This is a genomic window from Halomonas stenophila, from assembly GCF_014192275.1.
Taxonomy (GTDB): domain Bacteria; phylum Pseudomonadota; class Gammaproteobacteria; order Pseudomonadales; family Halomonadaceae; genus Halomonas; species Halomonas stenophila.
On the sequence record NZ_JACHXR010000014.1, the window covers coordinates 1 to 56075 of the forward strand.

47 protein-coding genes, 4 tRNA genes, 2 pseudogenes and 2 riboswitches (1 of these 55 running past the window's edge) are annotated in these 56075 nt (G+C 70.3%); of the genes and pseudogenes, 14 read left to right on the top strand and 39 right to left on the bottom strand.

Features of this window, described 5'->3' with window-relative positions; all coding sequences use genetic code 11:
- Positions 1 to 125: 125 nt before the first annotated feature.
- The 6 genes and pseudogenes from FHR97_RS17260 to FHR97_RS20410 all read right to left on the bottom strand — a co-directional run.
- A protein-coding gene (locus tag FHR97_RS17260; protein ID WP_246404116.1) for an IS3 family transposase occupies positions 126 to 1267 on the bottom strand; the annotation gives its coding sequence in 2 pieces (ribosomal slippage) (positions 126 to 1006 and positions 1006 to 1267; 1143 coding nt in all).
- Positions 1268 to 1421: 154 nt separating this feature from the next.
- Positions 1422 to 1497 (bottom strand) — tRNA-Asn (locus FHR97_RS17265).
- A 46-nt stretch (positions 1498 to 1543) separates the two neighbouring features.
- Positions 1544 to 1619 (bottom strand) — tRNA-Asn (locus FHR97_RS17270).
- 41 nt (positions 1620 to 1660) lie between these two features.
- Positions 1661 to 1736 (bottom strand) — tRNA-Asn (locus FHR97_RS17275).
- Between the two features lie 132 nt (positions 1737 to 1868).
- Positions 1869 to 1945: transfer RNA gene (locus FHR97_RS17280), tRNA-Met, on the bottom strand.
- Positions 1946 to 2030: 85 nt separating this feature from the next.
- Positions 2031 to 2150: pseudogene (locus FHR97_RS20410) on the bottom strand (glycine/betaine ABC transporter substrate-binding protein); the annotation flags it as partial.
- Between the two features lie 215 nt (positions 2151 to 2365).
- Between FHR97_RS20410 and betI the strand changes: the two are divergent.
- The 4 genes from betI (at position 2366) to FHR97_RS17300 (ending at position 8888) form a co-directional block, all read left to right on the top strand.
- A complete protein-coding gene (gene betI / locus FHR97_RS17285; RefSeq protein WP_183385043.1) occupies positions 2366 to 3001 on the top strand; it encodes a transcriptional regulator BetI in 636 nt (211 codons plus the stop codon).
- A gap of 11 nt (positions 3002 to 3012) precedes the next feature.
- A complete protein-coding gene (gene betB / locus FHR97_RS17290) occupies positions 3013 to 4497 on the top strand; it encodes a betaine-aldehyde dehydrogenase (protein WP_183385044.1) in 1485 nt (494 codons plus the stop codon).
- A 110-nt stretch (positions 4498 to 4607) separates the two neighbouring features.
- The gene (gene betA / locus FHR97_RS17295; RefSeq protein WP_183385045.1) at positions 4608 to 6299 is read left to right on the top strand and encodes a choline dehydrogenase; all 1692 of its coding nucleotides are present in this window, start codon (positions 4608 to 4610) and stop codon (positions 6297 to 6299) included.
- Positions 6300 to 6440: 141 nt separating this feature from the next.
- Positions 6441 to 8888: an acyl-CoA dehydrogenase gene (locus tag FHR97_RS17300; protein WP_183385046.1), complete on the top strand. Its 2448-nt coding sequence runs from the start codon at positions 6441 to 6443 to the stop codon at positions 8886 to 8888.
- 117 nt (positions 8889 to 9005) lie between these two features.
- On the opposite strand, the gene FHR97_RS17305 is transcribed toward FHR97_RS17300, so the two are convergent.
- The 4 genes from FHR97_RS17305 to FHR97_RS17320 form a co-directional block, all read right to left on the bottom strand.
- Positions 9006 to 10859: an SLC13 family permease gene (locus tag FHR97_RS17305; protein WP_183385047.1), complete on the bottom strand. Its 1854-nt coding sequence runs from the start codon at positions 10857 to 10859 to the stop codon at positions 9006 to 9008.
- Between the two features lie 131 nt (positions 10860 to 10990).
- On the bottom strand, positions 10991 to 11797 hold the full coding sequence (locus FHR97_RS17310; RefSeq protein ID WP_183385048.1) for an enoyl-CoA hydratase-related protein: 807 nt from the start codon (positions 11795 to 11797) through the stop codon (positions 10991 to 10993).
- Positions 11794 to 13986 (bottom strand): acetate--CoA ligase family protein, encoded by a 2193-nt coding sequence (locus FHR97_RS17315; RefSeq protein WP_183385049.1) that lies wholly within the window; start codon positions 13984 to 13986, stop codon positions 11794 to 11796. The genes FHR97_RS17310 and FHR97_RS17315 overlap by 4 nt, the downstream gene beginning before the upstream one ends.
- Before the next feature lie 58 nt (positions 13987 to 14044).
- Positions 14045 to 14851: an enoyl-CoA hydratase/isomerase family protein gene (locus FHR97_RS17320; RefSeq protein ID WP_183385050.1), complete on the bottom strand. Its 807-nt coding sequence runs from the start codon at positions 14849 to 14851 to the stop codon at positions 14045 to 14047.
- Positions 14852 to 15079: 228 nt separating this feature from the next.
- On the opposite strand from FHR97_RS17320, the gene FHR97_RS17325 reads away from it, so the two are divergent.
- Positions 15080 to 15997 (top strand): MurR/RpiR family transcriptional regulator, encoded by a 918-nt coding sequence (locus FHR97_RS17325; protein WP_343065621.1) that lies wholly within the window; start codon positions 15080 to 15082, stop codon positions 15995 to 15997.
- A gap of 22 nt (positions 15998 to 16019) precedes the next feature.
- Here FHR97_RS17325 and FHR97_RS17330 read toward each other — a convergent pair whose 3' ends face one another.
- Positions 16020 to 16997, bottom strand: a complete 978-nt coding sequence (locus FHR97_RS17330; protein ID WP_183385052.1) for an NADPH:quinone reductase — start codon at positions 16995 to 16997, stop codon at positions 16020 to 16022.
- 180 nt (positions 16998 to 17177) lie between these two features.
- On the opposite strand from FHR97_RS17330, the gene azu reads away from it, so the two are divergent.
- A complete protein-coding gene (gene azu, locus FHR97_RS17335; protein WP_183385053.1) occupies positions 17178 to 17642 on the top strand; it encodes an azurin in 465 nt (154 codons plus the stop codon).
- Positions 17643 to 17652: 10 nt separating this feature from the next.
- On the opposite strand, the gene FHR97_RS17340 is transcribed toward azu, so the two are convergent.
- Positions 17653 to 18225, bottom strand: a complete 573-nt coding sequence (locus tag FHR97_RS17340) for a hypothetical protein (protein WP_183385054.1) — start codon at positions 18223 to 18225, stop codon at positions 17653 to 17655.
- Positions 18226 to 18389: 164 nt separating this feature from the next.
- Here FHR97_RS17340 and FHR97_RS17345 point away from each other — a divergent pair, with 164 nt between their 5' ends.
- Complete coding sequence (locus tag FHR97_RS17345; protein WP_183385055.1) at positions 18390 to 19145, top strand: glycerophosphoryl diester phosphodiesterase; 756 nt, start codon at positions 18390 to 18392, stop codon at positions 19143 to 19145.
- A gap of 161 nt (positions 19146 to 19306) precedes the next feature.
- On the opposite strand, the gene panP is transcribed toward FHR97_RS17345, so the two are convergent.
- Together panP and FHR97_RS17355 are read right to left on the bottom strand one after the other, a co-directional pair.
- Entirely contained in the window at positions 19307 to 21004 is a 1698-nt protein-coding gene (gene panP, locus FHR97_RS17350; RefSeq protein WP_183385056.1) for a pyridoxal-dependent aspartate 1-decarboxylase PanP, read from the bottom strand.
- Positions 21005 to 21302: 298 nt separating this feature from the next.
- Positions 21303 to 22754, bottom strand: a complete 1452-nt coding sequence (locus FHR97_RS17355) for a cobyric acid synthase (protein ID WP_183385057.1) — start codon at positions 22752 to 22754, stop codon at positions 21303 to 21305.
- Positions 22755 to 22906: 152 nt separating this feature from the next.
- On the opposite strand from FHR97_RS17355, the gene FHR97_RS17360 reads away from it, so the two are divergent.
- From FHR97_RS17360 to FHR97_RS17370, 3 genes are all read left to right on the top strand, one after another.
- Complete coding sequence (locus FHR97_RS17360) at positions 22907 to 23317, top strand: hypothetical protein (protein ID WP_183385058.1); 411 nt, start codon at positions 22907 to 22909, stop codon at positions 23315 to 23317.
- Entirely contained in the window at positions 23310 to 23675 is a 366-nt protein-coding gene (locus FHR97_RS17365; RefSeq protein ID WP_183385059.1) for a VOC family protein, read from the top strand. The genes FHR97_RS17360 and FHR97_RS17365 overlap by 8 nt, the downstream gene beginning before the upstream one ends.
- 81 nt (positions 23676 to 23756) lie before the next feature.
- On the top strand, positions 23757 to 24155 hold the full coding sequence (locus FHR97_RS17370; protein WP_183385060.1) for a GFA family protein: 399 nt from the start codon (positions 23757 to 23759) through the stop codon (positions 24153 to 24155).
- A gap of 130 nt (positions 24156 to 24285) precedes the next feature.
- On the opposite strand, the gene bluB is transcribed toward FHR97_RS17370, so the two are convergent.
- From bluB to cbiE, 6 genes are all read right to left on the bottom strand, one after another.
- The gene (gene bluB, locus FHR97_RS17375; protein ID WP_183385061.1) at positions 24286 to 25011 is read right to left on the bottom strand and encodes a 5,6-dimethylbenzimidazole synthase; all 726 of its coding nucleotides are present in this window, start codon (positions 25009 to 25011) and stop codon (positions 24286 to 24288) included.
- A gap of 284 nt (positions 25012 to 25295) precedes the next feature.
- Positions 25296 to 25901: a cob(I)yrinic acid a,c-diamide adenosyltransferase gene (cobO, locus tag FHR97_RS17380; protein ID WP_183385062.1), complete on the bottom strand. Its 606-nt coding sequence runs from the start codon at positions 25899 to 25901 to the stop codon at positions 25296 to 25298.
- Positions 25902 to 25952: 51 nt separating this feature from the next.
- Complete coding sequence (gene cobF / locus FHR97_RS17385; protein WP_183385063.1) at positions 25953 to 26750, bottom strand: precorrin-6A synthase (deacetylating); 798 nt, start codon at positions 26748 to 26750, stop codon at positions 25953 to 25955.
- Positions 26747 to 27583 carry a precorrin-4 C(11)-methyltransferase gene (cobM, locus tag FHR97_RS17390; RefSeq protein ID WP_183385064.1) on the bottom strand — a complete coding sequence of 279 codons (837 nt, stop codon included), beginning with the start codon at positions 27581 to 27583 and terminating at the stop codon, positions 26747 to 26749. The genes cobF and cobM overlap by 4 nt, the downstream gene beginning before the upstream one ends.
- Positions 27580 to 27957 (bottom strand): cobalamin biosynthesis protein, encoded by a 378-nt coding sequence (locus FHR97_RS17395; protein WP_183385065.1) that lies wholly within the window; start codon positions 27955 to 27957, stop codon positions 27580 to 27582. Before FHR97_RS17395 ends, cobM begins: the two co-directional genes overlap by 4 nt.
- Before the next feature lie 23 nt (positions 27958 to 27980).
- Positions 27981 to 29234: a precorrin-6y C5,15-methyltransferase (decarboxylating) subunit CbiE gene (gene cbiE, locus FHR97_RS17400; RefSeq protein WP_183385066.1), complete on the bottom strand. Its 1254-nt coding sequence runs from the start codon at positions 29232 to 29234 to the stop codon at positions 27981 to 27983.
- On the opposite strand from cbiE, the gene FHR97_RS17405 reads away from it, so the two are divergent.
- Complete coding sequence (locus FHR97_RS17405) at positions 29233 to 29958, top strand: cobalt-precorrin-6A reductase (protein WP_183385067.1); 726 nt, start codon at positions 29233 to 29235, stop codon at positions 29956 to 29958. The genes cbiE and FHR97_RS17405 overlap by 2 nt on opposite strands.
- A 194-nt stretch (positions 29959 to 30152) precedes the next feature.
- On the opposite strand, the gene cobJ is transcribed toward FHR97_RS17405, so the two are convergent.
- The 8 genes and pseudogenes from cobJ to FHR97_RS17445 all read right to left on the bottom strand — a co-directional run bounded on the left by cobJ (position 30153) and on the right by FHR97_RS17445 (position 41795).
- Positions 30153 to 30926, bottom strand: coding sequence for a precorrin-3B C(17)-methyltransferase (gene cobJ / locus FHR97_RS17410; RefSeq protein ID WP_183385068.1), 774 nt, complete (start codon positions 30924 to 30926; stop codon positions 30153 to 30155).
- Positions 30923 to 31663, bottom strand: coding sequence for a precorrin-2 C(20)-methyltransferase (locus tag FHR97_RS17415; protein WP_183385069.1), 741 nt, complete (start codon positions 31661 to 31663; stop codon positions 30923 to 30925). The genes cobJ and FHR97_RS17415 overlap by 4 nt, the downstream gene beginning before the upstream one ends.
- On the bottom strand, positions 31660 to 32289 hold the full coding sequence (locus FHR97_RS17420; RefSeq protein ID WP_183385134.1) for a precorrin-8X methylmutase: 630 nt from the start codon (positions 32287 to 32289) through the stop codon (positions 31660 to 31662). The genes FHR97_RS17415 and FHR97_RS17420 overlap by 4 nt, the downstream gene beginning before the upstream one ends.
- 1149 nt (positions 32290 to 33438) lie before the next feature.
- Positions 33439 to 33666: pseudogene (locus tag FHR97_RS20640) on the bottom strand (cobalamin biosynthesis protein CobG); the annotation flags it as partial.
- Positions 33663 to 37523 carry a cobaltochelatase subunit CobN gene (gene cobN, locus FHR97_RS17430; protein ID WP_183385070.1) on the bottom strand — a complete coding sequence of 1287 codons (3861 nt, stop codon included), beginning with the start codon at positions 37521 to 37523 and terminating at the stop codon, positions 33663 to 33665. The gene cobN and the pseudogene FHR97_RS20640, both read right to left, overlap by 4 nt.
- The gene (gene cobW, locus FHR97_RS17435; protein ID WP_183385071.1) at positions 37523 to 38644 is read right to left on the bottom strand and encodes a cobalamin biosynthesis protein CobW; all 1122 of its coding nucleotides are present in this window, start codon (positions 38642 to 38644) and stop codon (positions 37523 to 37525) included. The genes cobN and cobW overlap by 1 nt, the downstream gene beginning before the upstream one ends.
- Entirely contained in the window at positions 38635 to 40035 is a 1401-nt protein-coding gene (locus FHR97_RS17440) for a cobyrinic acid a,c-diamide synthase CobB (protein WP_183385072.1), read from the bottom strand. Before FHR97_RS17440 ends, cobW begins: the two co-directional genes overlap by 10 nt.
- Positions 40032 to 41795, bottom strand: a complete 1764-nt coding sequence (locus FHR97_RS17445; protein ID WP_183385073.1) for an AAA family ATPase — start codon at positions 41793 to 41795, stop codon at positions 40032 to 40034. The genes FHR97_RS17440 and FHR97_RS17445 overlap by 4 nt, the downstream gene beginning before the upstream one ends.
- Positions 41796 to 41918: 123 nt before the next feature.
- Positions 41919 to 42132, bottom strand: a riboswitch (cobalamin riboswitch).
- A gap of 220 nt (positions 42133 to 42352) precedes the next feature.
- On the opposite strand from FHR97_RS17445, the gene FHR97_RS17450 reads away from it, so the two are divergent.
- From FHR97_RS17450 to FHR97_RS17460, 3 genes are read left to right on the top strand one after another with little or no spacing between them, the layout of a single operon-like run.
- Positions 42353 to 43369: an ABC transporter substrate-binding protein gene (locus FHR97_RS17450; protein WP_183385074.1), complete on the top strand. Its 1017-nt coding sequence runs from the start codon at positions 42353 to 42355 to the stop codon at positions 43367 to 43369.
- Between the two features lie 17 nt (positions 43370 to 43386).
- The gene (locus tag FHR97_RS17455; RefSeq protein ID WP_221187850.1) at positions 43387 to 44472 is read left to right on the top strand and encodes a FecCD family ABC transporter permease; all 1086 of its coding nucleotides are present in this window, start codon (positions 43387 to 43389) and stop codon (positions 44470 to 44472) included.
- On the top strand, positions 44469 to 45233 hold the full coding sequence (locus FHR97_RS17460) for an ABC transporter ATP-binding protein (protein ID WP_183385075.1): 765 nt from the start codon (positions 44469 to 44471) through the stop codon (positions 45231 to 45233). Before FHR97_RS17455 ends, FHR97_RS17460 begins: the two co-directional genes overlap by 4 nt.
- 27 nt (positions 45234 to 45260) lie before the next feature.
- Here the strand turns inward: FHR97_RS17460 and FHR97_RS17465 are convergent, their stop codons facing one another.
- From FHR97_RS17465 to cbiB, 11 genes are all read right to left on the bottom strand, one after another.
- Positions 45261 to 47165: a PTS fructose transporter subunit IIABC gene (locus tag FHR97_RS17465; protein WP_183385076.1), complete on the bottom strand. Its 1905-nt coding sequence runs from the start codon at positions 47163 to 47165 to the stop codon at positions 45261 to 45263.
- A gap of 165 nt (positions 47166 to 47330) precedes the next feature.
- Positions 47331 to 48113, bottom strand: coding sequence for an ABC transporter ATP-binding protein (locus FHR97_RS17470; protein WP_183385077.1), 783 nt, complete (start codon positions 48111 to 48113; stop codon positions 47331 to 47333).
- Entirely contained in the window at positions 48110 to 49111 is a 1002-nt protein-coding gene (locus FHR97_RS17475) for an iron chelate uptake ABC transporter family permease subunit (protein ID WP_183385078.1), read from the bottom strand. Before FHR97_RS17475 ends, FHR97_RS17470 begins: the two co-directional genes overlap by 4 nt.
- Positions 49098 to 49970, bottom strand: a complete 873-nt coding sequence (locus FHR97_RS17480) for a cobalamin-binding protein (protein ID WP_246404117.1) — start codon at positions 49968 to 49970, stop codon at positions 49098 to 49100. Before FHR97_RS17480 ends, FHR97_RS17475 begins: the two co-directional genes overlap by 14 nt.
- A 26-nt stretch (positions 49971 to 49996) precedes the next feature.
- Positions 49997 to 51817 carry a TonB-dependent receptor domain-containing protein gene (locus FHR97_RS17485; protein WP_183385080.1) on the bottom strand — a complete coding sequence of 607 codons (1821 nt, stop codon included), beginning with the start codon at positions 51815 to 51817 and terminating at the stop codon, positions 49997 to 49999.
- A gap of 128 nt (positions 51818 to 51945) precedes the next feature.
- Positions 51946 to 52165: riboswitch (cobalamin riboswitch) on the bottom strand.
- A 20-nt stretch (positions 52166 to 52185) separates the two neighbouring features.
- Entirely contained in the window at positions 52186 to 52641 is a 456-nt protein-coding gene (locus tag FHR97_RS17490) for a bifunctional adenosylcobinamide kinase/adenosylcobinamide-phosphate guanylyltransferase (protein ID WP_183385081.1), read from the bottom strand.
- Positions 52593 to 53243, bottom strand: a complete 651-nt coding sequence (locus FHR97_RS17495) for a histidine phosphatase family protein (protein ID WP_183385082.1) — start codon at positions 53241 to 53243, stop codon at positions 52593 to 52595. The genes FHR97_RS17490 and FHR97_RS17495 overlap by 49 nt, the downstream gene beginning before the upstream one ends.
- A gap of 31 nt (positions 53244 to 53274) precedes the next feature.
- Positions 53275 to 54027, bottom strand: coding sequence for an adenosylcobinamide-GDP ribazoletransferase (gene cobS / locus FHR97_RS17500; RefSeq protein WP_183385083.1), 753 nt, complete (start codon positions 54025 to 54027; stop codon positions 53275 to 53277).
- On the bottom strand, positions 54024 to 54560 hold the full coding sequence (locus tag FHR97_RS17505; protein WP_183385084.1) for a bifunctional adenosylcobinamide kinase/adenosylcobinamide-phosphate guanylyltransferase: 537 nt from the start codon (positions 54558 to 54560) through the stop codon (positions 54024 to 54026). The genes cobS and FHR97_RS17505 overlap by 4 nt, the downstream gene beginning before the upstream one ends.
- The gene (gene cobD, locus FHR97_RS17510) at positions 54557 to 55651 is read right to left on the bottom strand and encodes a threonine-phosphate decarboxylase CobD (RefSeq protein ID WP_183385085.1); all 1095 of its coding nucleotides are present in this window, start codon (positions 55649 to 55651) and stop codon (positions 54557 to 54559) included. The genes FHR97_RS17505 and cobD overlap by 4 nt, the downstream gene beginning before the upstream one ends.
- Positions 55648 to 56075, bottom strand: partial view of an adenosylcobinamide-phosphate synthase CbiB gene (gene cbiB, locus FHR97_RS17515; protein WP_183385086.1) — the 3' end only. The gene runs 550 nt beyond the window's last position; the window shows 428 of its 978 coding nt (coding positions 551-978); its start codon lies off the right edge, out of view — the gene reads right to left on this strand; its stop codon occupies positions 55648 to 55650. The genes cobD and cbiB overlap by 4 nt, the downstream gene beginning before the upstream one ends.

The window sequence follows — 56075 nt, forward strand, 5'->3', positions numbered from 1 at the left end:
GAAGATGCCGTTCAAGACCTGGCGATCATCCCGCCTTGGCCGACCCATCGTCTGGGGCGGCGAGACGATGTCCTTGATCAGCGACCAGCTGTGCTTGTTCTGGTCAAGTGAGAGCGGACACATTTTCAAGCCGCAGCGGCCAGTTCGATCTCCCTCGGCGTCTGGTAGCCCAGGGTCGAGTGGAGTCGGCAGCTGTTGTACTCCATCTCGATGTATTCGACGACGTCACGCCGTGCTGCCTGGCGGCTCCAGTATCGCTGACCCGCCAGCCACTCGCTTTTCAGTGAGCCGAAGAAGCGCTCCATGACGGCATTGTCCCAGCAGTTTCCCTTGCGGCTCATCGAGGCCTGGAACGCGTGCCGATCCAGCGTGGATCGGTAGTCATGCGACGCATACTGGCTGCCGCGGTCGCTGTGATGTATCAGTCCTTTCTCGGGCTGCCGGCGGCCCACGGCCACTTCCAGGGCGTCCAGTACCAACTGCGTGCGCATGTGGTCCGCCATTGCCCAGCCCACCAACTGCCGGTCGTGGAGGTCGAGCACCGCCGCCAGATAGAGCCATCCTTCCAGCGTCCAGATCGCCGTGATATCGGCCACCCAGACCCGGTTCGGCTCCGCCACCGTGAACTGGCGGTTCAGCAGGTTGGGCGCCACCGGCAGGGTGTGTTGACTGTCGGTCGTATGGCGCCAGCGTCGCCGCTGCCGTGCCGCTACGCCGGCTTCCCGCATCAGGCTGCGGACCTGGTAACGGCCGACCTCGTAGCCGCGACGTCGCAGCTCTTTGGCCATGCGGCGGCTGCCGTAGCTACCGCGCTTCCGGCGATGGAGCTCTCTGACCTCGCGGAGCAGGGCCTGACGGTGGTCATCAGGGCCACGCCGTCGCCAGGCATAGAAACCACTCCGGCTGACCTGCATGACCCGACATAGCAAGGCCACGGGATAGGTGGCCTTCTCCGACTCGATGAACTGGTATCTCAGCTCGACTCTTTGGCGAAGAAGGCCGCCGCCTTTTTTAGAATATCCTTTTCAAGCTGAAGCTTACGAACTTCTTCGCGGAGCTTCTTGATCTCGGCGTCGCGATCATCCGCTAGCTGGCTCGAGGCGTCTGAAGTCTGTTGACGGTGCTTGCGGCACCAACGGTCCAACAGGCTACGGTCAACCCCCAGGCGCCGGGCGGCCTCGGATACGGAATACCCCTGCTCGGTCACCAGGCTCACCGCATCCGCCTTGAATTCATCGGAATACCGACGTCGAGTCTTCTTGGTCATGAACACCTCCATTGCCTCTATTATGAGGCTTATCGGGGTGTCCGCTCCAATTGGACCACTTCAGTTTTGCGCAGGCTGAACGTGTCCTGACCTCACGCAAGGAAATCCGGGAAGGCAAGAAGGCAAGAAGGCAATGGTAAGTGCCTGAAATCGATGGCTCCCCGAGCAGGACTCGAACCTGCGACCCAATGATTAACAGTCATTTGCTCTACCAACTGAGCTATCGGGGAATGGTGTGCTGGCCCGGAACGGGCGAGAAACATCTGGCAGGAAAGGTGGCTCCCCGAGCAGGACTCGAACCTGCGACCCAATGATTAACAGTCATTTGCTCTACCAACTGAGCTATCGGGGAATGACCTGGTTACCTCTGTGCTCGATGCTCTGGGACGAAGCTGGCTCCCCGAGCAGGACTCGAACCTGCGACCCAATGATTAACAGTCATTTGCTCTACCAACTGAGCTATCGGGGAATGGCCTCGAGCACGGGGCGTAGTATACGGATCGGCTTGTAAACGTCAAGTGTCTCCGCCTTCCGCCCTGAGCCGACACACAACGCAAGACGCCCGCTCGACCAAGGGCCAAGCGGGCGTCTCGTGCTGTCCTGGTGGCTACGCCCTGATTCGAACAGGGGACCCCATCATTATGAGTGATGTGCTCTAACCAGCTGAGCTACGTAGCCATTTTCGTCTCACGGGCGTGGCCCGAGCGACGGGTGGGGATTATGCACGGCGGCTCGCCCCATGGCAAGCCCGCCGTGCCCGACCTCACTCCTCGATGGACAGCGCCTCCTTCACCGCCGGCAGGCCCGGCTCGCCGTCGCGGGTGGTGACGCCCTCGAGCACCGGCGGATGGGACTGGAGGTAGTCCCGGGCGGCGTCGCGGGGAGCGAAAGCGCGGCGGTTGCCAGGCCCACGGTCATCTCGTTCATCGACATGCCTCCCCTGGGTTGGACGTTGAGTATAGGCAGGGTTTGGGCCCCTGCCGGCTGCCGATCACTTTTATTGATTGAACGTTCAATAAAAAAATGGCAGGCTATGATCATAGTAACCATGCTCCCGGGCATGGAAGCAAGACGAACGCCGAGAGAGGAGTCAGCGAGGTGCCCAAGGTCGGAATGGAGCCCATCCGTCGCCAGCAGCTGATCAAGGCTACCATGGCGGCCATCGACGAGGTCGGCCTGGCCGATGCCACCGTGATGCGCATCGCCCGTCATGCCGGTGTCTCCGCCGGGATCATCAGTCATTACTTCGGCGGCAAGGATGGCTTGCTGGAGGCCACGATGCGCCAGATCCTCAGCGACCTGGGCGAGGCCGTCACCGCCCGCCGCCGGGCCCTGGCGACGAACGCCCCCGAGGCGCACCTGGCGGCGATCATCGATGGCAACTTCGATCGCTCCCAGGTCACCGGCCCGGTGGCCAAGACCTGGCTGGCCTTCTGGGCCAGCAGCATGCACCAGCCGCAGCTGCAGCGCCTGCAGCAGGTCAACGACCGCCGCCTCTACGCCAATCTCTGCCACCTGCTGCGTCGCCTGCTGCCCCGCGAGGAAGCCCGGGATGCGGCCCGGGCGCTGGCCGCGATGATCGACGGCCTGTGGCTGCGCGGCGCCCTCACCCCCGAGGGGCTGGACACCGACCGTGCCCGGCGCCTGGCCCGGGAATACCTCGACCAGCTGCTCCACGCCCACGGCGTGGCCACGGCACCGACGACACCCCACCCCGTCTCAACCGAGTCCTGACTGGAGGTCCCATGACCCACCACGCTACCGAAACCCTCTACATCGACGGCCGCCGGGTGGATGCCACCTCCGGCGAGACCTTCCCGGTCGTCAATCCCTTCGACGGCAGCACCCTGGCCGAGGTCCAGCAGGCCAGCGAGGCGGACGTGGACGCCGCCGTCGCCGCGGCACGCCGTGGCCAGCAGGCCTGGGCGGCCATGACCGGCATGGAGCGCGGGCGCATCCTGCAGCGCGCCGTGGCGCTGCTCCGGGAGCGCAACGACGCGATCGCCGAGCTGGAGAGCCGCAACACCGGCAAGCCGATCAGCGAGACCGCCGCGGTGGACATCGTCACCGGCGCCGACGTGCTCGAGTACTACGCCGGCCTGGCCGCGGCCATCGAGGGCAGCCAGATCCCGCTGCGCGAGTCCTCCTTCGTCTATACCCGCCGCGAGCCGCTGGGCGTGATCGGCGCCATCGGCGCCTGGAACTACCCGCTCCAGATCGCCTGCTGGAAGTCGGCCCCGGCGCTGGCCGCCGGCAACGCCGTGGTCTTCAAGCCCAGCGAGGTCACCCCGCTGACCGTGATGGCGCTGGCCGAGATCTTCACCGAGGCCGGCCTGCCCGACGGCGTCTTCAACGTGGTGCACGGCGACGGCCGTGTCGGCCAGCTGCTCACCGGCCACGCCGGCATCGACAAGGTGTCCTTCACCGGCGAGGTGGGCACCGGCAAGAAGGTGATGTCCGCCTCCGCGGCGTCCAGCCTCAAGGACGTGACCATGGAACTCGGCGGCAAGTCGCCGCTGATCGTCTTCGACGACGCCGACCTGGACCGCGCCGCGGACGCCGCCATGATGGCCAACTTCTACTCCAGCGGGCAGATCTGCACCAACGGCACCCGGGTGTTCGTGGCCCGCGGCGTCAAGGAAGCCTTCGAGGAAAAGATCGCCGAGCGCGTGGCCCGCATCAAGGCCGGCGACCCGCTGGATCCGGCGGTCAACTTCGGCCCCCTGGTCAGCTTCGAGCACCAGGAGAAGGTGCTCTCCTACATCGCCGTGGGCAAGCAGGAAGGCGCCCGGGTGCTGGCCGGTGGCGAGGCCTGGGACCAGGGCGATGACTCCGGTATCGACTGGGCCGCCGGGGCCTGGGCCGCGCCCACGGTGTTCACCGACTGCCGCGACGAGATGCGCATCGTGTGCGAGGAGATCTTCGGTCCGGTGATGTCGATCCTCGCCTTCGACGACGAGGAGGAGGTCATCCGCCGCGCCAACGACACCGTCTACGGCCTGGCCGCCGGCGTCTTCACCGAGGGCCTGAACCGCGCCCACCGGGTCATCCAGCGCCTGGAGGCCGGCATCTGCTGGGTCAACACCTGGGGCGAGTCCCCGGCCGAGATGCCGGTGGGCGGCTACAAGCAGTCCGGGGTGGGCCGCGAGAACGGCGTCGAGACCCTGGCCCACTACACCCAGACCAAGTCGGTGCAGGTCGAGATGGGGCCCTTCGAGTCGGTGTTCTAAGCCCCCTGCCACGACCGTTACCCGGGCGCGGGTCTCGCACCCGCGCCCCGATCGACGAGCGCCCCGGCGCCTCGTCGGCGAGATCCTTTTGCTTTTTTCAGGGAGGCTCCATGTCGCAGTCCCGTGAATTCGATTACGTCATCATCGGCGCCGGTTCCGCCGGCAACGTCCTGGCCACCCGCCTCACCGAGGACCCGGACGTCAGCGTGCTGCTGCTCGAGGCCGGCGGCCCAGACCATCGCTTCGACTTCCGCACCCAGATGCCGGCGGCCCTGGCCTATCCGCTGCAGGGCAAGCGCTACAACTGGGCCTTCGAGACCGACCCGGAGCCGCACATGGACGGCCGTCGCATGGAATGCGGTCGCGGCAAGGGCCTGGGCGGCTCCTCGCTGATCAACGGCATGTGCTACATCCGCGGCAACGCCCTGGACTACGACGGCTGGGCCAGGCGGGCCGGCCTCGAGGACTGGACCTACGCCGACTGCCTGCCCTACTTCCGCAAGGCCGAGACCCGCGACATCGGCCCCAACGCCTACCACGGCGGCGACGGCCCGGTCAGCGTGACCACGCCGAAGGAGGGCAACAATCCGCTGTACCATGCCTTCATTGAGGCAGGGCAGCAGGCCGGCTACCCGGCCACCGAGGACGTCAACGGCTACCAGCAGGAAGGCTTCGGTCCCATGGACCGCTTCGTCACCCCGAACGGTCGGCGCGCCTCCACGGCCCGCGGCTACCTCGACCAGGCCAAGCCGCGCCCCAACCTGACCATCGAGACCCGCGCCACCACCGATGTCATCACCTTCGCGGGCAAGCGGGCCACCGGCGTGCGCTACGCGCGTCGCGGCCAGAGCCAGGAGGTCAAGGCCCGCCGCGAGGTGCTGCTGTGCGCCGGCGCCATCGCCTCGCCGCAGATCCTGCAGCGCTCCGGCGTGGGCCCGAAGGACGTGCTCGACGAGTTCGGCATCGAGGCCGTGCAGGTCAACGAGAATGTGGGGCAGCACCTTCAGGATCACCTGGAGATGTACATCCAGTACGAGTGCAAGCAGCCGATCTCGCTGTACCCGGCACTCAAGTGGTACAACCAGCCGAAGATCGGCGCCGAGTGGATGTTCCTGGGCAGCGGCGTGGGGGCCAGCAACCAGTTCGAGGCGGCGGGCTTCATCCGCTCGCGCGACGAGGAGGAGTGGCCCAACCTGCAGTACCACTTCCTGCCCATCGCCATCAGCTACAACGGCAAGAGCGCGGTGCAGGCCCACGGCTTCCAGGCCCACGTCGGCTCCATGCGCTCCGAGAGCGAGGGACGCGTGCGCCTGACCTCCCGGGACCCCAAGGCCGCGCCCAGCATCCTGTTCAACTACATGTCCACCGAGAAGGACTGGCAGGAGTTCCGCGACGCCATCCGCCTGACCCGCGAGATCATCGCCCAGCCGGCCTTCGACGAGTACCGCGGCCGGGAGATCTCGCCGGGGCCGGACGTCCAGACCGACGCCGAGCTGGACGCCTTCGTCCGCGAGCACGCCGAGACCGCCTATCACCCCTGCGGCAGTTGCCGCATGGGCGAGGGGGACGACGCCGTGGTCGACGGCGCCGGCCGGGTCCATGGCCTGGAAGGCCTGAGGGTGGTCGATGCCTCGCTGTTCCCGGTGATCCCCACCGGCAACCTCAACGCGCCGACGATCATGCTGGCCGAGAAGATGGCCGACAAGATCCGCGGCCGGGAGCCGCTGCCGCGAAGCGACGCCCCCTACTACGTGGCGGGTGATGCCCCCTCCCAGCGCGAGCCGATGCGCCTCCTGAGCTGACCACCCGGCTCCCTCCCTACGCCCCGCCTCGCGCGGGGCGTTTGCGTTGGTAACACCGCCGGCTCCGGTGGTGGTCAGGCGGCGATTCTTGCGCTAGGCTGAAGGGATTCAAACAAGTGTTCGAATTCGACGGAGCCCTCCATGCTGACCCTGATCCTGCTCGCGCTGGCCGTCACCGGCCTGCTCATCGTGATGCGCCGGGAGGCGGGTGCCCTGCCCGCGCTGGCCGTGACCGCGGGGCTCGGCCTCGTCGGCCTGGTCGCCGGCGCGGCGATCCTCGGCACGCTGCTGCTGATCGTCGCCGCGGCCATCGCCGCCTGCGGCCTGCCCGCCCTGCGCCGACGCTGGCTGAGCCCCCGGGTGTTCGCGCTGTTCAAGCGGGTCGCGCCGACGGTCTCGGATACCGAGCGTACCGCATTGGAGGCCGGCAGCGTGGCCTGGGACCGCGAGCTGTTCACCGGCCGGCCCGACTGGGATCGCCTGCTGGCGTTCGGCGACGACGGGCTCACCGACGAGGAACGCGCCTTCGTCGACCACCAGTGCGGCGTGGCCGCCGGCATGTGCAACGCCTGGGACATCGCCCGGGAGCGCGCCGACCTGCCCCAGGAGCTGTGGGACTACCTCAAGCGGGAGCGCTTCTTCGGCATGATCATCCCCAGGGAATACGGCGGCCTGGGCTTCTCGGCCAAGGCCCAGTCCACGGTGCTGCAGAAGCTGTCGATCAGCGAGATGCTGATGGTCACCGTGGGCGTGCCCAACTCCCTGGGGCCAGGGGAGCTGCTGCTCAAGTACGGCACCCAGGCACAGAAGGACCACTACCTGCCGCGCCTGGCCGATGGCCGCGAGATCCCCTGCTTCGGCCTGACCGGCCCCCGCGCCGGATCCGACGCCACCGCCCTGCCGGACACCGGCGTGGTGTGCAAGCAGGTCATCGACGGCGAGGAGGTCCTGGGGCTCAGGCTGAATTTCGAGAAGCGCTGGATCACCCTGGCGCCCATCGCCACCGTGGTGGGCCTGGCCTTCCGGCTGTTCGACCCGGACCACCTGCTCGGCGACGAGGCCGACCGCGGCATCACCCTGGCGCTGATCCCCCGGGACACCACAGGCATGGAGATCGGCCGCCGCCACCATCCCATCGGCAGCCCCTTCCTCAACGGCCCGATCAAGGGCCGGGACGTCTTCGTGCCGCTGTCCACCATCATCGGCGGCGAGGAGATGATCGGCCAGGGCTGGCGGATGCTGGTGGAGTGCCTGTCCATCGGCCGCTGCATCACCCTGCCCTCCGGCGCCACCGGCATCGCCCGCTACGCCCTGGGCTGGACCGGCGGCTTCGCCCGGATCCGCCGCCAGTTCAACGTGCCGGTGGCCGAGATGGAGGGCGTCCAGGAGCCCCTGGCACGGATGACCGCCCTGACCTATATCGCCCAGGCCGCCGTCTTCCAGACCGCCAACACCATCGACCATGGCGAGAAGCCGGCGGTGCCCTCGGCGATCCTCAAGAGCCAGCTCACCGAGTTCCAGCGTATGACCCTGGCCGACGCCATGGACATTCACGGCGGCAAGGCGGTCACCCTGGGGCCGCGCAACTACCTCGGCATCGGCTACAGCGCCAACCCGGTGGCCATCACCGTCGAGGGCGCCAACATCATGACCCGCAACCTGATGATCTTCGGCCAGGGAGCCATCCGCTGTCATCCCTATGTGCTCGAGGAGCTGGCCGCCAAGGACGCCGATGACCCGGCGGCCTTCGACCGGGCCTTCTTCGGCCATGCCGGGCTGATCTTCGGCAATGCCGCCCGCGCCCTGACCCGGGGCCTGGGGCTCGGCCAGGCCGCGGTGCCCTTCGATGCCGTCGCCGCCCCCTATGCCCGCGAGATTACCCGGCTTTCCGCCGGCTTCGGCCTCGCCGCCGATGCCGCCATGGCGAGCCTGGGTTCCCAGCTCAAGCAGCGCGAGATGCTCTCGGCGCGCCTCGGCGATGTGCTCTCCAACCTGTACCTGGCCAGCATGCTGCTCAAGCAGTGGCAGGAGGGCGACCAGGTGGAGGACGAGGCCACCGTGCTGGACTATGCCGCCCGCTTCCTGCTGCATCGCACCGAGCAGGCCTTCGATGAGCTCTTCGACAACCTGCCGAACCGCGCCCTGGGCCGGGGACTGCGCCTGCTGGTGATGCCGCGGGGCCGCCGCTGGTCGCGCCCCCACGATGACCTGACCCGCCGCATTGCCCAGGCCATGTCCCGGGACAGCGCCCTGCGCCACAAGCTGCTGGCCAACACCTGGGACGTCGACGACGGGCCCCAGGACAATCCGCTGGCCCGCTACAACGCCCTGCTGGCCACCCAGGAGCGCGCCGAGGACCTCTACCGCACGGTCAACAAGGCCTACGCCAGGGGCGAGCTGCCGGCGGAGGCCCTGCACCCAGAGCAGCGCGTGGAGGCGGCGCTGGAGGCGGGCATCATCGACGAGGACGATGCCGCCTTCATGCGTCAGCGGGAGGCCGAGGTGCTGGACATGCTGACCGTGGACGACTTCGATTACGACGCCTTCGTCACCGACAAGTCCAAGGTACTGCGCCACCATCCAGCATAGGGAGTAAGGGGTGAGGCGTTATGGGTGAGGAGTGAAGGCCGGCTGGAATCACGCCGGGCTCCTCGCCCCTCACTCCTTACACCTTGCCCCTCACTCCTTACACCTTGCCCCTCACACCTACAGCGGCCAGACGATCAGGATCATCGGGATCGCCACCGCCATCACCACCAGCGACAGCGGCAGCCCCAGCCTCCAGTAGTCGCCGAAGCGGTAGCCACCGGGCCCCATCACCAGGGTGTTGGACTGATGGCCGATGGGGGTGAGGAAGGCGCAGGAGGCGCTGATCGCCACCACCATCAGGAAGGGGTCCAGGGAGGCCTCGAAGCCCTCGGCGAGGCTCGCCGCGATGGGCGCCATCAACAGCGCCGCCGCGGCGTTGTTGACCACATTGGAGAGCAGCGTGCAGATCAGGAACAGCCCCACCAGGGTGGCCACCATCGGCCACTCACTGCCCAGCGCCAGCAGCGCCTCGGCGATCAAGCCGGCCCCGCCGCTGGTCTCCAGCGCCTGGCCCACCGGGATCATGGCCCCCAGCAGGACGATCACCGGGCCATCGATGGCCTGGTAGGCCTCGCGCAGCGACAGCACGCCCACCATCATCGACACCAGGGCGGCTCCGGTGAGGGCCACCGCCGAGGGCAGCAGGTTCAGCACCATGGCGATGACCGCCACCGCGAAGATGCCCACCGAGACCATCAGCATCCGGGGCTGGCCCAGGGTCAGGTTGCGGCTGGCCAGTGGCAGACAGCCCAGGGTGGTGAGGCTCTCGCCGATCTCGCCCTCGCCGCCCTGCAGCAGTAGCACATCCCCGGCCCGGAAACGGATATCCCGCAGGCGCTGGTTGAGGCGGCCACCGTCCCGGGCCACCGCCACCAGGTGCAGGCCGAACTGGTTGTGCAGGCGAAGCTGGGTGACGGTGCGATGGATCATCATGGAATCGTTGCGCACCACCGCCTCCACCAGTTGCAGGCCCTCGGTGTCCACCGGTGTGGGCCGGTCCGCGTCCGCGGTACCCCCCTGCCCCGTTTCGGCCTCGCGAGGCGACGCCGCTTCCTCGCTCGCCTCCGCCTCGTCGTCCGGCGGCGGTTCGGGGCCGACCACCAGCCCCGCCTTGTCCTCGATCAGCTTCATCTCCTCGGGGCCGGCTTCCACCAGCAGGATATCGTTCTCGCGCAGCGTACCGTGGAAGGCATGGCCGGCCTGGCGCTTGTCGCCGCGCACCACCGCCAGCACCGGGATGGTCTCTTCCAGGGCGTGGTGCAGGTCACGCAGCGACCAGCCCACCGCCTTGCCGTCCTCGGGGACGCGCAGCTCCACCAGGTAGTGGGCGGTGTCGAACATCGCATCGAGGGAGGCCTTGCCGGCCCGCTGGGGCACCAGGCGCCAGCCCACCAGCACGATGAACGCCAGGCCGGCCAGGGCCACGCTGGCGCCGACGGGAAAGAAGGAGAACATGCCGAAGGCCTCGCCACCGACGCTGCCACGATAGCTGGAGATGATGATATTGGGCGGGGTGCCGATCAGGGTCGTCAGCCCGCCGAGCAGCGACCCGAAGGCCAGCGGCATCAGCAACAGCGAGGGCGGGCTGTCGTGCTCCCGGGCCATGCGGATCGCCACCGGCAACATCAGCGCCAGGGCGCCGACGTTGTTCATCACCCCGGACAGCACCAGCACGGTCGCGGTGAGCACCAGCACCTGCAGGATCAGCCGGTCGCCGACCTTGAGGGCCTGCTCGGCGATCAGGTCGACGAGCCCCGAGCGTTCGAAGCCGCGGCTGAGCACCAGCACCGCGGCCACGGTGATCACGGCGGGATGGCCGAAGCCGAGGAAGGCCTCGCCGGTGGGGACCAGGCCCAGCAGCACCGAGGTCAGGAGCGCGGCCAGCGCCACCAGGTCGTAGCGGAAGCGCCCCCAGACGAAGGCCGCGAGCGTCGCTCCGAGAACCAGGAACACCTGGGTGCTGTCGGCCATGTGGCGCACTCCCTGTACCGGCACGATGCCTCCAGCACACCAGCCGCGGGCCGGAAAATCCAGTCTTTCCTGCTTCCGGACACGCGACACCCGGCGCCTGGCCGGGTGTCGCGGAGGGCCTGCGCAGGGACTCACTTCTTGGCCATCGTCTCCAGCATGGCGTTGACGGCGTCCAGGTGCTCGGGCTCGTTGTGGCACATGCCCTGGAAGGTCGCACAGAGGTCGAGGAAGTCGGGCAGCTCCATGCGGCCGCCCATCTTCATCAGCCGCTTGGTCAGGCGGGTCGCCTTGGGCGGCTGGACGGCGATCTGTCCGGCCAGCTCGCCGACCCGCGCGATCAGGGCCTCTGGCTCGGTCACCTCGAGCACGATGCCGTACTCGCGGGCCTGCTCGGCATCGATCACCCGCCCGGAGAGCGTCAGCTCGAAGGCGCGCTGATAGCCGATCAGGCGCTGCAGGAACCAGGCGCCGCCGTCGCCGGGGATGATCCCCAGGTTGAGGAAGGTCTCGCCGAACTTCGCCTTGCGCGAGGCGATGCGGATGTCCGCCATGTTGGCCAGGTCGAAGCCGGCGCCGATGGCGGGTCCGTTGACCGCGGCGATGATCGGCACCTCCACGTCCTGCAGGGCCAGCGGGATGCGCTGGATGCCACGGCGGTAGCGGGCGGCCACCTCGGCGACGTCGCCGGCGAAGTCGCCGCCGCGCTGGGCCATGTCCTTGACGTTGCCACCGGCGGAGAAGGCCGAGCCTGCGCCGGTGATCACCAGCACCGAGACCGCGTCACAGGCATTCACCCAGTCGGCCACGGCGACGATGTCGTCGACCAGGGCGGTCCCGGTCAGGGCATTGCGGACGTCATGACGGTCCAGGGTCAGGGTCGCCACCCCTTCCTCCAGGGAAAGATGGGCATCGGTCAGTTGCGGTTGGGTCACGCTCATCGGTGGGCTTCCTTGTGGGACGCATCGGTATCTCGATCGACGATGACACGGGCATCGACCACCGCATAGCCGTCGGCGTTGACGATCACCGGGTTGAGGTCGAGTTCCTTGAGGTCGGGATAGGCCTCGACGATGCTCGAGATCTGGAGCAGCAGGTCCACCAGCGACTCCTTGTCCACGGCCGCCTCGCCGCGCGCGCCCTCGAGGACCTTCCTGGCCTTGAGCTGGTCGACCATGCTGCGGGCGTCATGGCGGGAGAGCGGGATGGCGCGGAAGGCCACGTCCTCCAGGATCTCGACGAAGACGCCACCCAGGCCGAACATCAGCACCGGGCCGAAGATCGGGTCGCGGATCACGCCGATGATCACCTCCGCCCCCTTCTTCGCCATGGGCGCCACCAGCACGCCCTCGATCGCGGCGTCGGGGTCATAGGCGCGGCAGGAGGCGAGGATCGCCTCGCGAGCCTGGCGCAGCGCCGCTTCGCCCACCAGGCCGAGCCTGACCCCCCCGGCGTCGGACTTGTGCAGGATATCCCGGGAGACGACCTTCATGGCCAACGGCGTGTCGCCGAAGCGCCCTGCCGCCTCGACGAGCTCGACCTCGCTGCGCACCACCCGTTCCAGGGGCACCGCCACGCCATGGTCGCGCAGCAGTCGCTTGGCCTCGTACTCGAGCAGGTCGCGCCCCTCGGCCTTGGCCTGGCGGAACATGGCATCGAGCGCCGGGAGCGGCTCGACCGCCGCCGCCCGGGCGTGGCTGTGGTACTGGATCAGGTGCTGGCCGCGGTCGCCCAGCGCCGCGAGCACGCGCACGGCATGCTCGATGGAGGCATAGACCGGCAGGCCCGCCTCGTGCAGGCGCCGCAGCGCCGGCGGCTTGATCGGCGTATAGAGGCTGTAGATCACCAGCGGCTTCTCGGTGGCGTTGGCCAGGTCCACCATCGCCTCGGCGCCGCGCATCTCGTCGCCCAGCAGCGACTCGGCGAAGCGGATGCTGTAGCCGCCGAACATGCCCACCAGGAAGACGCTGTCGACGTTGTCGTCGGCGGCGACGATCTCCATGCAGGTGGCGAGCAGCGAGGGATTGGCATCGGTGGAGCCGGCGACGTCCACCGGGTTGACGGTGGAGGCCTGGGGGAAGAGCACCTCGCGCAGTTGGGCCCGGGTGGCGTCCGAGAGCTCGGCGAGTTCCAGGCCGGCCTCGGCCAGGCGGTCGGAGGCGATGGTCGCCTGGCCGCCACCGTCGGAGATCACCGCCACCCGCTTGCCGCGGGCCTTCTGCAGCAGGCCCAGGCCCTCGGCCACCGGCAGGATCTCGTCGGAATACTGCACCACGCTGACGCCGGACTGGCGCAACAGGTCGACGGTCATCGCATAGCTGCCGGCCAGGGCCCCGGTGTGGGAGCTGGCCGCCTTCTGGCCAAGCTCGGTGGAGCCGGATTTGTAGACCACCACCGGCTTCATGGCGGTGACCTCCCGGGCCACCTCGAGGAACTTGCGCCCGTCGCGGAAGCCTTCCACGTAGAGGGTGGCGACCCGGGTGTGCTCGTCCTCGCCCAGGTAGCGCAGGTAGTCGTTGAAGCCGATGTCGCTCTGGTTGCCGGGCCCCACATAGGTGGAGAAGCCCACATGGCCATTGTGCTGGGCCTCCAGGGCCAGCGACAGCAGCATGTTGCCCGACTGGGAGATGATGCCGACGCCCCCGGGCTTGACGTTGTCCAGGGCCAGCAGGTTGATCCGGTGGTGCAGGTTGAACACGCCCGAGGTGTTGGGGCCGATGATCCGCACCCCGTGGGCCTCGGCCTTGGCCATCATCTCGCGCTCGAGCGCGGCCCCCTCGCCCCCGACCTCGGCGAAGCCGCTGGCCAGTATCACCGCGCCCTTGATGCCGCGCCGGCCGCACTCGGCGATCAGGTCCGGCATCGTGGCCGCCGGCGTGCAGATCAGCGCCAGCTGCGGGTTACCGGGAATCGATGTCACCGAGGGCCAGGCCTTGACCCCGAGGATCATGTCGGCCTTGGGGTTCACGGGGTAGATCTCGCCGCGGTAGCCGTCCTTGATCAGGCCCACCATCGCCTTGTAGCCCCGCTTGGTGGGGTCCGAGGAGGCGCCGATCACGGCGATGCCGGTAGGGGCCAGGATGTCATGCAGTGGGCTGCGGGTGGGAAGGTGTCCTTCGATGGGATTCATGGAGCTGACCTTGACCTCTGGGTGGTCGTTGACGGGGACGATCCGGAACGGGAGAGACTCAGTGGCCCTTGAACTGCGGCGCGCGCTTCTCGGCGAAGGCGTCGACGCCCTCCTGCCAGTCGGCGGTGGTGGAGCAGGTGAAGACGGCATCCAGCTCCTGCTGCAGCTGGCTGTCCAGGCCGGTGTCGCTGCCCTGGTTGACCAGCCGCTTGAGCATGGCGATCGACACCGGCGCCTGCTTGGCCAGCTGGTCGGCCAGGCGATGCGCCTCGCCGAGCAGGGCGTCGTCGGTCCAGTGGGAGGTCGCCAGGCCGATGCGGGTAGCCTCCTCGCCGTCGATGCGCCGGCCGGTGAACAGCAGCTGGCGGGCCATGTTGAGACCGACCAGCTGGGGCAGGAGCTTGGAGACGCCGCCCCCCACGCAGGTGCCGATGCTGGTCTCGGGGAAGCCGATCTGGGCGTCCTGGGCCATCAGGATGAAGTCGCAGGAGACCGCCATTTCGGCCCCCGCCCCCAGGGCATAGCCGTTCACCGCCGCGATCACCGGCAGAGGATGACGCTGGATCGCCTCGCAGACGTCATTGCCCAGCTGCAGGTACTGGCGGCGCTGGTAGAGGGAGCGCTTGGCGCCGCCATGCTCCTTCATGTCGGCCCCGACGCAGAAGGCCCGGCCCTCGCCGGTGAGGATGACGGCCCTCACATCCTCGTCGGCCTCGGCCTCGGACAGGGCCTGGAGCAGTTCGGTGTAGAGTGCCTCGACCACGGCATTGAGCCGGTGGGGACGGTTGAAGCGAATTTCCATCACCTGGCCGTGGCGTTCGGTGATCAAGGTCTCGTAGCGGGGGGGCTTGGCAGCATGGCTCATGGGGTCGATGCTTCCTGGCGGGAGGATGGACGAAGCTCGCAACAAACGTGCCGCCTGACAAAACACATGACACGTATGTGTTGTCGCGCCATGCTAGTGGACTCCTTCCCGCGAGGTCAACACGATCGTCTCTCCTTTTTTGGCGAAAGGACACATTTGTTTCAACCCGTGGTCGCGCCTGGGTACAATGCGCCCGTCGTTCGCGGGAAACCCGATAAGGAGAACAGCGTGCTGGAACAGGACAGCCTGAACCCGGTGGGCGCACAGCCGGCGCCCGAGGGCCTGGATACGGTGAACCAGCAACTGGCGGAGATCTATCCGGAGTTGAGCCCCCAGCTGAAGGTGGCCGCCGGCTATGTGCTGGAACACTCGGTGGAGATCGCCCTGCAGTCGATCCGCAAGACCGCCGCCGCCGCCGAGGTGACGCCGTCCACGCTGATGCGGCTGGCCAAGCGCCTGGGCTTCGAGAGCTACGAGCAGTTCCGCGAGGTCTTCCAGGCGGCCGTCCAGGCCGGGCCGGTGGAACTCTCCGGGCGGGCCAGCCAGCTGCGCACCCTGGCCAGCCAGACCGATGACCAGGTGTTCCTGGATGTCGGCGATGCCGCCTTCGACAACATCGGCCGGCTGTTCACCGCCGACAACCAGGCCCGGGTACGGGATGCCGCCCGGCGCATCCTGGCCGCCGAGAAGGTCGCGGTGGTGGGCTTTCGCGACACCTTCGCCTGCGCCTACCACTTCGCCTACGTGGGCCGCATCGCCATGCCCAATGTCCACCTGGTGCGCGGGCTGGAGGGCGGCCTGCTCACCGAGCTGGCCGCCTTCGGCGAGGGCGACGTGGTGGTGCTGTTCGGCTTCGAGCCCTACTGCGCCGAGACCATGCGGGCCCTCGAGATCACCCGGGCCGCCGGGGTCTCGCCCATCGTCATCACCGATACCATGCGCTCGCCCCTGGTGCCCGGCGCGGACATCACCTTCACTGTGGCCAATGCCACGCCGCACTTCTTCCCATCAATCCTCTCGGCGATCACCCTGATCGAGGCCATCCTCGCGGAGTGCGTGGCCTTCGGCCCGAACGACCTGGTCGACAACGTCGCCCGCTTCGAGTCGCGGATGCGCGACATGGGCGCCTATGTGGAGAACCAGTGAGGGAAGACCCCCGTCGCCGAGGCTAGGGTATCAGGATGGTCGACCCGGTCGTTCGGCGGCCCTGCAGGGCCTCCTGGGCCTTGCCGGCCTCGGCCAGCGGGTAGCGTTGGGCGATGTCGATGGTGACCTGGCCGCTCTGGAGCATGTCGAAGAGGTCGATGGCCATCGACTCGAGCCGCTCGCGGGTATCGGCATAGCCATTGAGGCTTGGCCGGGTGACATAGAGCGAGCCCTTCTGGTTGAGGATGCCGATGTTGACCCCCTCCACCGGTCCCGAGGCATTGCCGAAGCTGACCATCAGCCCGCGCTTCTTGAGGCAATCCAGGGACAGCTCCCAGGTGTCCTTGCCCACCGAATCGTAGACCACGTCGCACATCTCGCCGCCGGTCAGCTCGCGGACCCGCTCGACCACGTCCTCTCGGGTGTAGTCGATGGTCGCCCAGGCGCCGTTCTTCTCGGCCAGGGCCGCCTTCTCGGGCGAGCTCACGGTCCCGATCAGCTTGACGCCAAGCGCCCTGGCCCACTGGCAGGCAATGGAGCCGACGCCCCCGGCGGCGGCGTGGAAGAGGATGGTCTCGCCGCCCTGCAGGGGGTAGGTCTGGCGCAACAGGTACTGGACCGTCAGGCCCTTGAGCATCGACGCCGCCGCGGTCTCGCAATCGATGTCGTCGGGCAGGGCCACCACCTTCTCCGCCGGCAGGGTGTGCAGCTCGGCATAGGCCCCCAGGGGCCCCTGGGCGTAGGCGACGCGATCGCCCACCGCCAGATGCTCGACGCCCTCGCCCACGGCCTCGACGGTCCCCGCCCCCTCGGTACCGAGCCCGGAGGGCAGGCCGGGCGCCGGGTAGAGGCCGGTGCGGAAGTAGATGTCGATGAAGTTCAGGCCCACCGCCTGGTTCTTTACCGTGACCTCGCCGGGCCCGGGCTCGGTGGGCGCGACCTCGACGAACTCGAGGACCTCGGGCCCGCCGGTGCGGGCGAACTGGATACGCTTGGCCATGCTGGACGTCCTTATGCCGCTGACGGAAGAGACGCCCAGTCAAGCGCCCCGACTCGCCGGGGTCAAGCGTCGGGCCGGGAGCGGCGCAAGGCGGTACCTTGACAACGCCAGGTGTTTACCAAAGAATCAAAAAGTGTATACACATAAACCATTAAAATGACGACAACCTGGAGAATCCGCATGAAGATGCCCTGGATGCTGATCACCACCGCCCTGGCCGCCACCCTCGCCGCCACGCCGGCCATGGCCGAGGACGACGCCTGTCGGCTGACGATCGAGAGCAACGACCGGATGCAGTTCGACACCGACGCGCTGAGCGTCCCGGCCAGTTGCGGGGAGGTCACCCTGACCCTGGAGCACAGCGGCCGGATGGCAGCCGACGCGATGGGCCACAATTGGGTACTCACGGCGACCGAGGACTATGAGGAGGTGGCCAAGGCCGGCATGAACGAGGGCCTGGAGAACGACTATCTGCCGGCGGACGATCCCCGCGTGCTGGCCAGCACGGAGGTGATCGGTGGCGGCGAGAGCACCACCATCACCTTCTCCACCGAGGGGCTGGCCGGCCGCGAGCTGACATTCTTCTGCTCCTTCCCCGGGCACTATGTCGCCATGAACGGGACCTTCAGCGTTCGCGAGGACTGACGGTCCCGCCTCACAGGGAGGCGGGGAAAGATTCCAGACCGCGCACGAAGCGTTGCTTGTAGTCGTCGAACAGGGCCCGATCCTGCTTGAAGGACTGCACGATGGAGCCTTCGTCCACCGTCAGGGTCCGCGGCAAGTCATCGAGACCGGTGGCCGGGTGCTTGGCCGAGAGGCCGATACGCACGCCCTGCTGACCCTGAAACCAGCGCGTGATACCCGCCCGGCGGAAGCGAGCCTCCTGGGTCTCGCTGACCGCGTCGACCCGCAGCGGGGCGCGCAGGGCAAGCTCGCCGACCAGGCGCTGGGCCGGGGCTTCCACGGCGTCGCTGGCAAGCTCCGCCAGCTGCATGACGGTCATGCCCACGCCCGCCTCGTCCAGCACCAGCAGCGCCAGGGCGACCGGCCGGGACTGGCCATCGACCAGCGCCACCATCCGCGCCGCCTCCTGCTCGACCAGCACCCCCAGCACCCCGGCGAAGGTCGCCAGCGGCGCGATGCCGGCCTGGTGACCATAGACCTCGGCGCACAGCCGCGCCAGGCAAGCCTCGCGCTGTGCCTCGTTCTTGATATTCACGACTCGCATCGACGGCTCCTCTGCTGTAGCGCCCAACTCCCGGCCCACGGCACCGGGAACGAAATCGCGCAGCCTAGCATATTCGTTCGTCGGACTCCCGGGGCGGCCAGTGTTCGAGGTAGGCTATGGCGATTGGCGCTATGCCTTCCCCGGCCATGACGACAAGGACGCCCATGCCTCATCCCGACCTCGCCCTGCCCCGCCTGATCGCCCACCGCGGGCTCTCCGCGCGGGCCCCGGAGAACACCCTGGCCGCGGTGCGCGCGGCCCATGACGCCGGTATCTCCTGGGTGGAACTGGACGTCCAGCTGCTCGGCGACGATACCCCGGTGATCTGGCACGACCGGGACCTCAAGCGCTGCAGCGACGGCCGCGGCCGGCTGGCCGACCTGACCCTCGCCCAGGTCCAGCACCTCGATGCCGGCGGCTGGTTCGACCCGGCCTTCGCCGGCGAGCCCCTGGCCACCCTGGAGGAGATGCTGGTGCTGCTGGCCGCGCTCGGCATGGGCGCCAACCTCGAGCTCAAGGTGAACCGCGGCCATGCCCCCCAGGCCCTGGCCGAGGTGGTGGTGCCGCGGGTCCTGGACGCCCTGCCCCCGGAGCGGTGCCTGCTGTCGTCCTTCGACGCCACGGCCCTCGCCCACTGCCGGCGCCTCGGCCGGGGCGAGGCGCTGGCCCTGGGCCTGCTGTTCGACCGGGTGCCCCGGGACTGGGAGCGCCGCTGCCGGGCCCTCGAGGCGTTCAGCGTCCACGCCAAGTGGAAGCGCCTGAGCGAGGCCCGCGCCCGGGCCATCAAGGGCGCGGGCCTCGCCCTGGTCTGCTACACGGCCAACGATCCGGCGAGCTTCGCCCCGCGCTGGGACTGGGGCGTGGACGCGGTGATCAGCGACGACCCCGGCGTCTTCAACGTGGCCGGCCCGGGTGGCTGACCAGCGCCTCGCCGGTGGCCATATCCAGGCTCGCCGCCAGGCCGTCGGCCAGACGCTCGCACTCCTGCTCCCGGTGAGTGGCGTGGTCCACGGCGGTGTCGACCGCGTCGAGGCCATTCGGTGCCGGAGGGCTGTACGATCATCACCGCACCCGGCGCTGCCTACCAGGGGCGCGTCGTGCCATGATAATGCCGCTCACGCGACCACGTTTCGCCGCTCCTGGTGTCCAGAAGGTCCTTCAACTCGGCGAAGTCGGCGCTGTCCAGGTTCTCCCCGGCGATCTGCCGCTGCTCCTCGATGAGCTCCCGCAGCACCTGATCGGTGGTCAGGGGGTTGGCCAGCACGACCCGGAAGACGGTAATGGCCTGATGGTCATAGTGCGCCGGTGTCAGGCGGGTTCGCGACACGAAGGTCTTGCCCCGCTCGCGCTGTGTCTTCTGGATGGACTGCGTCATGCGGTTCAGGAGGTCGTTGATCCGCTGGCGCAGCGTGCTGTCGGCCTCGCCCAGCAGCGCCTGAGCGTCGGCGGGAGCCCAGCGATAGGTGAGGATGTTGAGTTCCGGTTTGGTGATCAGCTCGAAGTCATCGAGCGCTGCGATCCGATCGGCGAAGCGTCGCGCCAGCTGGATGCCATTGTCGATCAGCATCGCATAACCCTGACGACCGATGATCTTCAGTGCCGACTGCACCAGCATCGCCATGCCGGGACGAGAGCCTTCCAGGGTGGTGCTGCCCAGATCCTTCGACCCCTGCCGAATGATGTACTGGGCATGATGCTCGATGCTGCCGAGTGCGGACGGCTCGCGGAACAGCACCATTCCCGCCCCCATCGGCACATAGAGCTGCTTGTGCGCGTCGATGGTGACGGAGTCGGCCCGCTCGATGCCGGCGAGACGGGGGCGGTAGCGTTCGGAGAACAGCGTCGGGCCACCCCAGGCGGCATCCACGTGGAAGTGAATCCCCTGCTCGGCGGCGATGTCGGCCAGGCTGTCCAGCGGGTCGATGTTGCCGGTCTCGGTCGTGCCGGCGATACCGACCAGCGCGAAGGGGCGTATCCGCTGCCGCGCGAGCCGTTTCAGCGTGGCGACCAGGGCATCGGGCCGGACACGGTTGTGACCGTCCGTCTCGACCGCGACCATCTGATCGCGCCCGATACCCAGCACATCGGCCGCCTTGGATAGCGAGTAATGGCCGCGCTCCGAGACCAATACCGCGGCGCCATCACAGTCATAGTGACGCATGGCGCTGAAAACGCCGCTGTGACCGATGCCCGGAAACTCGCCGTCTGGACCGAAGGCCCGGTTTCGGGCGGCCCAGAGCGCGGTGATATTGGCGACGGTCCCCCCGGAGCAGAAGGCGCCGAGGCGTTCGTCACTGTGATGCAGCCAACTGTCGTAGAAATCACCGGGCTGCCCGTAGATCAGGCGATGCAGCATGCCCAGCACCTGACGCTCCAGCGGCGTGAAGGCCTTGGAGGTCTCGGTCTTCACCAGGTTCTGGTTCAGTGCGATCATGATCTTCGACAGCGGGATCATGAAGTAGGGCAGTGCCGACGTCATGTGGCCGACGAAGCTGGGCGACGCGGTATGCACCGATTGCGCGACCACCTTGTCGAGCAGGAACCGGGTCTGATCCGAGACGAAGACGGGCGCCTCGGGGATCCTGGTCTCGTTGAAGTCCCGCTCGATCCTGACCAGATCGTTCTCTTCCGCGACGATATGCTCCTGCAGGAAGCCGGCGAGATTCGCCGAAATATCCCGGTCCAGACGGTTAAGCGTCGACCCCGGTGCTTCAGGAACGGTGAAGATCCGCAGCAGATTCTCCCAGCTGCTTTCGGCGACCTTTGATTGCTTATCCATGGGACCCTGTTGCCTTTGGAGGACGAAAACGCAGAGGACCGAAGGGCTCCGAGGCCGACCGGTGCATCGCCGAGCGCGCGATGTTATCCAACGACCATGCCCATTTCCAGCGCGTTGCACCGTTCGTAGACGCCCCTGTTGCAGCCAGCACGCCGCCACCGGGCCATGTGGTTGATCATGCATTAGGGCAGGGGCAACCACAATCCCATCGACCTCTCCACGACCCCACCATGGCCACCACTCGGAACCTCTGCCTATTCCCCGATCCTTTCAGCCAAGGTCGCCGGACGTCGGTGTGTCAGCCCCCCAACAGGCGCCGGACGGCGGCCATGTCCAGACTGGCTTCCAGGGCATCCGCCAGCCGGTCGAGTTCGCGCTCGCGATGGGCGGCCAGGTCCACGGCGGCGCCCTCGCCTGCCAGCCCCAGGCGCGCCAGCAGCGCCGCGGCCGCCGGTGCCTCGTCGAACAACCCGTGCAGGTAGGTGCCGAGCACCTGGCCGTCCTCGCTGATCGCGCCGTCCGGCCGGCCGCCGAGGTCGAGCAGCGGCCGGGCCAGCGCCGGGCCATCGCTGACGCCGTTGTGGATCTCGTAGCCGCTCACCGCCACCGCCTCGCCGGCGAGGGTGCCTCTGACGTTGCACAGCTGCTTGCCGGCCACCATGCGGGTGCGCATCGCCAGCAGCCCCAGCCCCGGCACGCCGCCTGGTTCGCCCTCGAGGCCGTCCGGATCGTCGATCGCCTCGCCGAGCATCTGGAAGCCGCCGCAGATGCCGAGCACTCGGCCGCCGTAGCGCAGGTGGCGCCGGATCGCCGCTTCCCAGCCCTGGCGACGCAGCCAGGCCAGATCGCTGGCCGTGCTCTTGCTGCCGGGCAGCAGGATGACGTCGGCGGGCGGAATGGCCCGGCCCGGCCCCACCAGGGTCAGCTCGACCCGTGGATGCAGGCGCAGCGCGTCCAGGTCGGTGTGGTTGCTGATCCGCGGCAGCGCCGGCACCACCACTCGTAGCCCCGGCGTCTCGGCGGCGCTCTCGGTGAGTCCCAGGCCGTCCTCGGCGTCCAGCAGCAGTCCCTTCAGATAAGGCAGCACGCCCAGCACCGGCTTGCCGGTGTGGCCGGTGAGCCACTCCAGGCCCGGCTCGAGCAGCGAGAGATCGCCGCGGAAGCGGTTGATCAGAAGCCCGGTGGTGCGCGCGCGCTCGCTGTCGCCGAGCAGCGCGAGGGTGCCCACCAGCTGCGCGAAGACCCCGCCGCGGTCGATGTCGGCGACCAGCCACACCGGGCAGTCCACCGCCTCGGCGAAGCCCATGTTGGCGATGTCGTTCTGGCGCAGGTTGATCTCGGCGGGGCTGCCGGCGCCTTCGGCGATCACCAGGTCATGGCGGCTCGTCAGCCGATCCCAGGCCGAAAGCACGGTCTCCCGGGCCTGGCACTTGAAGGCGTGGTAGTCCAGGGCATCCATATGGCCGTGGACCCGCCCGTCGAGGATCACCTGGGCGCCGCGGTCGGTCTCGGGCTTGAGCAGCACCGGGTTCATGTCGGCGTGGGGAGCGAGGCCGCAGGCGATTGCCTGCAGCGCCGTGGAGCGGCCGATCTCGCCGCCCTCCGGCGTCACGGCGCTGTTCAGCGCCATGTTCTGGGGCTTGAAGGGCGCCACCGACACCCCGCGCCGCGCCAGCAGCCGGCACAGCCCGGCCACCACCGTGCTCTTGCCGGCATCCGAGGTGGTGCCCTGGATCATCAGTGTCGCCATGCCATACGCCTCGCCCTGACCGGTTCGCCCTTCGAGATGGCGAGACTCTACCTAGCCGCCCCACGAGCCGCAATCAGTCGCCGCCGACTTTCCCTATGGACAGTCAATCAAGGCATGCCATCATTCATCAGTCGCTATGTAGGGGAAATGACATGGAACCGGTCATCCAGGAAAACATATCGGGTTGCGGAATTGCCGCTAGTGCTGCCCTCGCCGGCGTGTCCTACCCGGAAGCCCAGCGAGTGGCCAGCGGCCTGGGGATTCATGCCGAGGACAAGGCCCTGTGGTCGGACACCCGGTATGTCCGCACCCTTCTCTCGGCCTTCCAGATACGCACATCGCCTGCGGAGACACCATTCGAGTCCTGGGAAGCACTGCCTGACAAGGCCTTGCTTTCCATCAAGTGGCGTCTGGAAGCAGACAGGCCATTCTGGCACTGGGTGGTGTTCGTCAGGCAAGGCGAACGCTCCTTCGTGCTGGATTCCAGGAAGAATCTGAGTTCGCATGTCCGACGAGACTTCGGGCGAATGAAACCCCGGTGGTTTATCGAGGTGTATGATTAATACGGCACAGCATGGGGATGGGCCTGCCCTGCAGATCGACCTTCTCGTCCTGCGCTGCAAGGCGCTGGAGGCCAGCAAGCGGTTCTATGAGCTCCTGGGCTTTTGCTTCGTGAAGGAACAACATGGCGACGGCCCGATCCACTACGCCTCGCAGGAGGCCGGGATGGTGTTCGAGCTATATCCGTGGCCCGAGGATGACGTCACGGACCATACACGACTCGGCTTCAGCGTACCGAACCTCGGAGAAATCGTGGCGAATATTGAGACGCTGAGCCGCCATGTCATCGCCGACGAAGTGGTCTATATCGCCCAGGATCCCGACGGCAGGAAAATCGAACTAACGGAGCGGACAACATGACCATCGGCTTCGTGGCAAGCGGCCTCAGCGGCTTCAAACCGGGGCATGTGGTAAGTCCAGATCGGTCAATCTGAGGTGAGCATGAAAGGAAGCTGTCTTTGTGGTGCCGTGACCTATGAGGTCGATCGGCTCGATATGCCGATCGGGCACTGCCATTGTCGCACCTGCCAGAAGGCGCATGCCGCGGCCTTTGCGACCACCGCCGGCGTCGAGCGACGGCATTTTCGCTGGACGGCCGATGAGCGGCATCTCTCCCACTACGAGTCTTCACCGGGCAAGCGACGCTGGTTCTGCTCCCTATGCGGTACCCACCTGATGGCGGAGCGGGCGGGACAGCCCCACGTCATCCTGCGCGTGGCCACCCTGGACGAGGACCCGGGAGAGCGTCCCGCCCTGCATATCTGGCGGTCCCATGAGGTGCCCTGGTTGGCGCATGATGAAGCACTTCCGTCCTATAAGGCATGGCCGCCAGGACGGTAGTACTCAGGCCGGACATTCCACCCCGGCCCCATGCCTGTGCCCCGACTCTCACCCTGGCGGCTCACCTTCACGCCCCCGCCAGGCCCCTGCGCTTGCCGGTCCGAGGTGGTGCCCTGGATCGTCAGCGCGCTCATCGCGAGCCTTCCCGTGCCGCGAGCGCCTCGAACAGCGCCGGCGCCTCCAGCGCCTCGCCCCAGCCATTGCCATGCACCCGCCCGGCCAGCGGCAGCCGCTGGCGCCAGCCGGCTCGGGCCAGCTCCGGCCGGTCGAGAAAGTCGTCGACATAGCCCAGGCACAGGTAGGCGAGCGGGTAGACGTTCTCCGGCAGGCCCAGCACCTCGGCCAGATCAAACTGGTCGACGATGCTGACCCAGCCCACGCCGATGCCCTCGGCACGAGCCGCCAGCCACAGGTTCTGGACCGCCAGGCAGGTGCTGAACAGGTCCGTCTCGACGATGCTGTGACGCCCCAGCACGTGCTCGCCGCCGCGGCTGCGGTCGCAGGTGATGCACAGGTTGAACGGGCTCTCGAGGATGCCCTCCAGCTTGAGGCGGCGATAGAGCGCGCCGCGCTCGCCGGTGTGGCACTCGGCCGCCCTGGCGTTCTCGCGCTCGAAGATGCCGTGCACCCGCTCGCGCACCTCGCGGCCGTCGATCACCAGGAAGTCCCAGGGCTGCATGAAGCCCACCGAGGGTGCGTGATGGGCGGCCTCGAGCAGGCGCGCCAGCACCTCGGGGGGAATCGGGTCCGGGCGGAACTGGGCGCGCACGTCGCGGCGCTCGAAGATGGCTCGGTAGACGCCGTCGCGCTGCGCCTCGGGGAAGGCGTGATCGGGTCGCCCGTTCGGGTCTGCCATGCGGCGGTCTCCTGGAAATCGTGATGGTGGCGTGTGACGCCTTGAAAAGGATCAGGACTGGCCGATGAGCGCCGGGGACAAGCCGAAGCGAGGGTCCTACGCCAGGGGTGAGGAGCACCGCTCCGAACGGGCTGGCCATGGATGGCCAGCACCGGCCCTGCAAGCGGCGCAGGATGCGAGAGCGCCGCAGGGCGTCGGTAGCGCCCAGGGAGGGGTTCACAGCGCCCTCGCAGCGGCTTGGCGCCGGAAAAGCTCATCGTCTTCACCGGGCCGTGAGCGTCCTTCTAGAGCTCCACGCCCTTCTGGGCCTTGATGCCCTGATCCTTGAAGGCGTGCTTGACCACCTTCATCTCGGTCACGGTGTCGGCCAGTTCGATCAGCGCTTCGGGCGCATGGCGGCCGGTGACCACCGCGTGCTGCATGGGCGGGCGGGCCTGGAGGTCGTCGAGCACCCCATCGAGCGCCAGGTAGCCGTGGCGCAGGGCGATATTGAGCTCGTCGAGCAGCACCAGCGCATAGCTCGGGTCGGCGAGCATGCGGCTGGCCTCCGCCCAGGCCGCCTCGGCGGCGCGCACGTCGCGCTCGCGGTCCTGGGTGTCCCAGGTGTAGCCCTCGCCCATGACGTGATAGTCCACCCCCGGCAGGTCGCGGTAGAAGGCCTCTTCCCCGGTCTGGAACTTGCCCTTGATGAACTGCACCACGCCCACCTGCATGCCGTGGCCGAGTGCCCGGGCGACCATGCCGAAGCCGGAGCTGCTCTTGCCCTTGCCCGGGCCGGTGAGCACCAGCAGCACGCCCTGCTCCTTGTCGGCGGCCTTGATCCGCTCGTTCATGATCTTCTGCTTGTGGGCCATGCGTGCGGCATGGCGCTCGGGGTCGACGTGCTTCATTGCGGTCTCCATCCATCGGGAAAGAATCGATAGCAGCCGTTGGCGCTACGCTCAGGCCAGCGGAGGCGTCCGTGACAGCAGCGGCGTGCGCGCCAACAGATAGACGTCCATGATCCAGCCGTGCCGCTCGCGCAGGGCGGCGCGCCGCTCGACGATGGACGGCCCCACCTCGGCGAGCCGACCGTCGATCAGGCACTGCTTGTCCATGCCCAGGTAGGCCCCCCACCAGATATGCAGGCCCTCCGGCGCCAGCGCCTGGAAGGCGCCGCCGCCGTCGAGCATCACGGCGACGCTGGCGGCGTCCTCGGGCCAGCCGCGCTCGCGCAGGCGCCGCCCGGTGGTGATCTGCACCGGCTCGGCCAGCGCGTTGAGGGGAATCCGATGCTCGGCGGTCAGCACCTGCAGGCTGGTGATGCCCGGCACGACGCTCACCTCCAGCGACGCATCTCCGTCCCGACCCGAGCCCTTCAGGCGCCCAGCGATGCGCAGGCTGCTGTCGTAGAGCGAAGGATCGCCCCAGATCAGCATGGCCACCCGCCCGCCCCGCGGCAGGTGGCGCGCCATCTGTTCGCGCCACACCTCGGCGATCGCCGCATGCCAGTCGTCCACCGCGCCCAGATAGTCGTCGCGGCCGTCGCGGCGCGGCAGGTCGAACTCCACGACCCGCGATTGCGCGGCCTCGTCCAGCAGGTTGCGGCACAGCAGCCGGCGCAGGTCGACCAGATCCGACTTGGCCTCGCCCTTGCGCGGCAGCAGGATCCGATCCGCCGCCTGGAGCGCGCGCACGCCGGCCAGGGTGACGTGGTCGGGATTGCCGGTGCCGATGCCGATCAGCGAGAGCTGGATCATGATGTGTCTCTCTCCTCGCCCCGCTCCTCACTTGGCCATTCACCACGCTCCCCCTCTATCTGGGCGAAGGGCGAGTCCGCCGACTGCGGCCGGAAGCGACGATCGTAGCCGATCGCGTAGAGGCAGCTGTCGTCGAAGTCCTCGCTGGCCAGCGCCGGGCCGACCAGGATCAGCGCGGTGCGGTTCATGGCCGGGTCGAGCCGCGCGGCGATATTATCGAGCCGCCCGCGGATCACCTTCTGATCGGGCCAGCTGGCCCGCCAGACGATGGCCACCGGGCAGTCGTCGCCGTAGCAGGGCGCAAGCTCCGCCACCACGCGCTCGAGGTTGTGGATGGACAGATGGATCGCCAGGGTCGCGCCGGTGCGCGCGAAGTTGGCCAGCATCTCGCCGTCCGGCATGGCACTGGCCCGGCCCGGCGTGCGGGTCAGCACCACCGACTGCGCCACGCCCGGCAGCGTCAGTTCCTGGCCGAGGGTGGCGGCCGCCGCGGCGAAGGCGGGCACCCCGGGCGTGATGGCGTAGGGAATGCCAAGCGCGCGCAGCCGGCGCAGCTGCTCGGCCATGGCCGACCACACCGACAGGTCCCCGGAATGCAGACGGGCCACGTCCTGGCCCGCCGCCTGGGCACGGGCCATCTCGTCGATGATCGCGTCGAGGGACAGCGGCGCGGTGTTGACGATGCGCGCGCCTGCCGGGCAGTGCGCGAGGATCGCCTCGGGCACCAGCGAGCCGGCGTAGAGGCACACCGGGCTGGCGGCGATGAGGTCGCGCCCGCGCAGCGTCAAGAGGTCCGGCGCGCCGGGGCCGGCGCCGATGAAATGTATCGTCATGTCCCGTCTCCTCTCAAAGGGCCTTTGGCCACCGCAGCGGTGGCGCGCCGATCCGTGGAAACCAGCCGGGGGCCGAGCAGCGTCGCGCCCGGGCCCGCCGCCAGCAGCGCCACGGCCTCGGCGACACTGCCCGTGCCGCGGGCCCGCCGGCTGTGTCGGGAATGTGTCAGGGTCGCGGCCGAGGCCAGCGCATCGTCGGGCACGCCCAGGGTCGCGAGGCCCCGCGCCTCGCCCAGCGCCTCGACCCGCGGGCGCATGGACTCGGCCGCCGCCAGCCGGTCGACCGGGCCGTGTCGCGTCTCGAGCCGGTCCAACGCCTCGGCCAGCGAGGCGAGCGTCGCCGAGCGGCGAAAACCGAAGCCCGCGACCCTCATCGCTTTCCCCTTCATCGCGCCGTTCATCGCGACACCCGCCACTGCACGATGGGATAGGCGGCCTTCCAGCCGCGCCGGGTGCCGATGGGGGTCGCGGCGGCCAGCTCCAGGCGCACCAGCTCGCCGCCGGCCCGGCGCTGCCAGTGGGCCAGCAGCGCCTCGGACTCCAGGGTCACCGCATTGGCCACCAGGCGCGTGCCCGCCGGCAGACGATGCCACAGCGCGGCCAGCAGCGCCTCGGAGAGCCCGCCGCCGATAAAGACCGCATCGGGCGGCGTCTCTCTCAGCCCGCCCCTTGCCATGGCGCCCTCTTCAAGCGCTTGTTCTTCGAGCAGTATCGCGGCATCGCCCTCGATCACCTCGAGCCGGTCGACGCCGAGCTCGCGGGCGTTGCGCCGCGCCCGGTCGGCCCGCTCGGCATCGCGCTCGACGCCAAGGGCGCGGTTGTCCGGATGGGCCAGCAGCCATTCGATGGCGACCGAGCCCGAGCCCGTGCCGATGTCCCACAGCCGCTCGCCCGGCGCCGGCGCCAGGGCGGCCAGCGTCACGGCGCGCACCGCCTGCCTGGTGATCTGGCCGTCGTGGTCGAACCAGTCGTCCGGCCGCCCGGGCGTCAGCGGCAGGGCCGGCCCGTCGCCGTCGACCTCGAGGCCCACCGCGACCGGATGGGCGATATCGTCGGGCAACTCGGCGTCGGCGCGCACGCTGCGCACGCGCTCCTCGATGCCGCCCAGCGCCTCCAGCACATGAAGCCGGCTGGCGTCGAAGCCGACGCGCGTGAGCCAGCCGGCGAGCTCCGTCACCGCGGCACCGTCTCGCAGCAGCACCAGCAGGCGGCGCCCGCGATGCAGGTGCGGGCGGAGGCGCGTCAGCGGCCGGGCATGCAGGCCCAGGCAAGTCACGCCCTCCAGCGACCAGCCGAGCCGTGAGGCCGCCAGGCTGAAGGTGGAGGGCGACGGTAGCGCCCGCCACTCGTGGGGGGCCAGATGCCGCGCCAGGGTCGCGCCGGCGCCGAACCAGAAGGGATCGCCGGAGACCAGCATCACCACCCGGCGGCCGCGCTCGGCCAGCAGTCGGGGGACGCCGTCGGCGAAGGGCACCGGCCACTCGCGCACCTCGGCGGAGAGCGTCGGCAACAGGCGCAGGTGGCGCCGCGCGCCGAACACCACCTCGGCGGCCTCCAGCGCCTCGCGGCTTGCCGGCGTCAGCCCCGCCGTGCCACTCTCGCCCCAGCCCAACACCGTCAGCCAGGGAGCGTCGTCCGCGTCAGTCATCATGAAGGTCCTGATTCTGGGAGGTACCACCGAGGCCAGCGCCCTGGCCCGCACCCTGGCCGAGCGCGGGATCCCCGCGCTGTTCAGCTATGCCGGCCGCGTCACCACGCCCAAGCCGCAGCCGCTGCCCACCCGCGTCGGCGGCTTCGGCGGCGTGGCGGGCCTGGCCGCCTTCCTGACGGAAAGCCGCATCACCCACCTGGTCGACGCCACCCATCCCTTCGCCGAGCGCATGAGCAGTAACGCGGTGGCGGCGGCCGAGCGCTGCGGCGTGGCGCTGCTCGCCCTGACCCGACCGCCCTGGGCGCCGCAGGCCGGCGACCGCTGGCAGCGGGTCGCCGGCATCGAGGCGGCGGTAGCGGCGCTCGCCGGTCCGCCGCAGCGGGTGCTGCTGGCGATCGGGAGAATGCACCTGACCGATTTCGCGGCCCAGCCCCAGCACCACTATGTGCTGCGACTGGTCGACCGGCCCGACGGCCCGCCGCCCCTGCCCCATCACCATGTGACCGTCGACCGCGGCCCCTTCACCCGGGAGGGCGACCTGGCCCTGCTGCGCGAGCACGGCATCGAGCGCCTGGTGTGCAAGAACGCCGGCGGCACGGGGGCAGCGGCCAAGCTTGCCGCCGCCCGCGAGCTGGGCCTGCCGGTGGTGATGATCGACCGCCCGGCGCTGCCGCCGCGCCGCGAGGCGCATACCATCGACGACGTCCTTGACTGGCTGGCATAGAGGGCGTCTACAAATTACTGCGCTCGGCCATGCAGCGTTGAAACCAGCCTTAAAATGCTCATTTACAGCTCCGTAAACTGCGCTTTTGCGGCGGATTTCGCCTTGTGACCCACAAGGACGTGGGAAATGCGTTGGCCCGTAGGGAACGGGCCTAGCCCTGACCGTCGCTCGTGACATTTGTAAACACCCTCTAATCACGACGCCGCTCCTGATGAAGGAACCGAACGCGGCGTATAGACCCACTCTCGCTGTGCTCCTGCGATGCGTCGCGTCAGGCTCGATCCCACCATCACCAGGGTGCGCATGTCGGCCATCTCGGGCGTCGCCTCGCCCAGGGTGGTGACCCGCACGCTCTCCTCCGGCGTGGCGACCGCCCGGGCGAACATGATCGGGCGCGCCTCGCCGCAGGCCTCGCGCAGCACCGCCAGGGCCCGGGCGAAGCCCTCCGGCCGCGAGCGGGAGCGGGGGTTGTAGAAGGCCATGGCGAAGTCGGCCTCGGCGGCCAGGCGCAGGCGCTTCTCGATCAGCGCCCAGGGCTTGAGATTGTCCGAGAGGTTGAGGCAGCAGAAGTCGTGGCCCAGGGGCGCGCCCAGCCGCGCGCTGGCGGCCAGCATGGCGGAGACCCCCGGCAGCACCTGGATATCCAGCGCCCGCCAGGCAGGCTCGCCCGCCTCCAGCGCCTCGAACACCGCCGCACCCATGGCGAACACGCCGGGGTCTCCCGATGAGACGACCGCCACCCGGCGGCCCTCGGCGGCCATCGCGAGCGCCTGCTCGGCCCGGCGGATTTCCTCGCGGTTGTCCGAGCCGTGGCGGGTCAGCCCCGGCCGCGGCGCCACCCGCTCGACGTAGGGCACGTAGCCCACCGCGTCGGTGGCCTGTTCGAGCGCGCTCGAGGCCTCCGGGGTGATCAGCGCCTCGCTGCCCGGGCCCAGCCCAACGATTTTCAGCCATCCTGTATTGCTCATGGCCGCCTCCCGTTGCCGTGGATCACCAGGATCGAGAAATAGGGCACCCGCTCGCCGACCTCGGCGAGCGGCACCACCCGCTGCTGCGCCATGGAGGCGTACTCGATCAGCCAGGCATCCCCCTCGCGCCCGGCGCTCGCCAGCGCGCGGCGCAGCTTGTCGAGGTGCCGGCCGATCTTCATCACCACCAGGGCGTCGGTGCGCGCGATGCGCTCGGCCAGCCGGTCCTCCGGCTGCGTCGCCGTCAGCACGGTCAGGACGTCGTCGCCCCAGGTGATGGGCTGGCCGGTGGCGGTCCAGGCGGCGGACATCCCGGTGATGCCGGGTACCACTTCAACGGCCACCCTTCCCTGCAATCGGGTATAGAGATGCATAAAGGAGCCGTAGAAGAAGGGGTCCCCCTCGCAGAGCACCGCCACGTCGTGGCCCGCCCCGGCGATCTCGGCGATCTCGGCGACCTGGCGCTCGTAGAAGGCCGCCAGCCAGGCGTTGTAGCGCGGGTCGTCGAAGGGGATCTCGGTGGTGACCGGATACTCCATGGGCAGCTCGACGGCATCGGCGGCCAGCATGCCCTCGACGATGGTGCGGGCGTGACCGGTGCGGCCCTTCTTGCGGAAATAGGCAATGTGGGTGGCGCCGCGGATCAGGCGATCCGCGCGGACGCTCATCAGGTCCTGGCTGCCGGGACCGAGGCCCACCCCAAAGATGGTGCCGGGTCGGGTGCCGAGCGTTGTCATTCGCGGCGATCCGCCATGGCGTTGACGGCGGCCACCGTCACCGCGCTGCCGCCGAGCCGTCCCTCGACGATGGCACAGGGCGCCGCGGCGCTCTCCCACAGCGCCTGCTTGGATTCCGCCGCGCCGACGAAGCCCACCGGGCAGCCGATGATGGCGGCCGGGCGCGGGCAGTCCGGGGCCTCCAGCATGTTCAGCAGGTGGAAGAGCGCGGTCGGTGCATTGCCGATCGCCACCACCGCCCCGTCCAGGTGGGGCCGCCACAGCTCCAGCGCCGCCGCCGAGCGGGTGTTGGCCATCTCTCGGGCCAGGCCGGGCACCCGCTCGTCGTGCAGGGTGCAGAGGATGGCGTTGTCCGCCGGCAGGCGCTGGCGGGTGATGCCCTCGGCGACCATGCGTGCGTCGCAGAGGATCGGCGCCCCGGCCTCCAGCGCCCGGCGCGCTCGATTCACCACATCGTCACGGAAGTGGACGTGCGCCGCCAGCGCCACCAGGCCGGCGGCATGGATCATCCGCACGGCCACCGGCTCTTCCTCCGGCGAGAAGCGTGCCAGCTCGGCCTCGCGCCGGATGGTGGCGAAGGACTCCCGGTAGATCGCCGGTCCATCGGTTTCATAGACGTGAGGCATCTGTTTCCTCCCAATAAATCCTTCCCGGCAACAAGGCGTCGCGAGGGCGCTATGAACCCTTCCCTGGGCGCTACCGACGCCCTGCTGCGCTCTCGCGTCCCGCTCCGCTTGCAGGTCCGGTGCTGGCCATCCATGGCCAGCCCGTTCGGAGCCGTGCTCCTCACCCCTGGCGTAGGACCCTCGCTCTGACTTGTCCCCGAGGCTCGTCCTTTCTGACGCCGGGGTCGTGAGTGCAATGACGTCGGCTTCGCTTAGGCCAGTCGCGACCGGGGTGTCGTCGGCGCGTCCGCCCAGGATCAGGTCGAAGCGACCGTCGCGCCCCGTCAGGCAGACCTCGGCCGGCCGGCCGCGGGCGCAGCCCTTGGCGCAACCGGACACGTGCACCCGCCCCATGCCCCCACCGCTCAGCCGCTCGGCGAGCGCCTGCGCCAGGCCCAGGGTCGCCACGCTGGCCCGTTCGCAGTGGGGCGCGCCCGGGCAGGCGTCCATGGCCAGCCGCGGGTCGCGCGCATCATGGATCAGTCCGCCGTCCGGCGCGCCTTCGCTCATGTTCACGTTCTCGCCCTCCAGCAGCAGGCGCCGCCAGGGCGTCACGCGGATGGCGTTGACGTCGTCGCCGAGTGCGTCCCGCAGCGCCGAGGCCGGCGCCCGGCCGAAGGGCAGGCCGACCACCCGGCCCCGGCGATGGTCGCCCAGCGTCAGGCTCGCGGCGGATTCAGCGGGCCCGGCGGGGGCCATCGTGGCCGGCGCCCAGGCGGGCAGCGGCGCGGTGAGGCGATGCATGCGCCCGGTGCCACCGCTATCGACGAACCAGTGCGCCAGGCGCCGCAGTAGTTCGACGGCCGCCTCGATCGAGCCCACCGGGGTACCCAGGGCGCGGCCGTCGGCTCGCACCAGCAGCCCGCCGCCGGCCGAGCGCTCGAGGCGAAGATCCGCGGAGGCCTCCATCAGCACCGGTGCCGGGCCGGCGTCGATGGCCAGGCCCCACTTGGCCGGCAGCGTCGGCCACTCAGCCATCCGGGCCTCCAGCAGATGTGCCGCCTTATGGGTGGTATCACCCGGCTGCCAGTCCGGGGCGACCAGCAGCGCCGGGCGACGCTCGGCCTGGGCGTCCGGGGCCACCAGCTCCCGTTCGACGAGACAGGCCATCAGCGCGGGCCAGCCAGCCTCGCTCACGCCGCGCAGCTGCAGGTTGGCGCGGCGGGTGAGCTCGACCAGCCCGCTGCCCCAGGTCTCGGCGGCGTCGCACAGCGCCAGCATCTGCGCCCGGGTGAGCCGCCCCAGCCGCGGACGCACGCGCACCAGCAGGCCATCGCCCGTGGCCATGGGCCGCCAGGCGCCGGGACACCAGCCCCTGACGCGAGCCTCGGCGCTCATGGGGCGAGCTCCCGGGTCTCGTCGAACTCGAGCAGCAGGTCCTGCAGGGCCGCGCCCTGTTCCCCGGGGTCCTGCCACATCCCGCGCTGGGCGGCTTCCAGCAGCCGCTCCGCCATCTCCTCCAGCGCCGCGCCGTTGTGTTCGCGCAGGAAGCGCTGGTTGGCCGGGTCCAGCACCAGGGCGTCGGTCACCTGGGCGTACTGGTAGTCGGCCACCAGGTCGGTGGTGGCGTCGTAGGCGAACAGGTAGTCCACCGTGGCGGCCATCTCGAAGGCGCCCTTGTAGCCGTGCTCGCGCATGGCCTCGAGCCACTTGGGATTGAGCACCCGGGAGCGCACCACGCGCGCCAGCTCCTCCTGGAGGGTGCGGATTCGCGGCCGGGCCGGGTTGGCGTGGTCGCCGTGATAGATGGCCGGCGCCTGGCCGCCGAGAGCGCGGCTGGCGTTGGCCATGCCGCCCTGGAAGGCGTAGTAGCCGTGGGAGTCGAGGATGTCGTGCTCGCGGTTGTCCTGATTGTGCATCACCGCCTGCAGGCCCTCGAGCTGTCGTTCGAAGGCATCCCGGGCGGCGGCGCCGGATTCCGGGAACTGGCCGTAGGCGTAGGCGCCGGCGGCGAGGTAGGCCTCGGCCAGGTCGTCGGCATCCTCCCAGGTGCGGGCGTCGACCCGCCGGTCCAGGCCGGTGCCGTACTCGCCGGGCCTGCTGCCGAACACCCGGTAGCCGGCCTCGCGGTCGGCCGCCTCGGGCGCGAGCCCCCGAGTCTCGAGCTCATGACGGCGCGCCTCGACCGCCGCGCGGATGGTGTTGCCGTTGCCCGGCTCCTCGTAGGCCGCCACCGCGCGCACCGCGGCATCGAACAGCCGGATGACGTGGGGAAAGGCGTCGCGGAAGAAGCCGGACACGCGCAGGGTGACGTCCACCCGGGGCCGCCCCAGCAGCATGCTGGGGATCACCTCCACGTCGACCACCCGCTGCGAGCCCAGCGACCAGATCGGCCGCACGCCCATCAGGGCGAAGGCCTGGGCGATGTCGTCGCCGCCGGTGCGCATGGTGGCGGTGCCCCAGATCGACAGCCCCAGCCGGCGCGGATAGTCGCCATGATCCTGCAGGTAGCGCTCGACGAAGGCCTGGGCCGAGGCCTCGCCCAGCGACCAGGCGGCGGGCGACGGGACGGCGCGGTTGTCGACGCCGAAGAAGTTGCGTCCGGTGGGCAGGACATCGAGCCGGCCGCGGCTGGGGGCACCGCTGGGCCCGGGCGGCACGAAGCGTCCGTCGAGCCCGTCGAGCAGTGCGCCGATCTCCCGTTCGGCGCCATGGCGCATGGCGGCCCAGAGCCCGTCGCGGGCGTAGCGGCAGAGCGCCGCGGTTGCCGGGTAGTCCCTGGCCAGCTCGTCCAGGCTGCCCGGCTCGAGCACGTGCTCGGCCACCAGTCGTTCGGCGAGCCCTTCGAGGCGCTCGCGGGCGTCGGCGGCACTGCGCCAGGGGGCGTCACTGCCTTCGGCCAGCACCCGCGGCCGCGGGCCCTGCCACGGCTCGGCCCCGGCCGCCAGGGGATCGAAGCGCGAGCCCTGCTCGTCCGGTTCGCGCAGCCCCAGGTCGTCGGCCAGGGCATGCAGCAGACCACGCCGCTCCGGCTCCTCGCCCCGCGGCAGCCGCAGGATGGCGACCAGGGTCGCCGCCCGCTTGTCCGCCGGTGGCAGGGTCCCCAGCACGTGCAGGCCGTGGCGGATCTGCGACTCCTTGATATCACACAGATAGGTGTCGAGTTCGTTAAGTAGGCCCTCATCATCCACCTCGCCCGCCGTCTGGCTCAGTTCCCGGTCGATGCCGGTGCGCCTCAGGTGCCCGAGGATCCGCTCGCGCAGCAGCGCCTCGCGCTTCGGGTCCATGCCCAGCGCCTGATAGTACTCGTCGGTCAGGGTCTCGAGCTCGGCCATGTCGCCGTAGAGCTCGGCCCGGGCCAGCGGGGGCATCAGGTGGTCGATGATCACCGCCTGGCTGCGGCGCTTGGCCTGGCCGCCCTCGCCCGGATCGTTGACGATGAACGGATAGAAGTGCGGCAGCGGCCCCAGGGCGATGTCCGGCCAGCATTCGGCGGACAGCGCCGTGCTCTTGCCGGGCAGCCACTCCAGGTTGCCGTGCTTGCCGACGTGGATCACCGCGTCCACCCGGTAGTGCTCGCGCAGCCACAGGTAGAACGCCAGGTAACCGTGGGGCGGCACCAGCTCGGTGTCGTGATAGCTCCGGGTCGGGTCGGCGTCCGGGCCGTCGTCGATGTCTCGCGACGGCTGGATGCCGACGAAGGTCTCGCCGAGGCGGATGCCGGCGATCAGCAGCCGGCCCTGGCGATGCTTGGGGTCCGCCTCGGGCGCGCCCCAGCGTCGCCAGACCGCCTCCTGAAGCCGGGCCGGCAGGGTGCGGAACCAGGCCAGGTAGTCGTCGACGCCGAGGCTCTGCCAGCTGCCCCGCCAGGCCAGCGACTGCGGGTCGTTGGTCACGCTGCCCTGCAGCCGGCGGATCAACGCCTGACCATCCTCGGGCAGCTCCGCCACCGGATAGCCCGCGTCTACCAGCGCCCGCAGAAGATGGACCGTGGAGGCCGGGGTATCCAGGCCGACGCCGTTGCCGATGCGGCCGTCGCGATTGGGATAGTTGGCCAGCACCAGCGCCAGGCGCTTCTCGGCATTCTGGGTAGTGCGCAGGCGACAGAAGCGCCACGCCAGTTCGGCGACGAAGGCCGCGCGTTCGGGATGCAGCAGGTGGCGGGTCACCGACAGCTGGCAGCGCTCGCTGTAGTGGGCCTCCGCCTTGAAGCCCACCGCCCGGGTGATGAGGCGCCCGTCCATCTCCGGCAGTACCACCTGCATGGCCAGGTCGCGGCTGTGCAGGCCGGCGGCCTTGTCGCGCCAGTCCTCCTCGGTGCTGCTGGCGAGTATTGCCTGCAGCACCACCGGCCGGCCGACGAACGGCCCCTCGTCGAGCGCGCCGCCCGAGGTGTCCGCCTCGTCCGGCTCGCGGTTGACGGAGAAGCCGGTGGTGTTGACCACCAGGGCCGCACCGGTCCGCTCGATCAGGTGATTGACGAAGGCCACGCAGGCGTCGTCCTTGAGCGAGGCCGCCGCCACCGCCAGCGGCTCGAGCCCGCGAGCCCGCAGCGTCTCGATCAGACCATCGATCACCGCGGTGTTGGCGCCCTGCAGGTGGCTGCGATAGAACAGCAGCAAACACACCGGCCGTCCGGCCTCGCGCCGCGCCTGCCACTCGGCGAGCGCCGCGCCCTGCCGTCCCGCTGCACGGGGGTCGTAGAGCAGCGCCGCGGGAATCGCCCTGGGCTCGCGCCACGCCAGCGACCGGTCGAGGCACTCGGCGGCGACGAAGCGCAGCAATTGCTCGGCGTTATCCACCCCGCCCTCACGCAGGTAGCGCCACACCCGGTGGGCCGAGGCGACGGGCACGCTGGAGGCTCCCAGCAGGGCCTCGTCGGGCTCGTCGCTGCCCGGCACCAGGATCAGTTGCCGATCGGCGTCCGCCGCCGCCCAGGCCCGCAGGCGATCGAAGCCGTAGCGCCAGTAGGCGCTGCCGCCGAGCAGCGAGACGACCACCAGCCGGGCCTGCTCCAGCACGCGATCCTCGTAGAGATCGAAGGCGGCGGGCTTGACCAGGTTCATCCAGTTGGCGAGCCGCACCGATGGCACCTCGTCGCCGATCGACGAGGCCAGCCGCTCGACCGCCTGGGCCAGGGCCGACAGGCTGCTGTCGGCGGCCGACAGGATCACGACCTCGGCGGGACTCTGCTGCAGGTCGACGATGCCTTCGTCGTCGACGAAGCCCCCGGGCTTGGCGGCGAACAGGTGCATCAGGCGGGCGTCGCGCGCTCGGCAGCCGCCAGGGTCGCCTGCAGCGCCTCAGGGTCCAGCGAGCGACCGATGATGACCAGCTCGGTATGGCGCGGCTCGTCCTGCGCCCACAGCCGATCGTAGTAGCCGTCCAGGCGCTCGCCGACGGCCTGGACCACCCGGCGCATGGGCTTGCCCGGGATCGCCGCGAAGCCCTTGGCGCGGTAGATCTCGTGGACCTTCAACAGCTCGCCCAGGCGCGCCTCCAGGACCTCGCCCTCGACCTCGCCCAGGCGGATCACGCAGGCGTCGAAGTGGTCGTGGGCGTGGTCGTGGTGGGCGCCCTCGGCGTGGTGGCGATCGTGATGGTTGTCGATGCGGTCGATGCCCTCCTCGCTGGCCGCGCCGATGCCCATCAGCGCCTCCAGGCGGGCCGCATCGTCGGCCAGGCCCGGATCGATAAAGAGCGTCTTCACCGAGGACGGGACTTTCCGGGTCACCAGCGCCTCGACCCGTGCCTTCTCGTCCGGCGAGAGCAGGTCGCTCTTGCTGACCAGCACCAGGTCGGCGGCGCTCAGCTGGTCGTCGAGCAGCTCGCGCAGGCTGGGATCGTGGTCGAGGCTGTCGTCGGCGCGGCGCTGGGCCTCCACCTTGTCGACGTCGCTGGCATAGCGGCCGGCGGCCACCGCGGGGCCGTCGACCACGGTGATGATGGCGTCGACGGTGCAGTGCTGGCGCACCTCCGGCCAGTTGAAGGCCTGCACCAGCGGCTTGGGCAACGCCAGGCCGCTGGTCTCGATCAGGATGTGGTCGATGTCGTCGCGGCGGGCCACCAGCGTCTTCATCACCGGCAGGAACTCCTCCTCCACGGTGCAGCAGATGCAGCCGTTGGCCAGCTCATAGATGCCGTCGTCCTCGCCCGCCACGGGGCAGGCCTCCTCGCCTCTCGCGTCGCCACCCTCGTCACACGCCAGGGCGCAGCCGCGCAGCAGGCTGGAGTCGATGTCCTGCTCGCCGAACTCGTTGACGATGACGGCGATGCGCTTGCCGGTGATCTGACGCAGGATGCCGGCCAGCAGGGTCGTCTTGCCGCTGCCCAGGAAACCGGTCACCACCGTGGCGGGGATCTTGTTCAGTCGCATCCGTAGGATTCCTCTGTCGGGATGATATCGATGATCTCGGACGGGGCCGGCGCGAACAATCGGGCGACGGCGGCCGGGTTGTCGGGGAAGAACAGGTGCAGATAGGACGCCGTCAGGCGACGCGCCCGGTAGATCGCCTCGCCCGGCGCGGGATGGCGCTGACGCCGCCCATGGGCGATGGGCTCGGGCGTGCCGCTGGCCTGGGAGCGGTGATGGGCATGGCCGCGGACCGGCCCCTCCGGCAGCTCGGCGGTCTGCATGCCCTGGCAGCCCCGCCGCCCGCGCATCGCGCCCTCTCCGCGCAGCAGGCCCAGCATGGCGTGGGTCTCGCCATCCTGGTCGGTGAGGGTGTCGAGGGCATAGAGCATCCCGCCGCACTCGGCGAGGATCGGCAGGTCCGCGGCGAAGGCGCGGCGGATGTCGTCGCGCAGGGCGGTGTTGGCCGCCAGCCGTGCGCCATGCAGCTCGGGGTAGCCGCCCGGCAGCCAGAGGGCGTCGCACGCCGGCAGGGCGCGATCCGCGAGCGGCGAGAAGAAGCGCAGGCTCGCCCCCAGGCGCTCGAGCAGGTCCAGGTTGGCCTGATAGAGGAAGCTGAAGGCGGCGTCCCGCGCCACGGCGATGGTGCGACCGGCCAGCCACGGCGGCGGTGCGGCCGCATCAATGGGCGCCGCGGCGAAGGTCACCGGCGCCATGCCCAGCAGGGCCTCGGCCAGCCCCTCGGCCGCGAGCGCCTCGGCGCCGGCCTCGAAGCGCGCCTCCAGGGCGTCGCGGATCTCCTCGGCCTGGACCAGCCCCAGGTGGCGCTCGGGCAGGGCCAGGGAGGCATCGCGGGGCACCGCGGCCAGCAGCGGCACGCTGTCCGGCAGCGCCGCCTCGATCAGCTCGCGATGGCGCGCCGAGCCGCAGGCGTTGGCGATCAGCCCGGCGATGCGGATGTCGTCGCGGAAGCCGGCCAGGCCGCCCACCAGCGCCGCCGCGGTCTGGGCCATGCCCTTGACGTCCATGACGATGACCATCGGCAGGCCGAACAGCGCCGCCAGATCGGCGCTGGAGGGCTCGCCATCGAACAGCCCCATGGCGCCCTCCACCAGGATGAGGTCGGCCTCCCGGGCGGCCTCGAACAGGCGCCGGCGGCAGTCGGCCTCGCCGGCCATCCACAGGTCGAGCGGGTCGACCGGCCGGCCCGAGGCCTGGGCCAGCACCCGGGGGTCCAGGTAGTCGGGGCCGGTCTTGAAGACCCGCACCACCTTGCCCCGGCGGCGCAGCATCCGCGCCAGGGCCGCGGTCACCGTGGTCTTGCCCTGCCCCGAAGCCGGCGCGGCGATAAAGACCGCGGGGCAGGAGGCCCTCGTCTCCGGACGGCTCTCTCGACGGTCCTGGGGCTCGTTCATGGTGCCTCCAGGCCGGCCAGCGGCCGGTAGGCCGCGCCCAGCTGGCGGGCGAGGTCGCGGCCCCGCCCCCGCTTCACGGCGGCGGTCTCGGTGTCCACCACCACGCAGTCGCCGAGCGAGGGCAGGCCGCTCAGCGGCTGCCGGGTGCGGCCGTCGGTGATCAGGTAGGTGCGCACCTGCAGGCCGGCGTCCTGGCGCCGCCACTGGCGGATCAGGCGTGCCGCCCGCTGAACGGCCTCGCGAATCGGCGTGCCGCCGCCGCCGGGCGCGGCGTCGAGCCGCTCGAGCAGGTCCCTGGGCGCGCGGCGTCGCGGCTGGATGGTGGCGATGCCGTCGTTGCCGAAGCCCAGCACCGCGATCTGCTCCCGGGCGGCATAGGCCCGGCGCGCCAGGCGGTCGACCAGCCCCTTGGCCCGGCCCAGCAGGCGCCGGCCGAGGGTGGAGGCGGAGGTATCCAGCAGGATGAGGTGCAGCATCGGCTGCCCGGTGCGGGCCCGGCGATAGCGCAGGCGTCGCCAGGGCCACTGCCCGCGGTTCTCGACCAGGGTGGCGAACCAGTCCGGGCGCGCCTCGTCGCGGGCGTCGCGGCGGTCGTGGCGAGTGCGGCGCCGACCCGGCTGGTGACCGGGGCGGCGGCGTGAAGCGGCCGTCGAGGAGGAACCGGCCGCGGGGGGCCTGGCGGCGACCTCCGGCAGTGCCGGCATCGAGGCGCCGACGCTCGGCTGCGCCACCGGCGGCATGGCGCCCCACTGCCCCTGGGGCGCCGGGCCGGTCTCCTGGCCACGGGAGGCGGAACCGGCGTCCGCTCCGCGGGTCCCGTCACCGCCCGGCGCGTTTCCACTCGGTCCATTGCCGGGCGGCGGGTCGCCCCGCTCGGGCGGCGTCTCGGGCTCGGCGGTGCGGCGGTGGGCCAGCACCCAGGGCTCGACGGCGTCCAGATCCGCCCGGCTGACCGTCGGCACGCCCCGCCAGGCGGCGTGGGCCCGGGCGGCGCGGTGCCAGGTGACGTCGGCGCGCAGCCCCTCGGCGCCGGCGGCCTGGCTGCGAATGGCGATGTGCTCGTAGACCCAGGGCTCGGCCGTGATCCCGCCCAGCCGCTCGCGGGCCTCGGCCAGGCGCCGGGTCAGCTCGGCCTGCTCGGCGGCGTGGTGGTCGAGGAACGCCTGGGGATCGCGATCGAAGGCCTCGCGCTGGCGCATGATGGCCACCCGCTCGGCCACGCCGGGCGTGGCCGCCTGCTCGACGCACAGGCCGAAGCGGTCGAGCAGTTGGGGGCGCAACTCGCCCTCGTCGGGGTTCATGGTGCCGATCAGGCCGAAGCGCGCGGGGTGGGAGTGGCTGATGCCGTCGCGCTCGACGATGTTGACGCCGCTGGCCGCCACGTCGAGCAGCAGGTCGACCAGGGAGTCCGGCAGCAGGTTGACCTCGTCGACGTAGAGCACGCCGCCGTGGGCCCTGGCCAGCAGGCCCTCCTGGAAGCTCGCCTCGCGCTCGGCCAGCACCCGCTGCAGGTCCAGGCTGCCGGTCAGCCGCTCCTCGCTGGCGCCCAGCGGCAGGGTGACCAGCGGCGGCCGCCGGCCCTCGGCGTCGTCCGGCAGGATCGCCGCCAGCGCCCGGGCCAGGGTCGACTTGGCACTGCCCTTGGGGCCGCTGATCAGCACGCCGCCGATGCGAGGCTCGATGACGTTGAGCAGCAGCGCGGTCTTCAGCGCCGGCTGGCCGACGACGGCGACGAAGGGAAACGCGGGGACGACGCTCATGGTGCTGCGGCCGGCCGGCAAGGGGCGGACACGATACAGGCATCACGGCGGACATTCCGACGGGAGGGAGAGTCGGCAATCACAGGCATGTTGATCCTCTCGGCGCCCACCGCACCGCTCTGGGATGACACGAAACGACAGGCCGGTCTCCGGGCTCGAAGGGGACGCACGCCGGGGCGTCGCGTCTTGGCCTGCACCTTCCCGGCGGATGCCAGTGGCGCTTGCAGGCCGCGCCTTCTTTACCGTTGCGGGGGCAGCGATGGAATCGGCCGAGGGCCCTACCATACTTCCCGATTATCCCCTGACCATCAGGGGCACCTGTCTCCGAGCGAGTATCGTAAAGTACCGGCCGTGCCCCGCGCAATCGGCAGCGCAAGCGCCTCGATGGCCTTGTCGGCCCAAATTGATACGTTATAACATAACTAACAATATTGCATCGAAAGCCTCGCGTGCATGCCGCAGACATCGAGTCGCAGGGAGTGGAAAATGCATCGAAACTCGTGGCACTCTCCAGGCGCCGGTCGGCCACCTCACCTCCCCCACCTGGACACATCCACATGAATCTCGCTCGCAAGGTACTGGCAATGCTCTCGCTCATCCCGGCCTCATCTGCCGTGGCCGATGCGACCCATTATCCGCTGACGGTGATGAATTGCGGCCAGGAAATTCACGTCTCTTCCGCACCGGATCGCACTGTCACCGTCGGCCAGTCCGCCACCGAAATCCTCTATGCTCTCGGACTGGAAGATCGAGTCGTGGGTACCTCGGTCTGGTTCAATCCGGTGCTGCCGCAGTTCCGCGAACTCGATGCCGATATCGAGCGCATCGCCGACAATGATCCGAGCTTCGAGGGCGTGGTGAACCGCAAGCCGGGGCTGGTCGCCGCCCAGTACGAGTGGCATGTCGGCCCCACCGGCAGCGTGGCGACCCGCGACCAGTTCCATGAACTGGGCATCGCCACCTACATCATGCCCGCCGACTGCGATACCAAGGACAATGCCACCGGCGGCGACGGCACCCGCACCGCCGCCTTCTCCACCGATTCGATCTACAAGGGCATCCACGAACTGGCCACCATCTTCGACGTTCAGCAGGCCGGCGACACCCTGGTAGATGACCTGGAAGCTCGGGAGGAAGAGGCCATTTCCAGGGCCAGAGACCTGGACCTTCCGGACGACCTGTCGGCGGTCTTCTGGTTCTCTTCTCCCGACGGGTCGGCGGCCCCCTATGTCGCCGGAAGGCTCGGCGCCCCGGGTTACCTGATGGACAAGCTCGGCATCCGCAACGTCATCCAGTCCGACGAGGAATGGCCGACCGTCGGCTGGGAATCGATCGCCCGGACCGACCCGGACATCATCGTGATCGCCCGCATGGATCGCCGCCGCTATGCGGCGGACAGCGTCGAGGCCAAGCTCGAGTTTCTGCAACATGATCCCGTGGCGCGCGAGATGTCGGCGGTGAAGAACGGCCACATCATCGAGATGGATGCCCATGCGATGAGCGCCACGATGCGCACGATATTCGGCCTCGAGACGCTGGTCGATGCCCTGTCGACCCTGTCCTTCGATCGATGACGAGAGCCCTTCGCTCCATGATGCTGGCCGTGGCCGCCGCTGCCCCGACGCGTTCGGCTCGCTCGGCTCGTTCTGCCTGGCACTGGTGTTGGCTGACGCCGCTGCTGCTGTTCCTCGCGGTGATGGCGGGCACCGCGATCGGCGAGACCTCGATCCCGCTGGACACCATCCTCGAGGTGCTGGCCAACCGGCTGTGGGGGGCGGAGTTCCCGGTGGACCGGATCGATGCCGGCATCATCTGGAGCTACCGGCTCAGCCGGGCCATCCTGGCGGCCTGCTGCGGCGCCGGCCTGGCCCTGGCCGGGGTCGTGCTCCAGGCGCTGTTGCGCAACCCCCTGGCCGACCCCTTCCTGATGGGCATCTCCGCCGGCGCCTCGACCGGTGCCGTGTCGGTCGCCATCCTCGGGCTCGGCGCCGGCAGCCTGACGCTGTCCCTCGGCGCCTTCGCCGGAGCCTGCCTGGCCTTCGGCCTGGTCGTGGTGCTCGCCCACGCCGCCGGCAGCGGCACCGGAGGCGGACGCGCGACCCAGGCCGCGGGGGCCATCATCCTCGCCGGCATCGCCGGCTCGCAGCTGTTCAACGCCCTCACCGCGCTCATCATCGCCAAGTCGGCGAGCGCCGAGCAGGCCCGCGGCATCATGTTCTGGCTGATGGGCAACCTTTCCGGGGTGCGCTGGGACGACGTCGCCCTGGGACTGCCCGCCGCCCTGGCCGGCCTGGCGATCTGCCTGTGGTATCGGCGCGCCCTGGATGCCTTCACCTTCGGCGCCGACAGCGCCGCCTCGCTGGGCGTTCCGGTGCGTCGCGTGCGGGGCCTGTTGATCGCCGCCATGGCGCTGGTCACCGCCGTGATGGTCTCCATGGTCGGGGCCATCGGTTTCGTGGGCCTGGTGATCCCCCATGCCATGCGCTTTCTCGTCGGCAGCCGCCACACCCGCCTGGTGCCGGCCTCGGCGCTGGCCGGCGCCGTCTTCCTGATCGGCTCGGACATCCTGTCGCGCATCCTGGTGCCGGGCCAGGTGCTGCCGATCGGGGTGGTCACGGCGCTGATCGGCGCGCCGGCCTTCGCCCTGATCCTGATCCGCGGCGCGAGGACACGATGAGACTGGCCGCCGAACACGTCGAGTGGCGGGTCCACGGACACCGGCTGCTGGACGACGTCAGTCTGACGGTGGCGTCCGGCGAGACCTTCGGCCTGGTCGGCCCCAACGGCTCGGGCAAGACCACCCTGCTGCGCGTGCTGGCCGGACTGCGCCGGCCGAAGGTCGGGCGCGTGCTGGCGGCCGGCCGGCCGATGCGCGCCATGAAACCCCACGAGATCGCCCGTGCCATCGCCTTCGTCGAACAGCAGGCGGACACCCTGGACCGCCTCGAGGTGCGCCAGGCGGTGGCGCTGGGGCGAACGCCCTTCCTGTCACCGCTGCGCCCCTGGTCCGCGCGCGACGATGCCATCGTCACCCAGGCACTGACCGACGTCGACATGCTGCCGCTGGCCGACCGCCTCTGGCACACGCTCTCCGGCGGCGAGCGCCAGCGTGTGCATATCGCCCGCGCCCTGGCCCAGCAGCCGAGCGCCCTGCTGCTCGACGAGCCCACCAATCACCTGGACATTCGCCACCAGCTGTCGATCCTGCGGCTGGTCAGGCAGCTGCCGGTGACGGTGGTCATCGCCCTGCACGACCTCGACCAGGCCATGGACTGCGACCGCATCGGGATCATGGACGGCGGGCGCCTGGTCGCCATCGGCCCGCCCCGGGAAGTGCTGACCCTCGACCGGCTGCGGCGCACCTTCGGCGTGCACGCCGATTTCCTCGACGACGCCGTGGAAGGCCGCCAGGTCCTGCGCTTCCGACACGCCCTGTAAGCATTCCCATGCTACGGACGAGCCCTCTCACGGCCCTGATGAACAAGGCGGGTCCAGGCGGGCTTCGACGGCGAGGGCCGGTTTCAGACTGCCGACCAGCAGGGCGCTCGCCAGCGAACCGAGGGCGATCGCCAGCAGGTAGTGAAAAGGGTGCTCGACCAGCGGGATGACGAAGACCCCGCCATGGGGGGCCGGCAGCTGGCAGCCGAAATACATCGACAGACCGCCCGCCAGCGCCGAGCCGACGATGCAGGCAGGCAGCACCCGGAACGGGTCGGCGGCGGCAAACGGGATGGCGCCCTCGGTGATGAACGAGGCACCGAGCACGAAGCAGCTCTTGCCGGCGCGCCGCTCGTTGGCGCCGAAGCGGCTGCGAAACAGCAGCGTCGCCAGCCCCATCGCCAGCGGGGGCACCATACCGCCGGCCATGACCGCGGCCTGGGGCAGGTGGTTGTCTGCCGCGATGGCGGCAATGCCGAAGGTGTAGGCCGCCTTGTTGACCGGCCCGCCCAGGTCCACCGCCATCAGCCCGCCCAGCAAGGTGCCCAGCAGGATCAGGTTGCCGATGCCGAGCGCACCCAGCCAATCCACCAGCGCGCTATTGATATCGGCCAGTGGCATCAGCAGCAGATACATGATGCCACCGGTCAGCAGCAAGCCGATCACCGGGTAGATCAGCACCGTCTCCACCCCCTGCAGGCTGCGTGGCAGATGGCGGCAGAAATGGCTGACGGCCAGCATCAGATAGCCGCCCAGCAGGCCGGCGATCATGCCGCCGAGAAAGCCGCCGCCGGATTGCACCGCCATGAAGCCGCCGACCATCGCCGGCATGAAGCCGGGCCGGTCGGCGATGCTCATGCCGATAAAGGCGGCCAGCACGGGTATCATCAGGCCGAAGGCGCCTTCGCTGCCCCCCAGGGTCATCAGCGCGGTCGCCAGCGGATGGTGGTTCGGGCTGTCCGGGTCGAATGCATCGACGCCGAACATGAAGGAGAGCGCGATCAGGATGCCGCCGCCGACGACGAACGGCAGCATGTTCGAGACGCCGTTCATCAGGTGCTGGTAGATGCCGGGCCGGGTCGCGACCGGCCGAGGCTCGGCGTCGTCCCCTGCGCCGGCGTAGACGGTCGCCTCACCGCTCAGGGCCCGTTCCAGCAGCCCCTTCGGGTCGCGGATCGCGTCCCGTACCGGCACTCTGATCAGCTTCTTGCCGGCGAAGCGATCCATGTCGACCCGGGTATCGGAGGCGATGACGATCGCTTCGGCGGCGGCGATCTCCTGCTCGGTCAACCTGTCCCGCTCGCCGATGGCGCCGCGGGTCTCGACCCGGATCGGCAGCTCCATCCCTTCGGCGCAGACTTTCAGCGCATCGGCTGCCATATAGGTGTGCGCGATGCCGGTCGGGCAGCCGGTCACCGCCGCCACCCGCGGCATCGTCGCGCCGGCGGCATCGGCGGTTGCCTCGACGGCGTTGGCATCCTGCGCATCGCCGGCCAGCAGTCCGAGCACCTCGTTCGCGCTGCCCGCCTGCAGCAGGCCCTGAATGAAGTGCGAATCCTGCATATGCCGAGTCAGCATGGCGAGGATATCGAGATGCTCCTCGGCCACCGCGTCGGTTTCGGCAATCAGAAAGAAGATCCGGCTGGGCTGATTGTCGAGCGAACCGAACTCGATTCCGTCCGGCGCGATGCCCACTGCGATCGCCGGCGATCGGACCGCGTCGGTGCTTGCATGGGGAATGGCGACACCGTTCTCGAGTCCGGTCGGAAACTGATCCTCACGCGCGAGAATCGCCTCCCGGAACGCTTTCGGATCGATCAGCTTGCCCGCCTTGTCCAGCACCTCGATCAGCTCGTCGAGAATCGCGGATTTGGTGTGTCCCTGCAGGCGCAGGCAGATCGTATCGGTACTGATCAGGCTGGTAACCTCCATCGCGTTCCCCGTCGCCGGTTTGTGTCTGGAGCTTAGCCGGTTTCTCGACGGCTACCGGTGCCATGGCAGTCACACATCAGGGACCCCGACAACCGGGTCCTGTTAGCCGGCCTCGGTGTCCTCTCCCATGGGACCCGTCCACGGACCGTGGGTGCCTCTTGCCCGTCACCTCACCGGCACGAAGACCGGCGCGCCGTCCACCTCGACGCGGGTCAGCGGCTGGTCGTAGAGGCGCTCCAGGGCGGCGAGGGTCAGCATGGCCTCGGCCGGCCCCCAGCAGGCCTGGCCGTCGGGATAGAGCAGCAGCAGGTGGCTGCACCAGCGGGCCGCCAGGTTGAGGTCATGCAGGCACATGATCACGCCCCGGCTCTGGTCGGCCTGCTCGGCGAGCAGGGCCATGGCCGCCACCTGATGGTGGAGGTCGAGGTGGTTGGTGGGCTCATCGGCGAGCCAGATATCCGGCGCCTGGGTCAGCACCGTGGCCAGGCTGACCCGCTGGCGCTCGCCGCCGGAGAGGGTCGAGAGCTCCCGCTCGGCGAGATGCCCCAGATCGAGCCGGGCCAGGGCCGCGTCCGCGCGGGCGAGATCCTCGGGCCCCTCCTGCCGCCAGGGCGAGAGGAAGGGATGACGGCCGATCAACGCGGTCTCGCGCACCGTGGCCGGGAAGTCGTCGTGACGCTCCTGGAACACCACCCCCAGCCGCCGGGCCAGCGCGCGTCGTCGCCAGCGCGCCAGCGCTCGCCCGTCGAGGCGAACCTCCCCCACCCGCGGCGGCCGTAACCCGGCCAGGGTATGCAGCAGGGTGGTCTTGCCCGCGCCGTTGGGGCCCAACACGCCCCAGCGCTGACCGGGCGCGATGGCGAGATCGATCGCTCGCCCGTCCGGGCGTCCCGGCACGTCGATGACCAGCCCCTTTGCCTCCAGCCCCGGCGCCGCCAGGCCACTCATCGCTGACTCCGCTGCAGCAGATAGAGGAAGGTCGGCACCCCGAGCAGCGCGGTGATCACCCCCACCGGCAGCTGCTGGGGGGCGATCAGGGTACGCGCCAGGGTATCGGCCAGGGTCAGCAGGGTGCCACCGGCCAGCAGGCTCGCCGGCAGGATCCGCCGCTGGTCGTTGCCCAGCCGCAGACGCAGCATGTGGGGCACCATCAGGCCGACGAAGCCGACGCTGCCGGCGGTGGTCACCGCCACCGCGGTGACCAGGCTGGCCAGCAGGTAGAGAGTCCATTCCAGCGGCCGGACCGCCACGCCCAGGGCGGCGGCCTGCAGCCCGCCCCGAGCCAGCACGTTGAGCGTGCGCCCCAGCGGCAGCACGACGGCCAGGGCGAGCGCGGCCACCGTCAGCACCGGCCAGGGGCTGCCCGCGTAGGCCAGATCGCCCATCAGCCAGTAGAGCATGCCGGGCAGCCGTTCCACCGGGCTCACCGCCAGCAGGAAGGTGATCAGCGCGCCCCACCCCGCCGCCATCACCACCCCGGTGAGCAGTAGCCGGGTCGGCGTCCAGCTGCCGCCGCCATGGGCCAGGCCGAAGACGATCAGCGTCGAGGCCAGCGCCCCGGCGAAGGCCGCCCCGGAGACCAGCGCCATCCCCCAGCCGGCGAGCATGGCGGCCAGCGCCGCCACCGAGGCGCCGCCGGAAAGCCCCAGCACATAGGGGTCGGCCAGGGGATTCCTGAGCAACACCTGCATCAGCGCGCCCGCCAGGGCCAGCAGGGCGCCGGTGCCGAAGGCCGCGAGCGCCCGGGGCAGGCGCAGTTCCAGCAGCAGGGTGCGGTGCAGGGCCTCGCCGTCGCCGGCCAGCACCGCGGCCAGCTCGCCGGGGCTCAGGGAGACGCTGCCGAGCGCCAGGGCGAGCAGCTGCGACAGCAGCGCCGCCAGCGCCAGCCAGGCCAGCGGTCCCGGGCGCAGCCCCCGGAGGCAACGAGACGCCCTAGCGCCGTTCACGGGCCGTCTCCAGATGGGCGCAGAGCGCCCGGGTGCCCTGCACCAGCCGCGGCGTGGCCCGCTGGACCAGGTCCGGGTCGACGATGAAGAGGTTGTCGCGGCGCACCGCGGTCAGCTCGGGAAACTCGCGCCAGGCGTCGAGCCAGGTGGAGTCGGCCTTGCCCATGCCGCCGGTGACGATGGCCTCCGGGTCCCGGGCCAGCACCGCCTCGACGCCGATCCGCGGCACCTGGGAGGGGGCATCGGCGAACAGGTTCTCGCCGCCGCACAGTGCCAGCGAGTGGCTGATCCAGTGCGCGTCGTTGACCGTCATCAGCGGCCGCTCCCAGACCTGGTAGAAGACCGGCACCGGGGCGGCATCGGCGTAGCGTGCGCGCAGCTCGGCCACTTCTCGACGCAGCCGCGTCGCTGCGGCGTGCCCCGCCGCCGCGCTGCCGGCCAGCACGCCGAGGCGCTCCAGGCTCGTGGCGATGGCATCGAAGTCGTCGGCATCGGAGAAGAACACCGGCAAGCCGAGCCCGGGCAGGCGCTCGATCTGCTCGCGGGGATTGCCGCCGGCCCAGGCCACCACCAGGTCGGGCGCCAGGGCCAGCAGGGCCTCGAGGTCGAGGCGATCGTAGCTGCCCACCCGGGGCAGCGCGGCGGCGGCGGGCGGATGGTCGCTGAAGCTGACCGCCCCCACCAGCCGCTCGCCGGCACCGGCGGCGAACAGCAGTTCGGTGACGCCGGGCGAAAGCGCGACGATGCGCCGCGCCGGGGCGTCCAGGCAGACCTCACGGCCGGCGTCGTCGCTGACGCAGACCTCGGCGGCGGCCGCGCCGGGCAGGGCGGCCCCCAGCCACAAGGCCAGGCTCGCCATCAAGAGACCGCGACTGCGCCGGCGCATCACTCGCCGAAGCGCACGCTGAGGAAGGCGGCGCGGCCGGCATTCAGGTAATCGCGCCCGCTGAAGTCACGGGCGGTGACCACGTCCCGGTCGAGGACGTTCTCCAGGGTCAGGCGCGTCGACCACAGCGGTGCGAACTGCCAGCCGGCCCGCAGGTTGACGATGCCGAAGCCGGGCAATCGCTCGTCGTTGGCGGCGTCGTTGTAGCGGTGCCCCTGGGCGATCAGGGAGCCGCCGAGGGTCCAGTCGCCAAGCTCACGGTCGGCATCCAGCCGCAGGCTGCGGGAGGCCCGGCGCACCAGGCGGTTGCCGGTCTCGCGGTCCTCCGGGTCGACATAGGTCAGCGCCGCACGCAGGGTCCAGTCCAGCACCTCGGCGCCGGTGGCGAGCTCCACGCCGCGGATACGGGCCCGGTCGACGTTGAAGGGGGCGAAGCGGCCATCGACCAGGGTGCTGGCGATCAGGTCGTCCACCTCGGTGCGGTAGACCGCCAGGTCCCAGAAGCCCTTGCCGAACTGGCCGCGCAGGCCCAGCTCGACGGTCCCGGAACGCTCGGGGTCGAGGTCCGGGTTACCGAAGCCGGGCCAGTAGAGCTCGTTGAAGGTGGGCGCCCGGAAGGCGGTGCCATAGCTGGCCCGCAGGGTGTGATGGTCGTCGAGGTCGTAGCCCAGCGCCAGGCTGCCGGTGACTTCCTCGCCGAAGGCCTCGTTGTCGTCGTGGCGCAGGCCGGCCTGGAGGGAGACCGGCGAGAAGTCCAGCAGGGCCTGGGCGAAGGCGGCCAGGTTGTCGCGATTCGTCTCGGCGAAGTCGGTGGTCCCGGCGACCTCGTCCTCGCTGTATTCGGCCCCCGCGACCAGTTCGTGGGGGCCGAACGCCAAGGTGTTCTCCCAGCGGGCGGTGTGGGTGAGCGTGTCGATCACGGAGTCGCCGAAGGCATCGGTGTTGTCGCTCTCGTCGCGGGCCTCGCTGAGGGTCAGGCGGCTGGTCCAGGCCTCGGTCACCGGCAGTTCGCCGTAGACGCCGGCCACCTGCTGGACGAAATCGGTGTCGCCGCCGACGAACTCGGTGTTGCCCCGGGCGCGCAGCGCGAGCATGCCGACCTCGGCGCCGTCCGCGAAGGTGTGCGAGAGCCGCGCGAAGCCGGTGGTGTTGTCATAGCCCTTGTCGCCCTCTCCCTCGACGACCTCGGTGCCCTCGGTAGCGAAGAGGCTGGCCGAGAAGGCGTAACGGGTGCCCCCCTCGCTGCCCGACAGCGAGGCGCCGGCCCGGCGGGTGTCGAAGCTGCCGCCGCCCAGGGTGATGCTCGGCGAGGGCCCGTCCTCGCCCTCGGGGGTGAACAGCTGCACCACCCCGCCCACGGCGCCGGCGCCGTAGAGGCTGCCCCGCGGCCCCCGCACCACCTCGATGCGCTCGAACATCCGCGGCTCCAGGAACTGCCAGGCCGGACCGCCGGTGGTGGCGGAGCGCAGCCGGATGCCGTCGATCATCAGCAGCGTCGACTCGCTGCCGGTGCCGCGCAGGAAGACGCTGCTGGTCTTGCCGAAGCTGCCGTTGGTCGTGACGTCCACCCCGGGCTGGGCGCGCAGGATGTCGGTGATGGCCTTGGGGTCCTGGCGGCGCAGCGCCGCCTCGTCGATGACGGTGACCGAGGCCAGCGACTCGCTGGTGGTCCGGGGGGAGAGGGTCGCCGAGACCACCAGGGGGTCGAGGCGCAGCTCGGGGTCGGTGACGCCGTCGTCGGTCTCGGCGGCGCCGGCCAGCGGCGCCACGCCCAGGCACAGGGCGGCCAGGCCCCGGCGGCGGAAGAGCGGTGTGATCATGATCGTGTTTCCCAGGGCCGCACGCACCCGTGCGGCATGAACCCTCGAAGGCCGGGCGCGAAGGGCTTCGGGGCGGGATCGTCGGCGGCAGATCGGCGCGTCGCCCTGCCCCGGCTCGCCCTCCGCGTCCAGGCATGCGCTCACAGGCCGGTCTCCGGGCTGACGAGGAAGGCGCCGGCGCCTCGGGACCGCCGCCTTCCCGTGCCGGGGCACAGTGGCGAATGGCGGTCCTTGACTCGATCACCGTTGCGGGGGCAGCGTCGGGCTGGCGTTACCGCGTCACCGACTTCCCGTTTCAACCCGGCCCTTCTTGTCGGAGCCTGGGTCACCTGAGAGTGGCCGTAAGCTAGCAACCGGCCGCGGGGGCGTCAACGCGCATCCGCCACCGGGTTGACCTGGCTCAGCCGCCGCACCAGCCCGTGGCGCACGTACCAGACCGCCGCGGCCTGGGCCGCGGCGTCCTGGGCCAGCCAGCCGGCCAGGTCGCGCAGGCGGCGATCCTCCGGCGCCATCGGCACGATCCCGCGCCCCATCTCCGGCAGGATCAGCACGATCTCGCCGCCCGTCTGGCGCTCGGCCTCGCCCATCGCCGCCAGCTCGGCGGCGAGCCCCCCGCGCAGCCGGTCGTCGTCGGGCTCGCCGCGCAGGGCCTCGGTGAGCCAGTCGACCCAGCCGGTGATGACCAGGGGGCGGCCCGGCGAGAGCCGGTCGCGCCAGCCGGTAAGCGCGCCGCCTTCCCCCGCCCTCAGCCACACGGCCGCGGGGAAACGCGCCGCTACGGTGTCGCGCTTGCCGGCACAGGCACCGCCGATGAAGCACTGCATCGCCAGCCTCCCTCCTCATGCATGAAGACGAAGCGGCGGCCCTGGGCCTGGCCGACCACCCCGTCCCAGAAATCCACCGCCTCCAGGCGCCGTCGCAGTTCGCGGATGGCGCCCCCATGGCTCACCGCCAGCACGCGGCGGTGACGGGACTCGCTCGCCTCGGCCAGCACGCCCTCCAGCCAGGCCGAGAGCCGGATCCAGAGATCCTCCGCCGACTCGCCGCCCGGCGTGGCTCGTCTGCCGTGGCTGTCCACCCAGGCCCGATAGCCCGGGTCGTCCTTGAGGGCCTCCCAGGTGCGGCCCTCGTAGTCGCCGAAGTCCAGCTCGCGCAGCCGGGCATCGAAACGCGGCGTCGCCCCGCGTCCCTCCAGGACGTTTCCTTCCAGGATATGGGCCAGGGTCTGGCGACAGCGGATCAGGTCGCTGCAGTGGACGGCATCAAAGGCGACGCCGGCCAGGTGGTCGCGCAGCCGGTCCATGTCCGCCAGCGCCTCGGGCAGCAGCAGCGGGATGTCGCGCTGGCCCTGGTAGCGGCGTTCACGGTTCCAGGCCGTGAGGCCATGGCGCACCACGACCAGCTCGAGTCGGGCCATATCGCTCATGAGCGACCCTCATCCCGACAGGGGCCGCCCCTCAGGCCATGGCGAACGCGCCCCAGGCGATCAACAGCAAGCATAGTTCTCCTCCCTCGATGGCGGCCCCGACGATGTCGCCGTTGATGCCGCCGAAGGCCCGGCGCACCGCCAGGCCGTAGATGATGATGAAGCCCCCCAGCCCCGCCACCAGCCAGGCCGCACCGGGCACGAAGGCGAGCCCGGCCAGCGGCAACAACGCCGCCAGGGCGAGATCCCGGGCGCCGAGGCTCCGCTGCCAGGCGTGGGCCAGCCCCTCGGCCCGGGCCGCCGGCACGCCCACCAGCAGGCCGAGGCCGCCGAGCCGCGCCAGGGTGGCGACCGGCACCAGCCACCAGGGACTCGCGCCGGCCTCGAGCAGGGCCCACAGCAGGGCGGCCTTCCAGGCCAGGAGGAAGACCAGCGCCAGCACGGCGAAACTGCCCACCTGGGCATCCTTCATGATGGCCCAGCGGCGTTCCCGCGGGGCGTTGCTGCCCAGGGCATCGGCCAGGTCCATCAGGCCATCCAGGTGAAGGCCGCCGGAGAGCGCCACCCACAGGCTGAGCAGCAGCAGGGCCAGCAGCGGCGAGGGCAGCACCGGCTGCAGCAGCGTGCCGACGCCGGCCGCCAGGGCGCCGAGCAGCGCGCCCACCAGCGGGTAGGCCCGCGCCGCCCAGCGTCGAGTGCCCGGGGTCCAGGGACAGGCCACCGGCACCGGCAGCCGGGTCAGGAACTGGATCGCCAGCAGCGCGCCGAAGGCGGCGTCCTTCATGGGCTCTCTCCCTTCCAGTCGATGGGCTGGCCGGCCACCACCTCGATCACCCGATCCGCCTGCCGGGCCAGCTCGCGGTGCAGGCCCTGCAGGAAGGCCAGGTAGCGCCAGACCAGGGGGGCCCGTGGCGGCAGGTCCTCGTTGAGATCGTTGGAGACCACCACCAGGGCGATGTCGCGGCGCCGGGCCGTCTCGATCAGCCGCCGGAGCCTCGCCGCCCCGTCCGCCTCCGCCAGGCCGGCCTCGAAGAGTACCTGGCTGGCCCACAGGGTCAGGCAGTCGAGCAGCACGCTGCTCCCCGCCTCGATCCCGGCCAGCGCGCCGGCCAGGTCCAGGGGCGCCTCGAGGGTCACCCAGCCCTCGCCGCGCTCGCGTCGGTGGCGGGCGACCCTCGCTGCCATCTCGTCGTCGGCGACCCGGGCCGTGGCCAGGTAGACGAGATCGCCGGGGCCCGGCGATCGCCACGCCCGGGCCAGCGCCTCGGCCACCGCACTCTTGCCCGAGCGCGCCCCCCCGGAGACGAAGGCGATCATGGGCGCCGCCACTCGGCCAGGGCCGCCAGCAGGCGCGCGTTGTCCGGGCCGTCGCGCAGGGCCAGGCGCAGCCAGCGGCCGTCGAGGCCGGGGAAGTTGTGGGTGTGCCGGGCCAGCAGGCCCCGGCGCAGCAGGAAGGCGAACAACGCCTCCGCCTCGGCCGCCCGTCGTCCCCCGCGCAGCAGGAAGTAGCTGGCCTGGGTGGCCGGCACATCGTAGCCCAGCTCGCGAACCGCCTCGGGCATGGCCGGCCGCTGCCCGGCCAGCCAGTCCCGGGTGCGCGCCAGGTAGTCGGCGTCGGCCAGCAGCGGGGCCACCAGCCCCAGCGCCAGGGCATTGACGCTCCAGGGCATCTGCCGGGCCCGGGCCCCTCTCAGCAGCGCGGGGGCGCCGAGCAGGTAGCCGAGACGCAGGCCCGGCAGGTCGAAGAGCTTGGTCAACGAACGCAACAGCAGCAGGTTCGGCGCCCCCGCCAGCAGCGGCGTGAGGCGCTCGTCGCCGTCGGTGAAGTCGACGAAGGCCTCGTCCACCACCAGGGTCGTGCCGGTCTCGCGCCCCCGGGCCAGCAGGCGTTCGATGGCCTCCCGGGGCACCAGGGTCCCGGTGGGGTTGTTGGGGCGACACAGGAAGGCGACGTCCACCTCGGCCAGGGCCCGCTCGGCCGCGGCGACGTCGAACCGGAAGGCCTCGCCGCGCAGCGCCAGCGACACCACCAACAGGCCATAGTGATCACAGGCCCGGCGGTACTCGCCGAAGGTGGGCTCGACCACCAGCGCCCGGCCGCCGGCGTGCAGGGCCGCCGCCAGATAGATCGCCTCGGCGCCGCCGTTGGTCACCAGCACCTGCTCGGGGGTCAGCCCTTCCCGGGCGGCGATGGCCCGACGGGCCCGGTCGTCGTCCGGGTCCGGGTAGTCGGCGAGCCGACCCGCGGCCGCGCCCAGCCAGTCACCCAGCCAGGCCGGGGGCCCCAGCGGATTGAGGTTGGCGCTGAAGTCGATCAGCGGATGCTCCCTCGGCAGGCCGAAGCGCGCCAGCAGGGGCGCACGGCGGCCCCCATGGCTGGGCCAGTCGGGCGGGGAGACGCGCGTCATGTCAACCACTCCCGGACCAGCACCAGGGGCGTGGCCAGCAGCAGGAAGGCCAGCCAGCCGCCATGCATGTGACGGATGGCACGCTCGACATGGCCGGCGGAGAGCACCTCATGGGGCGTGCCCAGGGTGGCACGTGGCGAGGGGCGCCCGGCGTAGTGGTTGAGACCGCCGAGCCGGACCCCCATCAGGTTGGCCACCATGGCCTCCGGCCAGCCGGCATTGGGACTGGGATGGCGGGGCGCCTCGCGGCGCGTGGCCGCGAGCGCCCCGGCCCGGCGACTGCCGGGGATGGCCCAGGCGGCCAGCCACAGCGCCAGGGCGGTCAGGCGGGCCGGCAGCCAGTTGACGGCATCGTCGAGTCGCGCCGAGGCCCGGCCGAAGTCCTCGAAGCGCGGGCTGCGGTAGCCGACCATGGAGTCCAGGG

What these genes read in the sequence shown, in the direction of transcription:
- FHR97_RS17320 (WP_183385050.1), bottom strand. Translation starts at nt 14,851, where the DNA reads ATGAGCCATGCTGCCAAGCCCCCCCGCTACGAGACCTTGATCACCGAA.
- FHR97_RS17465 (WP_183385076.1), bottom strand. Translation starts at nt 47,165, where the DNA reads ATGGAGGTTACCAGCCTGATCAGTACCGATACGATCTGCCTGCGCCTG.
- FHR97_RS17310 (WP_183385048.1), bottom strand. Translation starts at nt 11,797, where the DNA reads ATGAGCGTGACCCAACCGCAACTGACCGATGCCCATCTTTCCCTGGAG.
- cobM (WP_183385064.1), bottom strand. Translation starts at nt 27,583, where the DNA reads ATGACGATACATTTCATCGGCGCCGGCCCCGGCGCGCCGGACCTCTTG.
- cobO (WP_183385062.1), bottom strand. Translation starts at nt 25,901, where the DNA reads ATGAAGCACGTCGACCCCGAGCGCCATGCCGCACGCATGGCCCACAAG.
- FHR97_RS17440 (WP_183385072.1), bottom strand. Translation starts at nt 40,035, where the DNA reads ATGAACGAGCCCCAGGACCGTCGAGAGAGCCGTCCGGAGACGAGGGCC.
- FHR97_RS17490 (WP_183385081.1), bottom strand. Translation starts at nt 52,641, where the DNA reads ATGCAGTGCTTCATCGGCGGTGCCTGTGCCGGCAAGCGCGACACCGTA.
- FHR97_RS17480 (WP_246404117.1), bottom strand. Translation starts at nt 49,970, where the DNA reads ATGGCGAGCCTGGCCTTGTGGCTGGGGGCCGCCCTGCCCGGCGCGGCC.
- cobN (WP_183385070.1), bottom strand. Translation starts at nt 37,523, where the DNA reads ATGCACCTGTTCGCCGCCAAGCCCGGGGGCTTCGTCGACGACGAAGGC.
- FHR97_RS17340 (WP_183385054.1), bottom strand. Translation starts at nt 18,225, where the DNA reads ATGCGAGTCGTGAATATCAAGAACGAGGCACAGCGCGAGGCTTGCCTG.
- cobJ (WP_183385068.1), bottom strand. Translation starts at nt 30,926, where the DNA reads ATGAGCAATACAGGATGGCTGAAAATCGTTGGGCTGGGCCCGGGCAGC.
- FHR97_RS17450 (WP_183385074.1), top strand. Translation starts at nt 42,353, where the DNA reads ATGAATCTCGCTCGCAAGGTACTGGCAATGCTCTCGCTCATCCCGGCC.
- FHR97_RS17495 (WP_183385082.1), bottom strand. Translation starts at nt 53,243, where the DNA reads ATGAGCGATATGGCCCGACTCGAGCTGGTCGTGGTGCGCCATGGCCTC.
- FHR97_RS17330 (WP_183385052.1), bottom strand. Translation starts at nt 16,997, where the DNA reads ATGGCCAAGCGTATCCAGTTCGCCCGCACCGGCGGGCCCGAGGTCCTC.
- panP (WP_183385056.1), bottom strand. Translation starts at nt 21,004, where the DNA reads ATGGATAAGCAATCAAAGGTCGCCGAAAGCAGCTGGGAGAATCTGCTG.
- FHR97_RS17345 (WP_183385055.1), top strand. Translation starts at nt 18,390, where the DNA reads ATGCCTCATCCCGACCTCGCCCTGCCCCGCCTGATCGCCCACCGCGGG.
- FHR97_RS17505 (WP_183385084.1), bottom strand. Translation starts at nt 54,560, where the DNA reads ATGATCGCCTTCGTCTCCGGGGGGGCGCGCTCGGGCAAGAGTGCGGTG.
- FHR97_RS17305 (WP_183385047.1), bottom strand. Translation starts at nt 10,859, where the DNA reads ATGGCCGACAGCACCCAGGTGTTCCTGGTTCTCGGAGCGACGCTCGCG.
- cobD (WP_183385085.1), bottom strand. Translation starts at nt 55,651, where the DNA reads ATGACGCGCGTCTCCCCGCCCGACTGGCCCAGCCATGGGGGCCGCCGT.
- bluB (WP_183385061.1), bottom strand. Translation starts at nt 25,011, where the DNA reads ATGGCAGACCCGAACGGGCGACCCGATCACGCCTTCCCCGAGGCGCAG.
- FHR97_RS17355 (WP_183385057.1), bottom strand. Translation starts at nt 22,754, where the DNA reads ATGGCGACACTGATGATCCAGGGCACCACCTCGGATGCCGGCAAGAGC.
- betB (WP_183385044.1), top strand. Translation starts at nt 3,013, where the DNA reads ATGACCCACCACGCTACCGAAACCCTCTACATCGACGGCCGCCGGGTG.
- FHR97_RS17445 (WP_183385073.1), bottom strand. Translation starts at nt 41,795, where the DNA reads ATGAGCGTCGTCCCCGCGTTTCCCTTCGTCGCCGTCGTCGGCCAGCCG.
- FHR97_RS17460 (WP_183385075.1), top strand. Translation starts at nt 44,469, where the DNA reads ATGAGACTGGCCGCCGAACACGTCGAGTGGCGGGTCCACGGACACCGG.
- FHR97_RS17315 (WP_183385049.1), bottom strand. Translation starts at nt 13,986, where the DNA reads ATGAATCCCATCGAAGGACACCTTCCCACCCGCAGCCCACTGCATGAC.
- FHR97_RS17300 (WP_183385046.1), top strand. Translation starts at nt 6,441, where the DNA reads ATGCTGACCCTGATCCTGCTCGCGCTGGCCGTCACCGGCCTGCTCATC.
- FHR97_RS17360 (WP_183385058.1), top strand. Translation starts at nt 22,907, where the DNA reads ATGGAACCGGTCATCCAGGAAAACATATCGGGTTGCGGAATTGCCGCT.
- azu (WP_183385053.1), top strand. Translation starts at nt 17,178, where the DNA reads ATGAAGATGCCCTGGATGCTGATCACCACCGCCCTGGCCGCCACCCTC.
- FHR97_RS17470 (WP_183385077.1), bottom strand. Translation starts at nt 48,113, where the DNA reads ATGAGTGGCCTGGCGGCGCCGGGGCTGGAGGCAAAGGGGCTGGTCATC.
- FHR97_RS17365 (WP_183385059.1), top strand. Translation starts at nt 23,310, where the DNA reads ATGATTAATACGGCACAGCATGGGGATGGGCCTGCCCTGCAGATCGAC.
- FHR97_RS17395 (WP_183385065.1), bottom strand. Translation starts at nt 27,957, where the DNA reads ATGAGGGTCGCGGGCTTCGGTTTTCGCCGCTCGGCGACGCTCGCCTCG.
- cobS (WP_183385083.1), bottom strand. Translation starts at nt 54,027, where the DNA reads ATGAAGGACGCCGCCTTCGGCGCGCTGCTGGCGATCCAGTTCCTGACC.
- cobF (WP_183385063.1), bottom strand. Translation starts at nt 26,750, where the DNA reads ATGATCCAGCTCTCGCTGATCGGCATCGGCACCGGCAATCCCGACCAC.
- cbiE (WP_183385066.1), bottom strand. Translation starts at nt 29,234, where the DNA reads ATGATGACTGACGCGGACGACGCTCCCTGGCTGACGGTGTTGGGCTGG.
- betA (WP_183385045.1), top strand. Translation starts at nt 4,608, where the DNA reads ATGTCGCAGTCCCGTGAATTCGATTACGTCATCATCGGCGCCGGTTCC.
- FHR97_RS17455 (WP_221187850.1), top strand. Translation starts at nt 43,387, where the DNA reads ATGATGCTGGCCGTGGCCGCCGCTGCCCCGACGCGTTCGGCTCGCTCG.
- FHR97_RS17485 (WP_183385080.1), bottom strand. Translation starts at nt 51,817, where the DNA reads ATGATCACACCGCTCTTCCGCCGCCGGGGCCTGGCCGCCCTGTGCCTG.
- FHR97_RS17415 (WP_183385069.1), bottom strand. Translation starts at nt 31,663, where the DNA reads ATGACAACGCTCGGCACCCGACCCGGCACCATCTTTGGGGTGGGCCTC.
- FHR97_RS17420 (WP_183385134.1), bottom strand. Translation starts at nt 32,289, where the DNA reads ATGCCTCACGTCTATGAAACCGATGGACCGGCGATCTACCGGGAGTCC.
- cobW (WP_183385071.1), bottom strand. Translation starts at nt 38,644, where the DNA reads ATGCGACTGAACAAGATCCCCGCCACGGTGGTGACCGGTTTCCTGGGC.
- FHR97_RS17370 (WP_183385060.1), top strand. Translation starts at nt 23,757, where the DNA reads ATGAAAGGAAGCTGTCTTTGTGGTGCCGTGACCTATGAGGTCGATCGG.
- FHR97_RS17405 (WP_183385067.1), top strand. Translation starts at nt 29,233, where the DNA reads ATGAAGGTCCTGATTCTGGGAGGTACCACCGAGGCCAGCGCCCTGGCC.